This is a genomic window from Streptomyces sp. XY006 (assembly GCF_002237655.1).
Lineage (GTDB): Bacteria > Actinomycetota > Actinomycetes > Streptomycetales > Streptomycetaceae > Streptomyces > Streptomyces levis.
The window spans coordinates 1-56,745 of record NZ_NOKT01000006.1 but is presented as its reverse complement, the minus strand read 5'-3'; the positions used below and the strand labels follow the sequence as shown (position 1 = coordinate 56,745).

Sequence of the window (56,745 nt, the reverse complement as noted above, 5' to 3'; positions counted from 1 at the left end):
GGATCTCCTTCACCAGCTCGGGCCGGGGAGGGCCGGAGCCCGGGTCGGCTCCGACCCCCCGCCGGTCGGGCGGGCGCCGCGTGGCGCGCCTACTTCTGCGGGCCGCCGCGCCACGGCGGCGGAGCGGCCGTCCGGCGTTCGGTGTTGCTTCGGTGGGCGACGCGTTCGATGGCGGAGCGCAGCCTGTCGTGGAGCCGGTCGGCGAGTTCGCCGGCGCTCGCCTCGCGGGCGTGGACGACGACGAGGTCGTTGCCGACCCGGATGTCGGTGCGGCCGGACCAGGGCAGTTCGACGTGGTGGGCCGATGCCCGCCGGATGCGCACCTCACCGCTCACGGGCGGCAGGCCGGGTCGGTCCACCGCGGCGTCGACCTTCTCCTGGAGGTAGGCGAGCTGCTCCCCGTCCACCTCGCCGTCGGCGCGGACCAGCACGGCGACGGTGATCTCACGGGCACCGATGTCCTTGGCAGTCATGTGCTCCCTCCCTGTGATCGTTCTGCGTCGCCGCAAGCCTGCTGTGTTGGTCGCTCTCGTCCCAGGGGCGACCGGCCCTTGGAGGCAGGAGCGGTCGGTCCTGCCCTGAGGGCCGAGCGGCCCGGTCGCCGGGTTACCTGCTGTCGCTTCCCTCGGTCCCCTCCAGCGCCGCCCGACCTGCCTCCAGCCGCGCCACCGGAACCCGGAACGGCGAGCAGGAGACGTAGTCCAGTCCGGCGGTGTGGAAGAAGTGCACCGAGTCGGGGTCGCCGCCGTGCTCACCGCACACCCCGATCCTGAGGTCCGGGCGGACGGCACGGCCCTCGGCGACAGCGATGCCCACCAGCCGGCCGACTCCCTCGCGGTCGAGCGTCTCGAAGGGGGAGGTGGAGAAGACGCCCTTGTCCAGGTAGGCGGAGAAGAACTCCGCCTCCACGTCGTCGCGGGAGAAGCCCCAGGTCGTCTGGGTCAGATCGTTGGTGCCGAAGGAGAAGAACTCGGCTTCCTCTGCGATCCGGCCCGCCGTCAGGGCGGCCCTGGGCAGCTCGATCATGGTGCCGATCGGGCAGTCGAGGGCGACTCCGGCCGCCCGTGAGACCTCGGCCAGCACCCGTTGCACCTCCTCACGCACGAGGCGCAGTTCGCGGACGTCGCCGACGAGCGGGACCATGATCTCCGCCTTGGGTGTGCCCCCGGCCAGCAGGCGCTCGCCCACGGCCTCACCGATCGCTTGGACCTGCATGGCGACCAGGCCGGGCACGACCAGCCCCAGGCGCACACCGCGCAGCCCGAGCATCGGGTTCTCCTCGTGCATGCGGTTCACGGCACTGAGCAGTTCGGCATCGTGTGCGTCCGGATCCTCACCACGGGCCTGAGCGGAGGCGATCCGCACCGCCAGTTCGGTGGGGTCGGGCAGGAACTCGTGCAGCGGCGGGTCCAGCAGCCGGATGGTGACCGGCAGACCGTCCATGGCCTCCAGGATGGCGACGAAGTCCTGCCGTTGCAGCGGCAGAAGATCCGCCAGGGCTTTCTCACGCTCCGCGTCCGTGCCGGCCAGGATCATCTGCTCGACCAGTTCGCGGCGCTCGCCTAGGAACATGTGCTCGGTGCGGCACAGACCGATGCCCTGCGCTCCGAACCGGCGGGCCCGTTCGGCGTCCTCGGGGGTGTCGGCGTTGGCCCGCACTTCCAGCCGCCTTACGGTGTCGGCGCGTGCCAGAGCCCGTGCCACCGCGTCGACCACGTACTGCGAGCCACCGTCACCCGAACCCTCCTCCAGATATCGGATGACCGCCGAGTCCACCAGCGGCACCGGACCCGCGTACACCGCTCCGGCGGAGCCGTCCACGGAGACGATGGTGCCTTCCCTGATCACGGTGCCGTCCGCGGCGGTGAAGCGGCGGGCCTCGGTGTCCACGGTGAGTTCCTCGGCGCCGCACACGCAGACCTTGCCCATGCCGCGTGCGACGACGGCCGCGTGGCTGGTCTTGCCGCCCCGGCTGGTGAGGACCGCTTGGGCGGCGATCATCCCGGGCAGGTCGTCGGGGGTGGTCTCCTGGCGGACGAGTACGACCTTTTCGCCGGCGGCGGCGCGGCGTACGGCCTGGGCGGAGTCGAAGACCGCGGCCCCGACCGCCGCACCGGGAGAGGCCGGGACACCGTGAGCCAGTGCAGTACCGGTCGAGTCGGTGTCGAACCGGGGGAACATCAGCCGGGCCAGGCCATCGCCGCTCACCCGGTCCAGTGCCTCGTCCGGGGTGATGAGCCCCTCGTCGGCCAGTGCGGCGGCGAGGACGAAGGCGGCCTCGGCGGTGCGCTTGCCGACGCGGGTCTGGAGCATCCACAGAGTGCCGCGCTCGATGGTGAACTCGATGTCGCACAGGTCCCGGTAGTGGCGTTCCAGAGTGCGCATGTGCGTGCGCAGACCGTCGTAGGACGTGGCGTCCAGACGCTCCAGCTCGGCCAGCGGCACGGTGTTGCGGATGCCGGCGACGACGTCCTCGCCCTGCGCGTCGGGCAGGTAGTCGCCGTACAGGCCGGGACGTCCGGTGGCCGGGTCGCGGGTGAAGGCGACGCCGCTGCCGGAGTCGGAGCCGAGGTTGCCGAAGACCATGCGCTGGACGTTGACGGCGGTGCCCAGGTCGTCGGCTATGTGCTCGCGGCGCCGGTACAGACGGGCGCGTTCGCCGTTCCACGACTCGAAGACGGCCATGACCGCCCGGCGCAACTGCTCGGCGGGGGACTGGGGGAAGTGGTCACCGGTCTCCAGGTGGATCAGGTTCTTGTAGGTCTCGACCAGCTCGGCCAGGTCGGATGCCGTCAGGCGCACGTCGTCCTGGACGCCGCGCAATGTCTTGAGAAGGGCGAGGGACCGCTCGAAGCGGGAGGAGTCGACGCCCATGACCGTGCTGCCGAACATCTGGACGAGGCGGCGGTAGGAGTCCCAGGCGAAGCGTTCACTGCCGGAGACCTTGGCCAGCCCGAGAACGGAGTCGTCGTTGAGGCCGATGTCGAGGATGGTCTCCATCATGCCGGGCATGGAGAACTTCGCGCCGGAGCGGACGGACAGCAGCAGCGGGTCGTCCGGCTGCCCCAGCGAACGGCCGGCGGAGGCTTCGAGGGCCGCCAGGTGTGCGGAGACCTCCCTCCACAGGCCCGCGGGTTCGCTGCCCGTTTCCAGGAAGGCCCGGCAGGCCTCGGTGGTGAGGGTGAATCCCGGCGGTACCGGGAGCCCGAGCCGGGTCATCTCCGCCAGGTTCGATCCCTTGCCGCCGAGCAGATCAGCCATGTCACGGCCGCCCTCGGTGAAGTCGTATACGTAACGGACCATGACGCTGCGCTCCTCAGGCGTTGGGGCGTGATGATTCCAGCCTCCGAGAGGGCCGTGCCCGACGCGAGGTACCGGCCGTCCCGCATGAGGGACCGATCGGCCCGGATCCGCACCTGTCGTTTCCGAGGGGACCATCGGCGTCCTGCCGGGGCTGTACGGCCCGTGGACCTCCGGCACGGCCGGGCCGAGGCTCGAAGCCGCCGGAACTTCGCGACCAGGAGGGGACACGTCATGCCGCACGACATCGTGGTGGGGATCGACGGTTCGGCCGAAGGACTTGCCGCCGTGCACTGGGCGGCTCAGGAGGCTCAGCGGCGAGGAACCGGACTCGGCGTGGTCCACGTCTGGCACCGCCACCCCCGCCCCGCGCCGTACGTCCCCCTGGACGGCACCGAGCGCGACCGGGCCGAGCAGGTCCTTGACGAGGCCGTACGCAGCGTCCGTGCCGCGCACCCGGAGCTGCGGATCACCGACCGACTCGTGTGCGACGCGACGGTGTCCGGCCTGCTCAAGGTCGCGGCCGGCACCGACCTGCTGGTCCTCGGTTCCCGTGGCTTCGGGGCCCTGGGCGGCTTCCTCACCGGCTCGGTGTCCCAGCGCGTCGTCAGCCGGACCACCCGACCGGTCGTGCTCGTCCGCGCGGGACGGTCCGCCGCCGACGAGCACCTGCCGGCCACGGACGGCGTCGCCCCGGAGGAGATACCGGAAACGCCCTACCGCCAGGTCGTCCTCGGGCTGCAGACGGACCGTCCGTGCGACGAACCGATCGAGTTCGCCTTCGACGCCGCCCGCCGGCGTGGCACCGGCCTGGCAGTGGTGCACACCTTCCGGACCGCTTTCCGGCCCGCCCCCGCTCCGTCGGTGCCGCTGGTGTCCGCGGCCCCCGAGGGCCCGCCTCTCGTCTCGCGGCCGCAGGCCCAGGCGCCGGCGGACCAGGAGCGCACCGTCACGGCGGTGCTGCGCCCCTGGCGGGAGAAGTACCCGACCGTCCGCGTGACCGAGACGGTCACCGAGGGCCGGGCCGCGGTGGTCCTGGCCCAGGCAGCCCGAGACGCCGGTCTGCTGGTGGTGGGCCGGCGCGGCATCGATCACCAGGTCGGTGCCCACGTGGGGCCCGTCACGCACGCCGTCCTGCACCACGTCGGATGTCCCGTCGCGGTCGTCCCGCACGACTGACACCGCGCACCGGGCGGCCGGTGCCCGCCGGCCGAGACGGCCGGTCCGTGCCTGCCCGCCGAGCGCGAAGGGCCCACCGGCGCCGCGGCTTCCCGTCAGGACGCGACCGTCGCGGTGCCCGCTTCCCCTCCCCCCATGGCGGCCCCGCCCTTCGCGCGCGCCTGAGGAAGCCGGGGGGCCGAAGGTCCCGGCCGGCCGGGGCCGCGCGGGACCGCCGGGTGCCCTGTCCGGCACTCCTCGCCGCGGACCCGTACGACGAGCATTTTCAGTGACGAGACCGATCGACGAGAGGACCTGTGATGACCGCGACGGTGACAGCCGGCCCCCGGACCGCCGACGCCTGGCGGCAGTTCGCCGGGAGCGGGTGGCGTGAGCGCATCGACGTGCGCGACTTCATCCAGGCCAACTACACGCCCTACGAGGGCGACGCCTCCTTCCTGGCCGGCCCCACGGACCGCACCCGCGCGGTCTGGGAGAAGGTCAGCGCACTCTTCCCCGAGGAGCGGCGCAAGGGCGTCCTCGATGTGGACGCCGCCACTCCCTCCACGGTCACCTCGCACGCCCCCGGCTTCATCGACCGTGACCGCGAGCTGATCGTCGGCCTGCAGACCGACGCCCCCCTCAAGCGCGCGATCATGCCCAACGGCGGCCTGCGCATGGTGGAGACCGCGCTGAAGGCCTACGGCTACGAGCCCGACCCGTTCGTTACGCAAGTGTTCGACAGCTACCGCAAGACCCACAACTCGGGTGTCTTCGACGCTTACACCCCCGCCATGCGCGCCGCCCGCAAGGCCGGCATCATCACCGGCCTGCCGGACGCCTACGGCCGTGGCCGGATCATCGGCGACTACCGTCGCGTCGCCCTCTACGGCACCGACCGGCTCGTCGAGGCCAAGCGCGCCGAGCGGGCCCTGCTCGACGCCCGGCCCTCCACGGCGGAGGTCATCCGCGACCGCGAGGAACTGGCCGAACAGATCCGCGCGCTGGGCGAACTGACCGAGATGGCCGCGACCTACGACTGCGATGTCGCCCGGCCCGCGACCACCGCGCTGGAGGCGATCCAGTGGCTCTACCTCGGCTTCCTCGCCGCGGTGAAGGAGCAGAACGGTGCGGCGATGTCCCTGGGCCGCACGTCCACTTTCCTCGACGTGTACCTGCAACGGGACCTGGACGACGGAATCCTCGACGAGAGGCGCGCCCAGGAGCTGATCGACGACTTCGTGATCAAGCTGCGCATCGTGCGATTCCTGCGCACCCCCGAGTACGACACCCTCTTCTCCGGCGACCCGACCTGGGTGACGGAGTCCATCGGCGGCATCGGCGCCGACGGCCGGCCGCTGGTGACCCGCACATCCTTCCGCTTCCTGCAGACCCTGTACAACCTGGGCCCCGCCCCGGAACCCAACCTGACGGTGCTGTGGTCGCCCAGGCTCCCGGCCGGCTTCAAGGAGTTCTGCGCCCGTGTGTCCATCGACACCAGCGCCGTCCAGTACGAGTCCGACGACCTGATGCGTCCACGCACCGGGGACGACACCGCCATCGCCTGCTGCGTGTCCGCGATGGCGGTGGGCAGGCAGATGCAGTTCTTCGGCGCACGCGTCAACCTCGCCAAGGCCCTGCTCTACGCCGTCAACGGCGGCCGCGACGAAATGACGGGCGACCAGATCACCCCCGGGATGCCGCCGCTGACCGGCGAGTACCTGGACTACGACGAACTGTCCGCCGCCTACGACCACGTCCTGGACTGGCTGGCCCGGACCTACGTCGACGCGCTCAACGTCATCCACTACATGCACGACAAGTACGCCTACGAGCGCATCGAGATGGCCCTCCACGACCACCCGGTCCACCGCTTCATGGCCTGCGGCATCGCCGGCCTCTCCGTCGCCGTGGACAGCCTCTCCGCCGTCAAGCACGCACGGGTGAGGGTCATCCGCGACGCGACCGGACTGGCCGTGGACTTCCACACCGAGGGTGACTTCCCGGCCTACGGCAACAACGACGACCGCGCCGACTCCCTCGCCGTCGAGCTGGTGGAATCCTTCATGGCCAAGGTGCGCAAGCACCCCACCTACCGCGACGCCGAGCACACCCAGTCCGTCCTGACCATCACCTCCAACGTCGTCTACGGCAAGCACACCGGCAACACCCCCGACGGCCGCCGCGCCGGACAGCCCTTCGCCCCAGGCGCCAACCCGATGAACGGTCGCGACACGCACGGCGTGGCCGCCTCCGCCCTCTCGGTGGCCAAGCTGCCCTACGAGGCGGCACGCGACGGCATCTCTCTGACCACCACCATCACCCCGGAAGGACTCGGCCACGTTCCCGAGGAGCGGGCCGGTCACCTCGTCGGCATCCTCGACGCCTACATGTCCGCCGGCGGCTTCCACATGAACGTCAACGTCCTCGACCGCGCCGTGCTGGAGGACGCCATGGAGCACCCGGAAAAGTACCCCGAGCTGACGATCCGGGTCTCCGGCTACGCCGTCAACTTCGTCCGTCTGACCCGCGACCAGCAGCTCGACGTGATCAGCCGCACCTTCCACGGATCGCTGTGAACACCACGCCCGCCACCCCCACAGCCGGATCGGTCACCGGCCGGATCCACTCCTGGGACCTGTCCACCGGCGTGGACGGCCCCGGAACCCGGTTCGTACTGTTCACCAGCGGATGTCCGCTGCGCTGCCTCTACTGCGCCAACCCCGACAGCTGGCACATGCGCGACGGCCGGGAGACCACCGTCGACGAGGTGATGGCGGAGATCGACAAGTACCGCGGCTTCGTGAGTACGGCCGGCGGGGGTGTAACCCTCACGGGCGGTGAGCCCCTGCTCCAGCCGGCCTTCACCGCAGCGGTGCTGCGCGGGTGCAAGGAGGCCGGCCTTCACACAGCGCTCGACACTTCCGGCTTCCTCGGCGCCCGCGCCACGGACGCGCTGCTGGCCGACACCGACCTGGTGCTGCTGGACGTCAAGTCCTTCGACGTCACGACCTACCGGAAGCTGACCGGCGGCGCCCTCGCCCCGACCCTGAACTTCGCCACCCGGCTCGACCGGCTGGGGAAGCGCGTGTGGATCAGGTACGTCCTGGTTCCCGGCTGGACCGACGACGAGGACGCCGTCGACGGACTGGCGGGGTTCCTCCGCGGCCTCGCCTGCGTGGAGCGGGTCGACATCCTGCCTTTCCACAAGCTCGGCGCCGCCAAGTACGACGCCCTGGGCCTCCCCTTCCCTCTGCGTGACGCCCCGGTTCCCGACAAGGCGCTGGTGGAGCGGGTACGGGGCCGGTTCCGCGAGCGTGGCCTCTCGGCCCGCTGACGCAGACGACATGAGCGCCGACCGACCGGCAGATCGGTCAGCGGCTCCACCTGGCCGAGAAGACGGTCAAGAACCACATCTCCCGGCTGCTCGCCGAGCTCGGGGTGGAGCGCCGCATCCAGGCCGCCGTCATCGCCACCGAGGCACGGGGCCGCTTGGGCACAGGGGGCCAGTAGCGGGACGGGCCGCCGCCTGTCGAGCCCGCCCGGTCCCGCAGGGGGCCGAAGGTCCCGGAGTCCACCCCCGCCCGGCCCATGCCCGGGCGGACACCCGAGCGGCAGGCTGAGAGTCATCCCGGAACACCGGCGGACATCGCCGCACCACAGGGGAGGACGGAAGAGATGACCGTGCGAGTGGGCATCAACGGCTTCGGCCGCATCGGCCGGAACTACCTGCGCTGCATACTGGAACGAACCGGCGCCGCGGCGCCGTCACTGGAGGTGGTGGCGGTCAACGACGTCACCTCCCCGGCGGCGCTGGCGCACCTGCTGAGCTACGACTCGACGTACGGACGGCTCAACCGCCGCGTCGAGCACGACGACACCTTGCTGACCGTGGACGGGCACCGCATCGCTGTGACGGCCGAGCGCGACCCGGCGGACCTGGCCTGGGGCGATCTCGGCGTGGACGTGGTGATCGAGGCCACGGGCCGCTTCCGCACCCGCGAGCAGGCCGGCCGGCACCTGGCGGCCGGCGCGCGCAAGGTGCTCCTGTCCGTGCCGGGCAAGGACGTCGACACCACGGTCGTCATGGGGGTCAACGAGGGAACGTACGACGCTGAGCGCCACGACGTGATCTCCAACGCCTCGTGCACCACCAACTGCGTGGCCCCCATGGTCAAGGTCCTCGACGACCACTTCGGCGTCGTCAAGGGACTGATGACCACGATCCACGGCTACACCAACGACCAAGTGGTCCTGGACGGCCCCCACAAGGACCTGCGCCGGGGCCGCTCGGCGGCGGTCAACATCATTCCCACCACGACCGGGGCCGCCCGCGCCGTGGGCCTGGTGCTGCCGGAGCTCGCGGGCACGCTGGACGGCAGCGCCGTACGCGTACCGGTCGAGGACGGCTCGCTGACCGATCTGACCGTGGTCCTCGGCCGGTCCGTGAGCGCCGACGAGATCAACGCCGCCTACCGCGAGGCCGCCGAGGGACCGCTGAAGGAGATCCTGCGGGTGTCCGACGCCCCGATCGTCTCGCGTGACGTGGTAGGCGACCCCGCCTCCTGTGTCCTGGACGCTCCCCTCACCCAGACCCACGGGGACCTGGTCAAGGTCTTCGGTTGGTACGACAACGAGTGGGGCTACACCAACCGCCTGCTCGACCTCACCTCGTACGTCGCGGCCCGACTGCCCCGGAGCTGACAGTCCGGCAGCCGGCCACGTGGCGGCGCTGCGCAAGGTTCCTCCGGGTCAGATCTCGTTGCCGGGCCGGCCGAGCAGCCGGGCGCCGACGACGGCGGTCTGCAGGGTGCGGACGGCGTCGGCCGGTTTCGTGCCATTGGGCTTGTGAATGCGTTGAGGTCGGCCACCCCGGCGGCCCGGCTCATGTACGGGCCCGTACGCCTGCCGTTCACGATCGCTCGCCGAGTTCCGCCCCATCCCGCCGCCGGTCCAGGTGCCCGATGGCCGGCGACGCCATCACCCCGTGCACCACCACCGAGATCACCACGGTGAAGGCCACGATCGCCCACAGCTCCCGTTCCAGCCCGCCGAAGGAGTCCTGCCCCAGAGCGTAGGACAGGTAGAACAGCGAACCGATGCCCCGGATGCCGAACAGGGCCACCACGGCGCGCTCCTTGCCCCCCGCGACAGACCGCACCTGCGCCAGCCACCCGGTCAGCGGCCGTATGACCAGCAGCACCAGCACCCCCAGCAGCGCGCCCGCCGGCGTCAGGGCGGACAAGGCGCCGGCCACGAGGTATCCGCCGAGCAGGAACAACAGTACGGCCGTGAGCAGCCGCTCGATCTGTTCAGTGAACTCGTGCAGCACCTTGTGGTAGCCGTGGCTGCGCTCGGCGGCCCGGATGACGCACGCGGTCACGAACACCGACAGGAAGCCGTAACCGTGGAGCACCTCGGCGATGCCGTACGAGACGAAGGTGGCGCCCAGCGCCACGAAGCCCTCCATGTGCTCGGACAGCCGCAGCACCGATGTGCGCACCCGGAAGAACATCCACCCCAGCAGCCAGCCGACACCGCCCCCCACGGCCAGCCCCACGGCGCACTTGCCCAGCAGGTCGGTCAGTGCCCATGAGCCGATCCACTCCGCCGACCAGCCCGTCCCGGCCGCCGCAGCGAGGGCGATCGCCGCGTAGACGAAGGGGAAGGCGAGTCCGTCGTTCAGCCCGGCCTCACTGGTGAGGGAGAACCGCACCTCGTCCTCGTCGTGCTCGGTGCCGAGCGGCTCACCCACGCGCACCTCACCCGCCAGCACGGGATCGGTGGGCGCCAGCACGGCCCCCAGCAGCAGAGCGGCGGCCGGCGGCCAGTCGAGCAGCCCCCAGGCCAGCAGGGCGACGGTGGCGACGGTCAGCGGCATCGTGATGCCCAGCAGCCGCCAGGTATTCGCCCAACGGCGCCACCCGAAGGGCCGGTCGATCGCGAGCCCCGCACCCATCAGCGACACGATCACGCACACCTCGGTGGTGTGCTCGACCCACAGGCGCTCACCAACGGGATCCACGGTCGGCACGCCCACCGGCAACAAGGCGACCAGCACCCCCGCGGCAAGGAAAACCATGGGCAGGGACAACGGCCGCCTGGACACCAGCCGAGGCAGCACGGCCGCCCCGAGCGCGCCCAGGCCCAGACAGACGTAGACCACGTCGGAAAGAGTCACCGCATCCTCCTACCCGGGGATCACTCCAGGCCACGTGTGTACCCCGTCCGCGCACAGGCCTCGCCCGTGCACGTCACCGAGCCCGCTGCCCCCGCTTGCGTCCCCCGGTGGTGGTGGGCCGACGTGCCGGCTCCGGTCAGAGGGTGAAGCACGCGCCAAGAACGGCGAGGGGTGTGCCGGGAAGTCTGGTCGGCGTCCGTGGGGCCGTGTGCCCGTTTCGCCGATGCCCAGGAGGGTTGCCGCACGGTGCCGTCCTCGCGATGAGAGCGGTCTTCGGCGAGTTGCGCCGACCTGGCAGCACGCGCCAGGGCTGGACCTTCGCCACCGACACCACCGCGCTGACGGGCGGAACCGTCGCGGGCGGCGCCGTCATCCTGCTCGGCCGGCCCACAGCCGGTCCGGCCGCTGTGCCTGGGAGCTGCTCGTCGCAGCACTCACTTCTCACCTGCTCCACCGGCGCGGGCCCCGTCCGTGAACTCGCCGCATGATCAGATGATGCCGGCACGGCAACTGGCCGGCCTGGGCTCGGCGGTTTCGCTCGACGCCGCGGTGGCGGCCGACGAGGCCGGGAATCAGGCCGCCGTCGCGATGAGCGATGCCGGAGCGGAAGCCGCTGCGGCGAGAACGCCCCCAGATGGCGCGCCGAGCAGAGATGTCCGGAGACCGGCCGAGAGCAGGGTCCAGTCGTAGGCGTGCTGCCCCGGCCGTGCAGGCCGGTTCATGTGAGGTCGAAGGCGCGGCGGGCGCGTTCCACCTCGGGCATGTGGGTCGCGGCCCACTCCAGGAGCACCTCGACGGGCTGCCGCATGGTCTTGCCCAGGGGGGTGATGCGGTACTCGACGGCGACGGGGCGGGAGCTGAGGAGCACGCGCTCCACGATGCCGTTGCGTTCGAGCCGGCGCAGCGTCGCGGTGAGGGACTTCTGGGTCACCGCGGGGATGGCGCGGCGCAGAACGTTGAAGCGACAGGGACGTTCGCAGAGTTCGTTGAGGACGCTCAGCGACCATTTGTCGAGCACCTGGTCGAGGAACTCCCGGTGGGGGTGCTCGATCCTGAGCTCGTCGTCGTGGCTGTGCGTAGTAGCCGGCACGATACCTGGTCTCCTTGAAGTGTCCTTCGTCTACCAGGTAGCAAAGGTATACCGAGTTTGGCCGAAGTGAGGAGACCGCCATGTCCGTCCGCCGTTTCACACCCGAAGGCATGATGCAGCCCACCCCGTACGAGCATGTGGCCGTGGGTACAGGGACGCGTCACGTGCATGTCAGCGGCCAGGTCGCCCGGTCGGCGGACGGGACGCCCGTCGCCCCGGGAGACCTTGCCGGACAGGTCGCCCATGCGCTGCGGAACGCCGGGAAGGGCCTCGCAGGGGCGGGTGCGTCGTTCGACGATGTCCTGAGGCTCACGTTCTACGTCACGGACTGGGCGCCCGAGAAGATCGATGCGTTCATGGCAGGGGTCGGGCAGGTGGCGGAGGAGATCGGGTTGACGGTGCCGCTTCCGCCCTCCTCGCTGATCGGGGTCGACTACCTGTTCGAGCCCGACGTCCTGGTCGAGGTGGAGGCGACCGCGATCCTCGATTGAGCCGCCCCCGACGCCGACGTGGTCTGCCCTCCTCTCCGCAAACCGCGTCGGCGCCGCCTCGTCTGTCGGCCCAGTCTCACGGCATCGCGACTGCAAGATCTGGGCCAGGCCGACCCACATGTGCTCATCGGCCTCGGGGACAGCGCGGGCAGCTCGAAGGGGTGAGTCTCCAAGCGCCGCATGATGCCGGGCAGGCATGAACCTGCGCACGGGCTGGCCCTTCCGGCGCGGTCTTCGTGGTTACGTGCACCGGGCCCTCAGAGCGTTCGCCAGACCTGGGTCAGGGCCGACGTGGTCAGGACTTGCTCCGGACGTCCCTGCCCGGTGAGGCGACCGTTCTGGAGCAGGAGGCAGGCGTCCGCCGCGCGCGCGGCCTCAAGGTCGTGCGTGGCCTGGACGACCGTCACCCCGTCCGCGACGAGTGCCGTCAGCAGTTCCCCGATGCGCTCCCTCGCCTCGATGTCCAGGCCGGTGGTCGGCTCGTCGAGGAGCAGCAGGTCCGACTCCTGCGCCAGCCCCTGCGCGATGAGGGCGCGTTGCCGCTGCCCACCCGAGAGCTCGCCCAGTTGCCGGGAGGCGAGTGCGCCGATGCCGAGCCGGTCGAGTGCCGCGTCCACGGTCGCGTGGTCCCGGCACGTCAGCCGGCGCCAGGGGCCGCGTTCGCCCCAGCGCCCCATCTCCACGGCCTGCCGGACGGTGAGCGGCAGGGTGTCGCCGACCGCGCCGCGCTGGGGTACGAAGGCGGGCGGCCGGTCGCCGGTGCGGACGAGGACGCCGGATGTCGGCTTGATCACACCGGCGAGCACTCCGAGCAGGGTCGACTTGCCGCTGCCGTTCGGGCCGACGAGCACCGTCGTGGCCAACTGAGGTATTTCCGCAGTGACTTGGTGGAGAACCGGACGTCCTGGATAGCCGGCGCACAGCCCCGAGAAGCGGATGTGAGCGGCTCGCTCGGGGGGCGGGGCGGGCGAGGAGGACGGTTTGATGAACATGATTTTCATTGTAATGTCCTGGCCATGGAATGGTTGACGGTCCCGTTCGAGGTGACCTTTGTGCAGCGGGCCCTCTGGGGCGGGATCCTCGTATCCGTCATCTGCGCGCTGGCGGGCACCTGGGTGGTGCTGCGGGGGATGGCCTTCCTCGGGGACGCCATGTCGCACGGGCTGCTGCCGGGCGTCGCTGTGGCCGCGCTCCTCGGGGGAAATCTCTTCGTGGGCGCGGTGATCAGCGCCGCCGTCATGACGGCCGGCGTCACCGCGTTGGGCCGTGCGCCGAGGTTGTCGCAGGACACCGGCATCGGGCTGCTGTTCGTCGGCATGCTCTCGCTCGGTGTGATCATCGTGTCGCGCTCGCAGTCCTTCGCGGTCGACCTGACCGGGTTCCTGTTCGGTGACGTTCTCGCCGTCCGGCTGCAGGACCTCCTCCTGCTCGCGGCGGCCTTGCTGGCGGCGTTGCTGGTGTCGGTGCTCGGTCACCGTGCCTTCCTGGCCCTGGCCTTCGACGCGCGCAAGGCCCACACCCTTGGGCTGCGGCCCCGCCTGGCACACGCCGTGCTCCTCGGCCTGCTCGGCCTGGCGATCGTCGCCTCGTTCCACATCGTCGGAACGCTGCTGGTCCTCGGCCTGCTCATCGCCCCGCCGGCGGCCGCCCTGCCATGGGCCCGCTCCGTGCACGGGGTCATGGCGCTCGCCGCTCTGCTCGGGACCCTGGCCACGTTCGGCGGCCTGCTGTTGTCCTGGCACCTGAGCACCGCCGCCGGCGCGACCGTCGCCGCCCTGGCGGTGAGCCTGTTCTTCATCTCCCACGTGCTGTCGGCCCTGCGTGACCGCCGTACGCGCCACGCCCACGCCCCGGTCCCTGCACTCGAAGTCAACTGAAAGAAGCCGGAGGCGATCGGCATGACCGTCCACGCAAGCGTCACTCCGCGGGCAGCGGCCGCACTGGCGCTCACCGCGCTGCTCACCACGAGCTGTGCGACAGAGAGCAACAACCCCGCGCGGCCCGCCGCGAGTTCCCCGTCCGCCACCCCGCACGGGTACGTCGAGGGAGCCAGGGAGGCCGCCGAGCAGCAGTCCCGGCTCCTGCTGAACGACCCCGGCAGCGGCAGCACCAGGGTCCTCGACCTCATCACCGGCAAGGTGCACAGCACTGCCCAGGTGAAGGACGCCGCTCGGCTGGGGACCGACGGCAGGTTCGGCTACCTCCGCACACCCGGGGGCACGCATGTCCTCGACAGCGGCGCCTGGATGGTGGACCACGGCGACCACGTCCACTACTACAGCGCGGCGCCACTCGACGTGGGGGAGCTTCCCGCGGCCAGTGGAGCCCAGGCGCGCAGCGACGTCGCCGTGACCGCGGTGACCGACGCGGACGGGCGCGCCGTCCTCTACGACCGGACCAAGCTGGAGCAGGGCACGATCAGCTCTCCACGGACGCTGCCGGGCACATACGCCGGTGCCGTCGTCCCGTTCGAGGAACACCTGCTTGCCTTCGCGCACAAGGGCGGCACCACCGAACTCGTCGTCCTCGACCGCAAGGGAGAGCGCGTCGCCTCACCGGACATGACGTGTGCTGACCCCCGAGGGGACGCCGTCACCCGGCGCGGCGTGATCCTCGGCTGCTCCGACGGCGCCCTGCTCGTCCGGACCGAGGACGGCGTCTTCACCGCCGAGAAAATCCCGTACGGGAGGCACGTCCCGGCGCGGGAACGGGCCACCGCCTTCCGTCACCGGCCCGGCAGCGACACCCTCACCGCCCCGGCCGGAGACGACGCGGTCTGGGTCCTCGACGTCACCGAGCGAACCTGGAAACGGGTGGACACCGGAGACGTCGTCGCGGCCAACACCGCCGGAGAGGGCTCACCCCTGCTCGTACTGGAGACCGACGGTGCGCTGCACGGCTATGACATCGCAACCGGAAAGCAGACCGCCCGGACGAATCCGCTGCTGACGGAACGAAAGCGAGCCGGCACCGGCGACAACGCCCCCGTCATCGAGGTCGACCGCAGCCGCGCCTACGTCAACGACCCCGGAGGCAAGAAGGTGTTCGAGATCGACTACAACGACGGCCTGCGCATCGCACGCTCCTTCGACCTGGACATCCGGCCGGGCCTCATGGCGGAGACCGGCCGATGAGCCGCACCGAGGCCAAGCAGCGTGCGAGGGTGCGCATCGCCCGCCTGCGGAGCCTGATCGCGGGTCTGCTCGCCCTCGTGGCAGCCGCGACCGTCACCGCCTGCACTCCTGGCGACGATCAGCCCGGCATCGTCGTCACGACCAACATCCTCGGCGACGTCACCCGGGAGATTGTCGGGGACGAGGCCGGCGTCACCGTCCTGATGAAGCCCAACGCCGACCCGCACTCCTTCGGTCTGTCGGCGGTGCAGGCCGCCGAGCTGGAACAGGCGGACCTGGTCGTCTACAACGGCCTGGGCCTGGAGGAGAACGTGCTGCGGCATGTGGAGGCTGCCCGCGAGTCCGGCGTCGCCACCTTCGCGGCCGGCGAGGCGGCCGACCCGCTCACCTTCCGCACGGCCGGCGACGGCGGCCCCGAAGGCGAGGAGGAGCAGCCCGACCCGCACTTCTGGACGGACCCCGACCGGGTGCGCAAGGTCACCGGCCTGATAGCCGACCAGATCATCGACCACGTCGACGGCGTCGACGCCGACTCGATACGCGCCAACGCCGACCGCTACGCGAAGCAACTGTCGGACCTCACCACCTGGATGGAGAAGTCCTTCGGCCGCGTCCCCGCCGACCGGCGGGCGCTCGTCACCAACCACCACGTCTTCGGCTACCTCGCGGACCGCTTCGGATTCCGCGTGATCGGCGCGGTCGTCCCCAGCGGCACCACATTGGCCTCACCCAGCTCCTCGGACCTGCGCTCCCTCACCGAGGCGATGCAGCGAGCGGGCGTGCGCAGCGTCTTCGCCGACTCCTCCCAGCCCAGACGGCTCGCCGAGGTACTGCGAACGGAGATGGGCGGCGGGGTTCGCGTCGTCGAGCTGTACTCGGAATCCCTGACCGCCAAGGGCGACGGTGCGGACACCTACCTGCGGATGATGCGCGCCAACACCACCGCCATGGCCACCGGTCTGACCGGCGACTGACCCTCCGAACCTTCCGGCACACCGGTCATCGGGCCGGCACATCACGTCCCCATGCCGCCACCCGCGCGGCACAGAAAGGAACGCAACGATGAACAAGGCGATACGCGGCAGAGCCCTGACGGGCACGGCACTGGCCCTGGCGGTCTCGACCGCCCTGACCGCCTGCGGCGAAGAGGGCTCCTCCACGGCCGGTACCAAGTCCGACACCACCGCGACCGCCACGCCCGCGGCGACGGTCAAGGACCCGGTGGTCGCCACCTTCGACGGCGGCCTGTACATCCTTCACGGCGAAAGCCTGAAGCTCGCCAAGACCATCGACCTGCCCGGCTTCAACCGGGTCAACCCCGCGGGCGACAAGGACCACGTCGTCGTCTCCACCGACAGCGGATTCCGTGTTCTGCACGCCACCGGCCAGACCCTCACCGACATCGAGTACAAGGGCGCCAAGCCCGGCCACGTGGTCCGGCACGCCGGCAAGACCGTGCTCTTCACCGACGGCACAGGAGAGGTCAACGTCTTCGACCCCAACGACCTGAGCGGTGGCGAGAAGCCGCAAGGGCGCACGTACACCTCCGCCGAGGCGCACCACGGCGTCGCCATCGAACTGGCCGACGGCAGACTCGTGAGCACTCTGGGCACCGAGGAGAAGCGCACCGGCGCTCTGGTGCTGGACAAGAACAACAAGGAGATCGCGCGCAACGAGGACTGCCCCGGTGTCCACGGCGAGGCGGCCGCCGAGAACGAAGCCATCGGCATCGGCTGTGAGGACGGCATACTGATCTACAAGGACGGCGAGTTCACCAAGATCGACGCACCCGACGACTACGGCCGCATCGGCAACCAGGCGGGCAGCGACGCCTCGCCGGTCCTCCTGGGCGACTACAAGACCGATCCCGAGGCGGAGTTGGAGCGGCCCACCCGTATCTCCCTCATCGACACCGACAAGAAGAAGCTGCGCCTGGTCGACCTGGGCGCGAGCTACTCCTTCCGCTCGCTGGGCCGCGGTCCGCACGGCGAGGCCCTGGTCCTCGGCACCGACGGTGCCCTCCGCGTCATCGACCCGGATACCGGCAAGGTCGAGAAGAAGATCCCCGTGGTGGGCGAGTGGCAGGAGCCCCTGGACTGGCAGCAGGCCCGGCCCACCCTGTTCGTGCGCGGACACGTCGCATACGTCTCCGAGCCCGGCAAGAAGGCGCTGCACGCCATCGACCTGGAGACGGGGAAGAAGATCACCTCCGTCACCCTGCCGAACAGCACGAACGAACTGTCGGGCGTCGTCGCCGGACACTGACCCCGCACCGTGCCCTCCCACATCGGCCTTGACGCCGCGGTGGCGAGGGCACACCGCTGCCGGGGGACACGCGCCGATCACGGACTGTACGGCAGGCGGCCGTGTGCCCCTGCCGAGTGGTGGGTGCCGCCCCGCCGTGTGGCTGGAGCTGCCGCTCGCCGGGCCACAAGGGCTCTACGTGGGCTTTAGGGTCGAGTCGGCATGGCCGGACGGCATGAACGAAGGTGAGGCGGAGCTCGTGATCCGGGTAGTGGTGGTCGACGACGAGGCACTGGTTCGCTCGGGCTTCGAACTCATTCTGGGCGCGTCCGAGGACATCGAGGTTGTCGCGACCGCGAGAGGCGGCCACGCGGTGGAGACCGTCCGGCGGCAGCGGCCCGACGTGGTGCTGCTGGACATCCGGATGCCGGACGTCGACGGGCTCACCGTCCTGCGCGAGTTGCGGACCATGCCGGATCCGCCGGTGGTGGCCATGCTGACCACGTTCGACGCCGACGAGTACATCCTGACCGCGCTGCACTCCGGCGCGGCCGGCTTCCTCCTCAAGGACACCGAGCCGGAGCAGCTTGCCCACCTGGTGCGGACCCTGGCCGCAGGCGGTGTCGTGTTGTCCCCCAAGGCATCACGGGCCCTGCTGCACAGTCACCCCGGCACCGCGGCGGCGGTCGATGCGGAGGCGGCCCGGGTACGGCTGCTCACCGCGCGGGAGCGTGACGTCCTCGTCCTGGTGGCGGAGGGGTTGTCGAACGCGGACATCGGGGCGCGTGTCCATCTGGGGGCGGGCACGGTGAAGGACCACGTCAGCGCGATCCTGACGAAGCTGCGGGTGGCGAGCCGGGTGCAGGCCGCGCTGCTGGCGCAGCGGGCCGGACTGCTCGACGAGCACCCGCGGCCCGGGGCCGGCCGATGAGCCGGGCACGTGCCGTGTGGCAGCGGGTTCCCACGCCGGTCATCGACCTCGTCCTGGTGGCGGTGGCGGCCGTGGACGTGCTGGTGGTGAACACGTGGGAGTACTCGGGGACCGAAGTGGCGCTGGCCGCGGTGGGCTGCGTCGCGTTGGCGTTCCGGCGCCGGTTCCCGCTCGCCGTGTTCCTGCTCACCCTGCCCATCGCGCTGATGCAGGAGGTCGCCGTCGCTGTGCTCGCGGCGCTGTTCACCCTGGCCGAACGGTCCCGCGACCGCCGTCTCCTCTCGGTGTGCGTCGTCCTGGCCGCCGTGGCGAGCAGTACTCCGTGGCCCCTGGCCGAGGCGGACCGGACGATGACGCTGGTCTTCTTCGTGTACGGCCTGGCAACCAGCGTCGCCCCGGTCCTCTTCGGCCAGCTTCTCCAGGCGCAACGGGACCTGGCGCGGCGGCTGGCCGAGATCGAGGAGGCCAGGGAGCACGAGCGGAACCTGCATGCTCAGGCCGTGCTCGCCCGCGAACGCGCCCAGCTGGCCCGTGAGATGCACGACGTGGTCTCCCACCAGGTCAGCCTCATCGCCGTACGGGCCGGGGCGTTGCAGGTCGCCGCCAAGGACGCGGATGCCAAGGAGGCTGCTCGCACGATCCGTTCGCTGAGCGTGACGACCCTGGACGAGCTGCGCACCATGGTCACGCTGCTGCGTGCCTCCGGCGGCAACGCCACCGAACCGACCCCGCAGCCCACCCTGGCCGACTTGCGCAAACTGGTGGCATCCAGCGGCACTCACACGGAGCTGACGGGTGAGCTGCCGCCCACGGTGGGCACACCCGCCCAACGCGCCCTCTACCGCACGGTCCAGGAAGCCCTGACCAACGTCCGCAAGCACGCCCCCGGCGCCCACGCCCGCGTCGAGCTGTGGCAGGACGGGGACGGCGTGGGAGTGACCGTCACCAACACCCCTCCTACGCGCCCCTCCCTCTCCTTGCCCGGTTCGCAGCAGGGCTTGGTCGGTCTGCGGGAAAGGGCCGAGATCCTGCACGGCACCCTGGACGCGGGCCCGACCGCGGAGGGCGGCTACCGGGTGCGGCTGAGGGTCCCGCGCAGCGCGGACTGACACGGCGTTCTGCCGGCCCGCGGCTCACGGGGCTCACACGTGAGCCCCGTGAGCCGCGGGCCGGCAGCGGGCGCCGACTCCCGTGGACCGCGCTCCGTGGGCTTGCCTTTCCCAGTTCCCTGTCCCGGCCGTTCCCGGTGCCGCGCCGGCCCGGTGAGGATTGGATTCCTCCGGCACGTGGGGCAGTGGACGACCGGACAGCCCTGCGTGCGGTGGGTCATCGCGCGGGGGCCAGGAGCTGGGTGGCCGCCAGCCGCGCGTACAACCCGTCCTGGTCCACCAGTTCCTCATGGGTGCCCACGGCCCGGACCCGGCCCGCGTCCATGACGACGATCCGGTCGGCGTCCGTCACCGTCGACAGGCGATGGGCCACCACCAGCACGGTGATCTCACGCGCCACCTCCGCGATGACGTCCCGCAGTGCCAGCTCGTTGACGGCGTCGAGTTGCGAGGTCGCCTCGTCCAGGAGCAGCAGCCGGGGCTTGCGCAACAGGGCACGTGCGATGGCGACGCGTTGCCGTTCGCCGCCCGACAGCTTCGAGCCGCGGTGTCCGACCGGGGTGTCCAGGCCGTGGGGCAGGCGGTCTACGAGGGTGTCGAGCTTCGTCTGTGCCAGGACGTCGCGGATGTCGTCGTCCGTCGCGCCGGGCGCGGCGAAGACCAGGTTCTCGCGGAGCGTGCCTGCCAGCACGGGCGCGTCCTGCTCGACGTAGCCGATGGCGGACCGCAGTCGGGGCAGCGGCCAGTGCCGTACGTCCTCGCCGTCAACCAGGACCCGGCCGCCGGTGACCTCGTGGAACCGCTCGATGAGCGCGAACACCGTCGACTTGCCCGCGCCCGAGGGGCCGACGAAGGCCGTCATCCCGGCACCGGGTACCTCGAAGCTCACCTGCTCGTGGACGTACGGCAGGCCCGGGCGGTAGCGGAAGGACACGTCCTCGAAACGGACCGATGCCGGAGCCGGCACCGTCGGCACCTGTCCGGGGACGGCGCCCGTCCTCCGGTGGGCCGGTTCCGTCGACAGGCGTTTCGCCTGCGCGATCCGGGAGATCGCCACCGCGCCCTCCTGATAGGAGGACACGGCGTCGACCAGCCTGGACACCGGCTCGATCAGGTAGAAGAGGTACAGCAGGAAGGCGATGAGGGTGGACACGGGGATCTCCCCGGACGCCACCCGCGCCCCGCCTACGGCGAGCACCGCCAGGAAGGCCAGCTGGACGGCGAGTTCGTCCGCCGAGCCCGCCACGGCCTCCCACTTCGCGCTCTTCACACCGTGCCGCCACGCCCGCCGCGCCGCCGCCTCCACCCGGGCGGTCTCCCGCTCCTCGGCACCGCACGCCTTCACCGTGCGAAACGCCCCGAGGGACCGCTCCAGCGCGACGGAAATCTCCCCGACCGCCTCCTGCGCACGCTCGGTGGCCCGCGCGATCTGTGGCATCACCAGCGCGGCGGCCCCGCCGACCAGCACGACCACACCGAGCGTCACACCCAGCAGCACGACGTCCAGGAACGCCATCACCACCACCGCCGCGACGAAGGTCACCGCGCCGGTGGCCGCGGAGACGACCGCCTGGGTGCTGACCGCCCGCAGCAGTGTGGTGTCAGAGGTGACCCGGGACATCAGATCACCCGGCGGGATCCGCTCCCACTCCGCGATGCGCAACCGCAAGAGCCGCCCCACCAGGGTGCGCCGCGCGGCCAGGACAACCGACTCCGCCGTCCGCTCCAGCACGTACGCGCCGAACGCCTCGGCCGCCGTGCCCAGCAGCACCAGCGCGGTGAGCGCGATGAGGATCCCGGCGATGGTGTCACCGGAGGCGAGCCGGTCCACCAGTGTCTTCGTGGCCAGCGGCTGCAGAAGTCCCCCGGCGGCCCCGAGCAGGGCGCACAGCAGGCCGAGGGCGACGGCCCACCGGTGCGGCCGGACGTACGCGTACAGGTCCTTGGCCGTCTGCCCGGAGGTCAGGGAGGTTTCATCCGTCGCCGGGGCGGATGCGGTGTTCACGAGGTTCCTTTCTTCTGCAGTCCGCTGGGCACCGCATCGACGGTGCCGGCAGACCAGGCGTTGAGCAGGGGTCGGGTCAGTGAGCGAGTCCGGCGGAGCTCATGGCGAGCTTGTGCACCAGCGCTCGGGTCACCTCAGGACGGACGACGACGAACAGCACGAAGGCGCCCGCCGCCAGCGTCATACCGAGGAACTCAAGGAACTCGCTCCTGCCAGGAACGGCGTCACGGCCTGGTACGTCGGTCGAGGGGCCGAGGAAGTCCTCGCGCCCGTTGGGTCGCGCACGGTGTGTCATGCCCCCAGCCTGGAAGGCCGTCCGCCCCGCGCCCATCCGGCAACTGTCGGGTCCACCCCCGCCGAGTGGCTGGAGAAGAAAGCCAGCGGGCCGCACCGGACGGGCCGGGGACCGATGCTCCGCCGGTCGGCAGGGCGGGACCCGCCGATCGGCGGGGCCGTTCCCGAAGACTGCCGGATGGTCCGCCCCCTGACGTCCACGCGAAATTCTCCATATGACACAGACACAGCCGCTGCAGGAGACGTCTGCTCCTCAGGAGGACTCGCCTCCGCCGCCCCGAACCCTCCCCGAGTCCGCCGGGCCGGCCTCGCCCGGTGCGTCGATGGGACGCTTTGTCGGGGTGGACCTGGCCCGCGCGCTGGCCGTGTTCGGCATGTACGTCGTGCACATCGGCCCCCCGCTGTCGGCCACATCCGGCGTCGCCGGCTGGATCCGGTACATATCGGACGGTCACTCATCGGTCCTGTTCGCCACCCTCGCCGGGTTCTCACTGATGCTGCTCGCCGGCCGCCGCGAGCCGAAAACAGGCCTGGCCGGCCGGCAGGCGAAGGCCCGGATCGCGATCCGCGCCGTGGTCCTGCTGGCGCTGGGCACCGTGATGGCCATGGAGTACGGGGGAGTGATCATCCTCGGCTTCTACGGGGTCTACTTCCTCCTCGCCCTGCCCCTGGTGCGACTGCGCGCCAGGACCCTCGCCATCATCGCGGCCGCGTTCGCCCTCGTCACACCGCAGCTGGCGTTCGTCCTCACCTCGGCGCTGACCGAGTCGGTCCAGCAAAGCATCAACACCTACGACCCGCTCCGCCACCTCAGCGAGGTCGGCGTCCTCGATCTGCTGCTCACCGGCTTCTACCCGGCGCTCACCTGGATGTCCTTCGTGATCGCGGGCATGGCACTGGGCCGCCTCGACCTCTCCTCCAGCACCATGCAGAAGCGCCTCGCCGCACTCGGCGCCACCCTCACAGCGGCCGCCTACGGCATGTCCCTGCTGCTCGCCGGCCCGGGCGCGTTGCGCAGCCTCGCGGAAGACGGGCCGTCGTCCGGCTCCGGGGCGCTGCCCACCGGCAGCGGGTCGATGCCCCCTGATGCGGGGTCCCTCCCCGACATGTCCGCGTCGCTTCTGCTGAAGGCCGGGCCGCACAGCGGCACCACGTTCGACATCATCGGCAGCGTCGGAATCGCGATCCTCGTGATCGTGGGCGCGACCGTGGCGATGGACTGCCTGCCGCGACTGCGCCGCCTGGCCAAGCCGGTCATCGCCGTGGGCACCATGTCCCTGACCGCTTACGTCGGCCACTTCCTCGCACAGTCCGCACTGTCCACGCCCGCCGGAACCGGCACACAGCAGTCCTGGCTGCCCCTGATCATGTACGTCCTCGGAGCCATCCTGTTCGCCGCGGTCTGGTCCCGCTTCTTCCGCCGCGGCCCCTTGGAGTACCTGCTCAACGCCGCCACCAAGCCGACGAAGCACATCCGATGACACCCGGCCGGGGCGGGACGCCTCCACACCTCACCCCACCCCACCCCGGTCCGGTCGCTCATGGATTGCGACAGTTCTCCGACGGAGCCGGTCTCCACGGCTCTGGAACCGGTCAGCGCCTCGACGACGAGCTGCGGCAGGTACCGTTTCACGTCAGGCTCTGGGGGGCCGCCGCCCCTGGGGACCGTCAGGTGCAATCGGGAGGCTGCGCAGTGTCAGCGCAGTCGGCGGGGGCAGCGGTTTGTTGGGCGGGTCGGTGCGGAACGACTGGAGCAGATAGGCCACCAGGCGCCGGGACGCTGCACCATCATCCGGTAGGACGGTCACCAGACCGCAGTGTGCCAACAGGACCACGGCGAGGTCGGAAGGGTGAAAATCGGCTCGCAGCGCACCCGACGTCTGGGCCCTGCGTACCAGGGTCGTGAAGTCCCGCTCGGCTCGTTGCCGGGACGGTGCGTGTTCCGACGCGGTCTCCGGGAAGGCAGCGACGAACGCGGCCGGGAACCCGCGTTCCTCCCGTTGCAGAGCGCAGACCGTCTCGACCAGCTGCTGGAAGCCTTGCCACGGGTCAGGGGCGGCCAGAGCCTCGGTGAGCGCCCGCGCGCAGGTCTCCATCTGCTGCGCGTACGCGCCTCTCACCAGGGCGTCCCGGGTGGGGAAGTGCCGGTACAGCGTCGCCACGCCGACCCCGGCCCGTCGGGCCACGGTCGCCATCGGAGCGTCGATTCCGTGCTCGGGCGGCGACGAGGACGCGCTCCCGGTTGCGCCGGGCGTCCGCCCGCACCCCGTCCCGGGCTGTGATCCGAGAGGATTCCGCCATCACTGTCTCTCGCTTCCGGTCCAAGCGGACGATTGCGTCCACTTAAGAGCATACGGTCGATGTCAGATCCCCGTACGGCCACCGGCGGCAAAGGCAGAACGATGAACGACCGCATGATGAAGGCAGTGCTCTACGACCGCTACGGCGGCCCCGATGTCCTCTATACGGGCCGCGTGGCACGCCCCGAACCAGGTCCGGGCGAAGTCCTGGTGCAGGTGCGCGCGTTCAGCGTCAACGGCGGCGAACTGGCAGCCCGTGCCGGCCGTCTCCGCCTCCTGAGCGGCCGGAGATTCCCCAAGCGCGTCGGCCTGGACTTCACCGGCGAGGTCGCCGCGCCGGGGGCCGGAGTCACTCAGTTCACGGCCGGCGACCACGTGTGGGGGGTTCTGGGCCGCACCTCCGGGTTCGGCAGCGCCGCCGAGTACGTGACCGTGCCCGTCGAGCGGGTCGGCCGGCTCCCCGACGGCCTTGACCTGGTGGACGCCGCCGCGCTGCCGGTGGCCACCACGGCCATCACCGCGCTGCGGGACAAAGCCCGCCTGCGCCCCGGCGAACGACTCCTCGTCCGGGGCGCGGCAGGCGGTGTCGGCAACGCCGCCGTTCAGCTCGGCCGGGCGTACGGGGCAGAGGTCACCGCTCTCGCCCGTGCAGCCAACCTCGATTTCGTCCGCGGGCTCGGCGCACACAAGGCCGTCGACCACCGGACCGTGCGGCCGGCGGACCTGGGCCGCTTCGACGTGGTCCTGGACACCGCGGGGACCGGCCTGCGGGCCTTCCGGCGCCTACTGAATCCCGGCGGGCGCATGGTCACCATCGCCTTCGACCTGCAACGGCCGGCTGCGTCACTCGCCTACCTGGCGGCCAGCACGGTCCACGGACGCGGCCGGGTGCGCTTCTTCAGCGGCAACCCCACGCGGGCGGACCTCGACGACCTGGCCCGCCATGTGGTCGAGGGGAAGTTGCGCCCCGCGGTGGACACGGTCTTCCCCCTGGAGGAGACAGCAGCGGCACACCAGGCGCTGGAGGCGGGCGGCGTCCAGGGCAAGTACGTGGTCAGGGTCGTTTAGGACGTCTGGTGGGGTCGTTGCCGGCGGCGAGCGCGGTCGTGAACAGTGGGAAGACGCGCCTGCGCCGACGGCGGCGTCCTGGCCGCCGGAGCCGGCCACCTCGCCAGGACCCTGTGCTTGCGGCCCCGCCGAATCCGCATCGGGCCCGGCGACAGGACGGCCACCGGCCACGCCGGCTGAAACGGCGCCGCCGCCCGGGCGAGCAGGATCACGGGGACGCAGGCCCCTGCCTCGCCAGGTTCACCGCCGTGCGGACGCCGGTGGCGTAATCCGACGGGCGCTCCCAGGCCGCGAAGTGACCGCCGGAGGGCTCCTCCGTCCAGGAGCGGACGTCGAAGAAGCGCGCCGCGAACTCCCGGGGCGCGTTGACCAGGTCCTTCGGGAAGATCGTGAAAGCCGTGGGGACGTCGATCCGCCCGGCCGGTTTCGGCCCGCTCTCGGCGTAGGGGGTGAAGGAGGTGCCAATGGCGCCACTGACCCAGTACGCGGTGATCCACGTGAGCAACTCGTGCCAGCTGAACACCGTTTCCACATCGCCGTCGCAGTCGGTCCACGCCCGCAGCTTCTCCAGGATCCAGGCGGCCAGGCCCGCGGGCGAGTCCCCGAGTGCCACCGCCAACGTGTGCGGCTTGGTGGCTTGTTCGTGCATGTAACCGCCCTCCGTGGCCTGCCAGTGATGACCGTGCCGGACGTACGCCTGCTCCGCGCCGGACAGGTCCTGCGGCGGGTCCACCAGGAAGCGGTACTGCGACACGTCCGTCAGGTGCAGGGCGGCGACGCGGTCGGGGTGAGCGGCGGCCAGTGCCTCGGCGACGTCGCAGCCCACATCACCGGCGGACACGACGTAGCGCTCATAACCGAGCTCGGTCATCGCGCTCGCGATCGCTTCGGCCATGTCCCGGGACGACATGCCGCGGCGGGCGACAGGCGCGGCGAACGGGAAGCCGGGCAGGGCCGGGACGACCACATGGAGGTCGGACAGCAAGGGCCAGACCTTCTCGAACCGCAGGACGGAGTCGGGCCACCCGTGCAGCAGCACCACTGCCACCGCGTCGCTGCGCGCCGCCCGCAGATGGAGTGCCCGCACCGGTGCGCCGCCCTGGCCGGCCAGGACCCAGGGCAGAGCGCGGAGCCGGGCTTCGTGCTCGCGCCAGTCGTAGGAGTGGGCCCAATAGGAGATGAGGTCCGCGAGGTAGTCGCCGTCGACACCGCGTGCCCATCCGAATCCGGTGGGGACGTCGACCCGGCGGTAGCCGCGCAGGCGCAGGCGCAGGTCGTCGAGCACCGACTGGTCCACGACGAGGGCAGCGGCCTGTTCCGTGCTCATCATGCTCGGTCGTCCTCTCGTTTCGTCTGAAGCGTGTCTCGAGCCCACATCCCGGTGATGCCCAGAACGCCGTCTGAGAGACGTCTGCCCCGGAGGGCGTATGCCGAGACGATGGACCACTCAGGCCCAGGGTGTTCGCCGACTGGTTGCCGACGGACACGTCCACATGTGGACCATGCGGCACTGAGCAGCTCTCCGTCCTCGCCCGCGACTTCTCCGCCTTAGCAGTCGCACTGCGCGGCAAGGCCTTCGCCACGGCGGAGCCGCAGCGCTGGGCTCTCGGTGCCGTCCGGTGTCCCATCGCCGACGAAGCGCGTTCGGAGCTGGTGGAGGCGTTTTCCGGGGAGTACGAGATGACACGGTGACCACCCGCCTAGTGGGCTCGACCATTAGGCTCTGGTCGCTGTGGATACCGCGAACCGCCGCTCGAGCGCCGCGGGTCGTGTGGACGGCCGGCGAACCGCCGCACCACGGCCGTTCCGGGAGGGGAAACGTGATGATCGCTGCGGAGTACGGCTACGAGGTGCTGCCGGGCGTGGCGGTGGACACCCCGGGCGTCGAGGACGTTCTGCGGCGACGTGAGCGAGGCCTCCGGTGGGGTGTCCTGGCGCTGGCCGCCGAAGTGCTGCTGCTGGCGGCCGTCCTCTCCGTGGCCGGTCCCGGCTCGGCCCCGGGGCCGGCCACCACCGCTTGCCTGACCCCCGTCATCGCGGCCACGGTTGGCTTGACGCTGCTGTGGCGCCGGGCCCGTCGCCGGGAGCGGCTGGTCATGTCCACCTACGCGTGGCAGGTCTGGCCCGTGCGGACGCAGGACGTCCGGGTGGTCGCCGCGGAGGGAGAGCGGGTCCAGGGCCGTCGCTGGGGGACGGACGGGCGGGTGGTGCTGCTCCAGCCGGACGGCCAGAGCCACTGCTCGTTCCCCGTCCCCCGGGATGGCTGGGACGGGCCCGGCCCGCGCGGCCCCCGCCCGGCGGACCGGGTGTGGTTCGCCGGCGACACCCGGTTCGGCGGCATGGTCGCCGAACCGGGCGGGCTGCCCTTCCGGTACGTCGTCCGTTCGACGCCGGGCAGGCGCCGTGGCATCGGAGTGGAAGACGAACTGGCCCGCCGAACGGGCCTGATGCCGCGGAGCCGGCGGCGGTAGGTGAGCTGGCGACGAAGGGTGATGCGGCGGGTAGAGCGCGCGCTTGTTGTCCCGCCGCGGCTGCTCGATCCGTTCCACGGCATCCGGCGGGATCCGGGGGAGGGGGGGGCGGAAACCGCAGGACACTCGATCGGTGCCATGCCCCCAGCCCGGCCTCCCCGTGCGTGTCGTACCGGTTCTTCTCCGTGGACAGGCCGGTGCGGCAGACACCGGCCTCGGCGGCGACGTGCGAGATCGGGGGGGTACGGCAGCGCTCCCCACCGGCCGCCGGCGTCTCTCGACGTTCAAGGGCGCGTTCGCATGGGTCACCGCACCATCCCGGTACTTCGACGGGCCGTGACGGCGGTGAGGAGGGGAAACGCGATGAGCAGCGCGACCGCGACGAGGAGTCCGCTCGCCCAGAACGGTCCGCGGACTCCGGCCTCGGTACTGAGCGTGGCCGCAGCCACAGCGGGGCCGACGGCGGCGCCTACGTTTAGGGCCGCCGTCGCATAGGAACCGGCCATGGTGGGGGCTCCCGCGGCCTCGTAGAGGACCCGCGTAATCAAGGTGCTGCCCAGCGCGAACGACAGCGCGCCCTGCACGAATACGAGGGTGAGGAGGGCGACCGGCTCGTCAGCCAGCAGCGCCAGCACCGGCCAGCCGGTGAGCAGCAACGGACCGCCGGCCGCGATGACCGCTCCGGGACTTCGGTCGGACAGCCGTCCGGCGGCGGTGACGCCCACGAAGGAACCGGCACCGAAGAGCACCAGAGCGACAGGGATCCACAACTCACTCAGCCCGGCGCTGTCGGTCACCACGGGGGCGATGAAGGTGAGGCTGCCGAACGTCGCCGCGTTCACCAGCGCTCCGAGCAGCATCACCAGGATCAGCCGTGGCCGGGCGAGTTGGGCGAACTCCGCTCGCAACGCCGGCCTGCCGGTCGCCTCGTCCTTACCGCGTCCTGCCGGGACGCCTTTCAGGATGCCGACGGCGGCAGGCAGGCAGAGAACGGCGACGGCCCAGAAGGTGGCCCGCCAGCCGAGTGCCGTGCCGAGGACCGACCCACCGGGGACACCGGCGATCGTGGCCACTGTCGTGCCCGACAGCAGCACGGCCAGCGCGCGTCCCTTCCTGTCGGGTGAGACCAGCCCGGTCGCAGCGGTCAGAGCGACGGCGAGGAACCCTGCGTTCGTGAGCGCGGCGACGACCCGGGTGGCGAACAGGAGGCGGAAGTCGGTGGTGACAGCGCCCACTGCGTGAGCTGCCGCGAACACGAGGACGAACCCGAGAAGGGCCGGGCGCCTTGGCCAGTTGCGGGCAAGCGCGGCCACCAGGGGAGCGCCGACGATCATGCCGGTCGCGAAAGCCGAGGTGAGCGTGCCTGCTGTCCCGACGGTGACGTCGAAATCCGAGGCGATGTCCGGCAGAAGGCCGGCGAGCATGAACTCCGAGGTGCCCATGGCGAAGACCGCCAGGGCAAGCAGGTACAGCGGGAGAGGCATCGAGTGGCTCCGAGGTGAGGAGAGGTACGAGAAAGTCGTCTCGTCACCGCGGCCGGCCCCGGGCGCACGCTCGTCCCACCGCGGAAGGCGGCGCGACGACAGGGCTACGAGCTCAGTGGTGCAGGGGGCTGACGGCGTGACCGAAAGCCCCCACCTTGTCTGACTCAGGACTCGACATGGCCCGCACGCTACCCGACCGATGTCCGTCGAAGCATCCTGGTTTCACAGCCGTCGGCCTGCGTCACCAACGCCCTGTCCCGCAGGCGAGGCGTCCGCCACCGGCTGCGGAAGCGGGCCGAAGACGGCACTTCCGTACGGATGGTCACCGCGCTGATGTCCGTGGGCCCCTCCCCGTTCCTCCTGACGCCCTGACATCTGTCAGGACCGGACCCTGCGGCACTCTCCTAGCCTTCCGTCCACGAGCGGATCGGTCGCACGGCACGGGTACAGCACCCCCGCGTGCGTGGCAGAGACCGACCCGCCCACCTGCCGGCCTCAGCCCACCACTGACGACGGCTGCACGAAGAGGGGGACACTTCATGCGATTTCACCTGCGCGCACGAGCCGCGGCACTGGCCGTCGCCGCCGCGCTGGGAAGCCTGGGCCTGATCACGCCCACAGCCTCGGCGGGCGCCCAGCACCAGTGCACGCTCGAGACGAACGCCTACTACTGCTACAACGTCTACGCCGCGAAGGTCTACGACAAGTTCGACGGCACCGGCCAGGTTGTCGGCTACATGTACACGACGTACAGCTGGTTCAGCTGCCGTCTCGACCACGGCGGTTACGTGGGCGGCCCGCACCCCAACCGCTGGTTGTTGACCAAGGCGGACAACGGAGTGTGGGGATGGATGAAGGACACGTCCGTCAGCTCCGAGACCAACCCCCTGATCCCTTGCTCACCCGGGTGACAGCAAGGGATCACGGCCGGCTCCGTCGCCAACGTTCACGGATGCCGATGCGGCATCGATCGTCCAACCGTCCCGAGGGGGAAACCATCATGATCCGTTCCATGAGAGCCGCTGCGGCGGCCGCGGCGTCCACGGCCATCGCCGCCGCCGGCCTGGTCTTCGGCACGGCGGGCTCCGCCCACGCGACCGGACACGGCGAGGGCTTGTACGGTGTCTGGGCCTCCGGCGTCAACGTCCGTGCCGGCGGCGGGGAGCAGTGCTATCTGTATCCGTCCGCCGCCAACTGCCCCTCCGTGCAGACAACGGTGAGCAACCCGGCCAAGGTGTGGGTGTACTGCCAGCAGGAGGGCGCGCAGACCGTGGGCGGCAACCCCTACTGGGTGTGGGTGCTCACCCCGAGCGGCCACCGCGGCTACATGGCCAGCTACTACATCGACAACGCCACCAACTGGATCGACGGCGTCGAGTACTGCTGACGCGGTGGCGACGTACATGGTCGAGAGAACGACCTGCTGAAGAACGCCTCCTCGCGGGCCGGTGCGCGCACCGGCCCGCGAGGAGGCGTTCCCGGCCGTGCCACGCTTCCGGCATCCGCGCGAACAACGACGGAACCGCACGCCCACCCCATCGTCTGCACCGTCTGGTGGCAGCCAACACCTGCGCTCGCGCCGGCCATCCGCCCGCGTGCCTGTGAGAGGACCCAGCATGGCCGATCAAATGGTCATCGAGGGACAGAAGTTCATCAACTCCTACAACGTCACCGGAATCCCCAGGGTGGAGGAGAACGGCCGCACCGGCTGGGCCGTCATGTTCGCACTGACCCGGGCGCTCCAGCACGAGTTGGGCATCACCGCCCTGTCCGACAGCTTCGGCCCCACCACGCTCGCCACCCTGCAGTCCCGCCACCCCGTCATCGACGCGGGCACCCGGCACGAGAAGATACTCAAGATCGTGCAGTCGGCGCTGTACTGCAAGGGATACGACGGCGGCGGCATCGACGGCACCTACAACAGCCTGGTCGCGGCGTCCGTCCGCGAGCTGACGCAGAACATGGGTGTCGACGCCGCCTTGGCGGACGGTGTGACGCCGAAGGTCTTCAAGGCGCTGCTGACCATGGACGCCTACGTCGTCACCGAGGGCGGCAGCGAGCTGACCCGCGCGGTACAGCAGTGGATGAACGGCCGCTACGTCGGCCGCCGGAACTTCTTCGTCGTCCCGTGCGACGGCCACTTCTCACGGGACGTGCAGAAGGCCCTCATGTTCGCGATCCAGTACGAGATCGGCATGAGCGATGATGTCGCGAACGGCGTCTTCGGCCCCGGCACCCAGCAGGGCATCAGGAACAACCTGCTGTCGGAGGGCTCGTCGGGCACATGGGTGAGTCTCTTCACCGCCGCCATGATCTTCAACAAGCGCGGCGGGGTGTTCTTCTCCAGTCAGTTCGACGCCGATCTGGCCACCCGCGTACGCAGCTTCCAGAACTTCGTGAAGCTCCCGGTCACCGGCCGCGGGGACTTTCAGACCTGGGCCTCGCTGCTGGTGTCCACCGGTGACGCCACCCGCAAGGGGACTGCGGCGGACTGCGTCACCGAGGTGACCAATGAACGGGCGGTGGCGCTCAGGGACGCGGGGTACCAGATCGTGGGCCGCTACCTGTCGAACGTTCCCAACACCTCACTCGACAAGAAGATCAAATCCGGTGAGCTGGGCCGGATGGCCGCATATGGTCTGAGCTGCTTCCCGATCTACCAGACGTGGGGCGGAGAAGCAGCCTACTTCCGTCGCGAACAGGGCGTCGCCGACGCCTTCGCCGCCATCGAGCGGGCCAAGTACTACGGCTTCAAGCCGGGCACACGCATCTACTTCGCCGTGGACTTCGACGCACTCGACTACGAGGTCACCGACAACATCCTCCCGCACTTCCGGGCGATCCGGGACGTGATGAACGAGCACGGGCAGGGGTACCTGACGGGCATCTACGGGCCCCGCAACGTGTGCAGTCGCGTCGCCGCCGCGGGATACACCTCGGCCAGCTTCGTCTGCGACATGTCCACGGGCTTCTCCGGGAACCTCGGCTATCCGCTGCCCAGTGACTGGGCGTTCGACCAGATCTCCACGATCTCGGTGGGATCCGGCAGCGGCCTGATCGAGATCGACAACAACATCGTGTCCGGCCGTGACTCCGGCCAGAACACGTACAACCCCCAGCAGATCACCGCTGACCTGGACGTCAGTATGGACATGTCCAGACGGAACGCCCTGCTGGCGGACGTGCAGTCGTACCTCCTCAATTCCCTGGGGGTGCCCGAGGAAGGCGGGGACGAGGGCGCCCAGTCCCTCACCTACCGGTCGACCACGCAGTCGTTCGACATCCTGATGAGCTTCGACGGGCTGGTCACCCGGCTCGCCCGCACCTTCAGGATGCGCAAGGCCATCATCCAGAGCCCGCTGCTGTGGGAGATACGGATGTACAACACGCTGGATGTCGTCGGCGACGAGGCCGTCATCGACCACTACGACGGGACCGGGATCAGCACCAAGAACGACGCCAGCACCGGTCTCGGGCAGATCCTCGCCGCCACCGCCATCCGCGGCCGCAACCACTGCATCCGGGCCGGCCTGATCGGCGGCACCATCATGGACGCGGCCAACGAGAACGACCTCTGGAACGTCTGGCAGCGACTGCACAACGACCACGACTACAACATCAGCACGATGCCCGCGGTCCTGATCGAAGGAGCCGCCGATGTCGGCGTCCCCCAGCCGTCCATGTCGACCAGCGACGAGCACACCCGTCTGACACTGGCCCGCTACAACGGCACCGAGGGACGAGCCCAGAACTACGGCACGGCGATGCTCGGCCTGCACCAGGTCTTCGAGAAGTACAACGCGCCTCTGCGCGGCCTCTGACACGCCGATCGCCACCCACCGCAGTCCACACTCCCAGACAGGACGGGCATGACCACCTCATCCACACCCCCCTCGCGCCGTGGCGTGCTGCGCACCGGCCTCGGCCTGACCACGGCAGCGGGCCTCACCACGCTCGCCGTCCCCTCCTCCGCGTCCGCATCCACACGGGCGGCGGCCGCGGACGGCCCGCCTGCTGACCCCACGAGCGCCAACGGCTGGCCCATGGAACGACAGGCCGACACCGCAGGAGCCATCTGGACCCGCAAGGTGGCGGGCAGTTCCGTCTCCGTGGCCCTGCGCATCGGCGAGGTGGCGACCGTGCTCGTCCATGTCATCCGCCGCTACCACTACGAGATCGACACGCTCGTCGACGGTGAGGTGATCGGCTTCCGCCCGGCCGACGGCAAGCTGAAGGGCTACGCGACCAATCACGCTTCGGGGACCGCGGTCGCGATCCGCCCGACCTGGTACCCGGAGGGCGTCAAGGACGGTCTCTTTCCCCACCAACGGGCCACGCTCCGCGACATCCTCAAGGAATGCCAGGACGTCGTGGCCTGGGGCGGAGACTTCTGCCGCCCGAACGAGTCACACTTCCAGATCGACGTGCCTCCCTCGGACGCCCGCCTGAAGCGACTCGCGGCCAGGATCCGCGGCTGGGACGACACACCCGGCCAGGGCGCGGGAACGCTCGCTCTGGGCGCTTGACGCCGACGCAGGACGACCGGTGCCGACACGCACCTTCCGACCGGCACCGGGACCCTGCCCGTCGCACCCAGCGCCTGGCCGCGGCCCGGCACAGCGCCGCACTCGTAGGCACTCATGCCGGATGAGCGCTGCCATGAGAGCCTCCTTCGCATGAAGATCGACTGGTCACTCACGTCTCGACGGGTGATCGCGGGCCTTTCCCGGCATGAGAGCAGGGGCTGGCGGTATGCGGGGAGAATTCGGGGGAGTGGACGGCCGTGCGCTGCTACGGTCGGGCGCCATGAGCTGGCTTCCCGATGACTTCGTCCACCCCGCCCTGGTACCGCTGCCGAGCGGTGGTCAGCACCTGCGGCCGATCCGGGAGGCGGACGCCCCGCTCGACTATCCGGCTGTGATGGGTTCGCGCGAGCGTCTGTGGACGATCTTCGGCCCGGCCTGGGGCTGGCCCGCGGCCACCCTGACCTATGAGGCCGACCAGGCCGACCTGTTGCGGCACGAGAAGGAGGCCGCCGCACACCAGTCCTTCAACTATGCGCTGTTCGACGCGGCGGAGACGGCTCTGCTCGGCTGTGTCTACATCGACCCACCGGAGAGGGCCGGGGCGGACGGCGAGATCTCCTGGTGGGTGGTGGACGAGCTGGTGGGCAGCAAGGTCGAGCAGGCCCTCGATGCGCTGGTGCCGCAGTGGATCGCCGCCGAATGGCCGTTCGAGCAGCCGCGCTTCCTCGGTCGCGAGATCTCCTGGTCGGACTGGCTCGCCCTGCCGGACCGGGCCGACACGTAAGTGGTTGTTGCCCGTACCGATCTCGGGCCTGCCCCGACGCGTTTCGCTGCATGCCGGGAGACAGGGGACCCGGCTTTGACGGCCGACGGCATCGCCTATCCGGTCACTCCGTCGCCGAGGTGCGGCGAGTGGCGAAGGGACCCACGTGACACCCTGCGCGACCCTGGTAACAGTGAAGGGGCAAGCAACCGACAGCACGTCACCGACCCGGAAGTCCCCCTCGTCCATCATTCCTGGCCCTTACCCAGCCCGGACAGCAGCACAGAGCGCTGGCGGCTGACCTCGCCCGGTACGAGAGGCGACGCCGATTCACCCCGCACGCGAGGACCCGGGCGGCCTCCCGCTATTGCGGTGCGATGGCTTTGATCCAGTCCTCGACGGCGACCACATCTGCCCACTGCGGGAACAGCTTTTCGGTGAGCATCCGGTGCACCTCGGGGTCGGTGTCGAGGCAGGCATCCGCCAGGACGGTGAGGCCGAAGTCCAGGTCGATGGCGTGCCACAGGGTGGACAGCACGACAGCGCTGGTGGCGATGCCGGTGAGAACGAGGCTGTCGATGCCGCGAGCCCTGAGCACCAAGTCGAGGTCGCTGCCCGAGAACGCGCTCCCCCGCCTCTTGGTGACCACGACGTCGCCCTGCTGGGGCGCGACGTCGTCATGGATCTCGGTGCCGGGAGCCCCCTCGGTGAACAGGCCGGCCCGGACGGCGTTTGTCATCACCTTGTTGCGGGGGCTGACTTCTGGATCGCCCGGCCGTAACCCGAGCACCACGTAGATCACGGGGATGCCTCCAGCCCGGGCACCGTCGATCGCCCTGCGCAAGCGCGGCAGATATCCGGAGCCGTCATCGGCGATGGCCACGACGTCCCGTTGGACGTCCATCACCAGAAGTGCGCTGTTCGCCACGCTTGCCGTCCCTTCTCCGTTGGGAAACAGGAGCAAGTCTGGTGGATCAACCGAGCCGCGGTGGAGGTTTCGGAGATCCTCGCAGCGTCGCGCCGCAGTGCGCCTACGACCGGAGTCAAGCACCACCGGGCGTGGAGGAGCAGGACGATTCCGGGGCTTCACATGGCAGGGCGTCTGAACCGGCTCATTCCGCCACACGGGCATGGATGGCTTCGCTGATGATCCGCACCGCGCGGTCAACCCCGCGCACCCTGGCTTCGGGGGAGAGTTGTTCTGATTCGTAGATGAACGCTGTGGAGCCGCGTCGGCTGCCGCAGTAGTCGACGATGCCGTGCTCGATCTGCGTCCGCAGTGCGCGCTCGTATCCATGGCGCTCGTACGCGCCGGAGTCATCGCCCGCGATGGGCAGAAGATGGGTGGTGAGGTGCTGCAGTTTCGGCCGCAGGCCCGTCGCGGGGGAGTGCTCGAAGGCCCAGCCATTGACGAAGACACGGTCGATCCACCCCTTCAACACTGCAGGCATCGACCACCAGTACACGGGGAACACCAGCACGAGATCGGTCGCACGCTCAAGACGACGGTGCTCAGCCATGACGTCGGCCGGATACGTGCCGCCCTCGTGGTACGCCCGGCGATCCGCCTCTGTGAACCGGGGATCGAACCGTTCCTCGGACAGGTCGGCGATCTCGACCGATACAGGTTGAAGCGCTGCTTCGAGTCTTCCCAGCACGTAGTGCGTCAGGGACCGGGGATCCGGATTGGCGGCGACCAGCAGGGTACGCATCGATGGCTCCGTTACGTCGTGACAGGTGGTGAGGATGTGCAGGCCGGCCCGCGGTGCTCCGCCGTGCGGAATCCGGGACGCCGGGCGAAGGATTCGCGGGACTCAGCACCACCAGGCTCCCGCCGCCGCGGCCCGCAGGACGAAGTCCTCGAACGTCCGCGGCGCGCGTCCCAGCACGGTGGCGACGTCGTCCGTCGTCCAGGCAGTGACCCCGCGCTCAAGCAGCACGAACATCTCGGCGAGGTGCTGGGCATCCTCCTGGCTCCAGCCCTACTGAATCAACGTCGCTGTTTACTCGGCCGGGGAAATGCGCCGGTAGACGATGGGCAGCCCGGACGCGCGGGAGATCAGCTCGACCGCCTCCGCCCAGGTCAGCCCCCGCGGCCCGGTCAGCTCATAGACTCGACCGGCGTGCTGGCCGGGCTCGGACAGCACCGCGGCCGCTACGTCGGCGATGTCCTCGACGTCGATGAACGGCTCGGGGACCGCGCCCGCCGGAAGCGCCGGCTCGCCGGCGGCCAGCGGGGCGCGGAAGGGGTGCCCGTCGAAGTTCTAGGCGAAGTTCGAGGCACGCAGGACGGTCCATTCCAGCGCCGAGCCGCGCACGGCGTCCTCGGCCGAGCGCATGTCCAGCCCGAACGGGGAGTCGCCCCAGTCGTCGGCGCCGTGACCGGAGAGCAGGACCATGCGCCGCACACCGGCGGCCTCGGCCCGCACCACGAAGTCGTGCACCGGTCCGGGCGCGGGCGGGGGCACCACGTAGGCGACGGTGACGCCCCGCAGGGCCTGGTCCCAGCCGGTGGGGTGGAACCAGTCGAACGGGATCTGACCGGAACGGGAGGCGGCGCGCACGGGCGTGTCGCGCAGCCGCAACCGGGCGGCCACCCGCCGACCCGTGGTGCCCGTCGCGCCGAGGACCAGAGTGGTGTCGTTGCTCATGACAGCGAGTCAACGGCACGCACCTGGACGATTCCATGGGTGACAGGCCAGAACACCTTCGTGATCGTCTGAATCATTTAGCCTTGGCGGGTGGATGCTTTCGGCGACCTTCTACGTAAATTGCGGGCCCAGGGTTCGTTGTTCGGCAGCTCGACCCTGACCCCGCCCTGGTCGCTGCACTTCGTGGACGGCGCACCGCTGACCTTGTGCACCGTCCTTTCCGGAGGCGGCTGGATCGTGCCGGAGCGTCGCCCGCCCGAGCGTCTGGGCATCGGCGAGACGGTGATCGTGCGGGGCCCCGCGCCGTTCCTCTTCGTCGACGAGGTGGGCACCCGGGCCGAACCCGTCGCGTGCGGCGCGTTCTGCTCCACGCCCGAGCAGGGCGGTACCCGGCACCGGCTCGGCTGGCATGACGCCGGTAGCGGCGGGGAGAACACGACGACCCTGGTCGTAGGCGCCTATCCGGTGCGCGGCGATGTCAGTCGCAGGCTGCTGGACGCGCTGCCCGTCGTACTGCGCGTGGCATCCGGCGACGGGCCCGACCCCGTGTGGGACCACCTCGCCGCCGAGGTCGCCGCCGATACACCGGGCCAGCAGGTCGTCCTCGACCGGCTGCTGGACTGGATGCTGGTGTGCGCGCTGCGCGAGTACTTCGACCGGCCCGGCGGGACTCCGCCGGGCTGGTACTCCGCCGGGCGCGACCCGGTGGTGGGCGGCGCGCTGCGCCTGCTGCACGGGGAACCGGCAGCGCCATGGACGGTTGCCTCACTCGCCGCCCGGACCGGAGTGTCGCGAGCCACGCTGGCGAAGCGGTTCAAGGACCTGGTCGGTGAACCGCCGCTGACCTACCTCACCCGATGGCGCATGACGCTCGCGGCAGACCTGCTGACCGAGCGCGAGACGGTGACTGTCGCGGAGGTCGCCCGCGCCGTGGGCTACTCCGACGCGTTCGCGTTCAGCGCGGCGTTCAAACGAACCCGCGGCATCAGCCCCAGCGCCTACCGGCGCACCGCAACGGCCCCACCCCAGCCGGGCGACGCGCGGCAGGCCGAGGTCGCCACCAGGGCCTGACGGAATGGTGCGCTCGCGCGTCGACCAGAGTACGGAACCGGGCGGGGACGAACAGGAAGTGGAACCGGGGCTCGTCGTCACGATCCCGTGGGCTTGGGCGGTCGTCCCAGCCGTAACGTCCACGGCACAGGTGCGGTGTCGGCCAGCCAGTCGTCAGGGGACCACCCCGGTTCAGCCGTGCGGCGCGGACGCCGGCACCACCGGGTCGAGTCGGTAGGCATTGCCGTGAGCGATGACGCGACCGGCGGTCGGTGGTGGGAAGTGGGTGCCCAGGACGAGCGTGTCGGTGCCGGCGAGGGAGCCGAGCAGCCTGCGGCGGGTGGTCTCGGCGAGACCCGGGTCGATGTCGACGCAGCTACCGATGCCGGGGTGGGCGAACTGCACGGGGTGGTGTACGCAGTCGCCAGTGATCAGCGCCCGCTCGCCGTTGTCCGTGAGCTCGACGGCGACATGGCCGGGGGTGTGACCGGGGGTGGGCAGCAGCCGTACACCGGGGGCCACTTCGGTGCCTTCCCCGGGGACGTCGACCAGGTCGAGCAGCCCGGCGTCCTCGACCGGCAGGACGGAGTCCTGGAACATCTGCCGACGTGGTTCGTCCATGGCGTATCCGGCCCAGAACTCACGCTCGCTGCGGGAGGTGAGGTAACGGGCGTGGGGGAACGTCGGCACCCAAGTGCCGTCTTTTTCACGGGTGTTCCAGCCGACGTGGTCGGTGTGCAGGTGGGTGAGGATCACCAGGTCGACGGTCTCGGGGGCGAACCCGGCGGCGGTCAGGCGGTCGAGGTAGCCGGTGCGCAGGTCGTTCCAGGCGGGGTTGGCACGCCGCTTGCCGTTGCCGATGCCGGTGTCGACCAGGATGCGCAGGTCGCCCGCTTGCACCGCGAAGCTGTGGCTGTCGAGACGGATGCCATGCCCGGCGTCCGAGAAGTCGGGACGGAGCCAGTTCTGGCGGGCGACGACGTCCGGGGTGGCGTCGGGCAGCAGCCAGGGGCCGGTGGCGGGCGGAAGTTCCGTCTCGTCGATACGGCGGACGGTGATGCGGCCGACCCTCCAAGCCGATTCGGGGCGGGGCTGCGGGGCCGTGTCCGGGGGGTTCTTCATGCGCGGATGCCTTCCTGTGTGCGAATCGGAAGACCGGGGCCGGGCGAACCCGGCCACGGAGAGCGTCAGGGGGACCAGCAGGGCGACGGCCACGCGTCAGGGCCAGTGGGGCCTTCCTCGCTGACCGCCACCGTCTTCTTCGCCGCCTGGTGACCTGGCCGTGCGACGCGCGACCTTCTCCACGCCCGTGCGATGCACGGACGCTTAAAGCTATGCGTTTGATTTAAGGCACCGTAGAGCCTATCGTCCATTAACGCAAACAATTAGCCTTAGGAGGTCATGTGTCCGCACCGGATCTCACCCCCCAGGAAGCGGCCCGCTGGGCCGAGCGCTGCGGACAGCCGTTGCGCGCCGATCGGCACGTTCCGGTGGCTGCCACCGCGCAGTACATCCACTCGGTGGTGGCGCTCCTGCGCGAGCTCGACTTCGGCGACGTTCCGCCCGCCGCCGCGTACCGCGTCCACGACCGCGAGGAGGAGCAGTTCGATGCAGCCGTATGAGTTGTCACTTTCCTCGGCCGCCGAGGAGATCCGTGCTCGGCGCCTGTCGCCCGTGGAACTGGTCGACTCGGTACTGGAGCGCATGGAGAGGGTTGAACCGCGGCTGGGCGCCTATGTCACCGTGACGGCCGGCCGGGCCCGCCAGGCGGCCCGCGCCGCCGAGCGCGCCCAGACCGAGGGCCGGTTGCTCGGTCCGCTGCACGGTGTGCCGATGGGGCTGAAGGACCTCATCGATGTCGCCGACACGGCCACCACCGCCAGTTCCCGCGTCCGGGCCGGCCATCGTGCCCCCCGCGACAGCACGGTCGCGGCCCGGCTCGCGGCGGCGGGGGCGGTTCTGGTCGGCAAGACGCACACCCACGAGTTCGCGTACGGCCTGACCACCCCGCAGACCCGCAACGCCTGGAACCCGGACCGCGTCGCCGGCGGCTCCAGCGGCGGATCCGCCGTGGCCGTCGCGGCCGGGACGGCGACCTTCGCCCTGGGCACCGACACCGGCGGCTCCATCCGGGTCCCCTCCGCGCTCAACGGGGTCGTCGGGTTGAAACCGACGTACGGCCTGGTCCCCCTGCACGGGGTGACCTCACTGGCCTGGTCGCTGGACCACGTCGGCCCGATCACGCGCACGGTGGAGGACGCCGGACTGGTCCTCGCCGCGCTCGTCGGCCACGACCCGCGCGACCCGGCCGGCCTGGACGCCGTCACCCATCTCGACTACCGGCCCACAGGCGGAACCGACCTGGCCGGCCTGCGGGTGGGCGTCCCCGTCAACTACTACTTCGAACACGTCGACCCGGAAGTGGAGTCGGCGGTACGGGGGGCGATCGAACAGCTGCGGGACCTGGGTGCCCGACCGGTCGACATCGAGATCCCCATGACGCGGTACATCCAGGCCGTCCAGTGGGGCCTGATGGTCCCTGAGGCCACCGCCTATCACGAGCGCACCCTGCATGCGGCCCCGGACCTGTACGGAGCGGACGTGCGCATCCTGCTGGAGGCTGGTGCGCTCATGTCCGCCGGGGACTATCTGCGCGCCCAGCGGGCCCGCACCCTGATGCGCCGGGAATGGACGCGCATGATGACGGACGTCGACGTGATCGCCGCACCCACCGTCCCGCTGACCGCCGTACCGGCCGGCCAGGAAACGGTCACCTGGCCGGACGGTACCGTCGAAAGCGTCTCCGACGCCTACGTACGCCTGTCCGCTCCGGCCAACATCACCGGCGTTCCCTCGCTGTCGATCCCGGTCGGCCGGGACCGGGCAGGGCTGCCGATCGGCATGCAGCTCCTCGGACGGCCGCTCGCCGAGCCAGTCCTGCTGCGTGCGGGGCACGCCTACGAGATGGCCCGGCCGGCACGGGAGTTGTCGCCGGCCGCCTGATGCACGGGTGCCGCCCGGCCGTCGGGGGAGGGGGCGGCACCCGGTGCTCGGCTCAGCGGGCGTCGTCCGGCCACACGCCGGCGCGGAGCAGATCCGCCAGTGCCCGCGCGCAGCCGTCGAGCATGCGCTCGCCCTTGGCCGCGGTCGCGCCCCGCGCGTCGCCCGCGATGCCGCTCGGCGCGAGGGTGTCGAACGGCACGGACCGGTACACCGGGGAGGCGTCTTCCGACTGCAGAGAGATCTCCGGTCCGACCGCCTGCGGCAGTTCCTCCTCGCGGACCAGGGAGGGGAAGGCGGCGAGCGCCATCGACGTCTCCCCCTCGCAGGCGTGCATGAGGGACTCCTGCGTCTCGAGAACGCCGGCGATCGCCGCCCGGCCGGCGGTGAAGTAGCTGGTCACGGCCAGGGGCGCGGACAGCTCTGCGGTCAGTTCGTTGACGAGGGCGTTGAGGGCCGTGACGTTGCCGCCATGCCCGTTGACGAGCAGCACGCGGCGGAACCCGGCCCGCAGGATGGACCGGCACACGTCCCGCAACAGCGCGTGCAGCGTGGACAGGGACAGGGTCAGGGTGCCGCCCAGCGGCATGTGGTGTTCGGCCAAGCCGCACCACACGGACGGCGCGACCACGACCGGCATGGGTGCGGCCAGGGCGGCGGCTCGACGGCAGACCTCGGCAGCGAGGAAGTCGTCCACGCCGGTCGGCAGGTGCGCGCCGTGCTGCTCGGTCGAACCGACCGGCAGCAGCACGGCCGCGTCCTGGGCGGCCAGATGCCGCAGTGCGGGCGCGGTCAGATGGTTCCAGCGGTGTTCACCGCTCTCGGGGGCGTTCGGCACGACGGGGAGCCTTTCTCGGCGGTCGCAACAAGGACACGAGCGGAAACTAAAGCTAAGTCTTAGCTTTAGTGAGGCTACGGCGGATCTCGGCTAGACGCAACGGCTTTGCCTTAAGGTGGCTGCATGAGTCGAAAGCCGATGCTGCGTCCCGGTGGGCGCAGCGCCCGGGTCCAGCAGGCGGTGCACGGCGCCGTGCGCGAACTCACCGCCGAGCTGGGCCGAGACGCCCTGACCGTGCCACTGGTCGCCGCTCGCGCGGGCGTCACCCCCTCGACCGTGTACCGCCGCTGGGGCGACCTTCGGGAACTGCTTTCGGACGTGGCGGTGGAACGCCTGCGGCCGGAAGCACCTCCGGCGGACCACGGGGACCTCTCCGCGGACCTGACCGCGTGGGCCGAGGAGTTCCTTGAGGAGATGTCCTCCCCTCCGGGCCGCGTCTACATCCGCGATGCCCTGCTCGGAGACCCTGACGGCACCAACGCGGGCCAGTGTTCGGCCTACGCCGCCGAGCAGATCGACGCCGTCCTTACCCGGGCACGGGCGCGGGGGGAGACGACACCCGATGTCGAGACGGTGATCGACAAGGTTGTCGCCCCGATGATGTACCGCATCCTCTTCCGCCCGGAAGGACTGGAAACCCCCTACGCCCGACAGCTGGTGAGCAGTCTGCTCGAAACGCGTGAGGACTGACCGCGGCACAGCACCCTTGAGCCGGCACTCGCGAAGGCGTCTTCAGGGATATCAGGAGTTGATGGCCCATCTCCTCTCGGCGAGACAGCGGAGCTCCCGACCGACAACGCCGGGGCAGGAGTCGGAGATACGGCCGCAGCCGTCCCGCGACGCATCGCCGAGCGGGGGCTGCGAGGCTCCGACCGATCCGCCGCCGATGTACGAACCACCCTTCGCCGCCCACTCCTACTGATCAGCCGCACCAGCGGAGCCCGAGGACACAAGCGCGGACAGCGCAAGCGTGAGCCCCACGGCCAGGGCTCTCGTTCGCGAGCGGCAGGCGCCGTGTGCGCCGCACGCCCTGCGGTTCCTGACTGAGCACTCGGGCAAGCTCTGCCACCTGGTGGCGGGATAGCGGCGGCGTGGGCACACAGCCATGCCGGATGGGCGCGACGCGTGTGTCGCCCGGACAGGCCTCGATGGTCAGGTGTCAGCCTTCCTCGAAGCCGCGGAAGGTTCCTGATCCATCAGTGGCGTCGGCGAACTCGGCAAAGTCCATGTTGGCGATGCTGAGGTTGGCCGAGACGTCAGGAAACCACCGCGCAGGAAGCCTGAACGTCCGCCCGGGCTCGTCCGAGAGATCCACGGCGAGAAGCGGATGACCCGGTTCTCTCAACGTGGTCGCGTCCGCCAGAAAGACGTGGATGATCTGGGCGTCCTCATCGGCAGCAGCCTCTTCATCCAGCAATACCTGGACCTCCACGTCGGTGAAGCGAGGCTCGCTGACATACGTGGCGTGCGGGTACTCGCCAGCCGCGTCGAGGGCGGCTCGAACCGCGTCCCAGGCTCTGTCGTCACCGAAGTCGGTACGCAGCACCAGTGAGGTCAGATCATCAGGCTGAGGCAGAGGCACTCCGTGATCCTCTCACCGCTGGCATCGACGCTCACACCGTCCCGTTCGGGGGCCGTCGCCTCAAGCGGTGAAAGCGACGGCACAACACCAGGCAGGCACTTGTTGCGGAAGCCCGCTGCAGCACCGACCTCGTGAGGACCCTCCTCGTCCTTCACCACACATCAGCATGAGGTCGAAACGGCTCAATAACCCGTGAAGCAACGGTCGTTGGGGTGCGCATCGAAACTTGACCGAAGTGATCCTTGCCCACGCCCGCCCGGGCGCGGAACTGTTCCATCATAAGAACCAAGGCGAGCGCGGCACTCTCACCGGCCCCTTCGGCCCGTGCCTGACATGCGCAGGAGGAGAAGATGGAGCAGAGCGGCTTACTCGATCACGTAGCGGAATTCGAGCGCGTGTGGAACGACCCGGCCTACACACACTCGGCACTGCCTCCGCTCGATGTGAACGAGGTGATCGCGAACAGCTACGAGACAGCCACCCCCTTCACCATGACCCGCGACATGCTCTGGGACATGGAGGTACGCAAAGCCCGCAATCCCGCGCCGTATCTGCCCTCGGTGATGGAGCCCGGGAGCGTGCGCATCTGGGGCGAGCAGCCGGCCGGTGACGACGGAGTGGAAGTTTTCGTACGCGCGTCGATGCAGCATCCGTGGATCGGCGGCTCCGACTACGGCTTGGTCCTTGAGCAGGTGCGTCTGGACCCGGCCGAACAGCGCGTCACCTTCATCGGCGCGACGCAACTCGTCGACGATTCCGGTGAACTCGTGAAGGCTGACACGCTCCAGCCGCTCTTCCACGTCGAGCACGCGGTGGCCGGTACGGACTCCCGACCCCTGTCACTGTGGCGGGTGGCCAACCTGACCGATGCCCGTACCACGAAAGAAGCACTCACTCGCCATTTCTCGCAGCTCGCGAACCTGCCCTGGCTGTACGAGTACATCGAGATCTACATCAGGGAGGACCTGCATGTAGACCTTAGGCGACGCGGTACGCCTGAGATACCTCACTCTTAGGACCGTCTGTCCGGTCAGTGATCACTGATGCCATGTGGGACCGGATCGGGCCGTTGATGCCGGCTGATCCGGTCCGCGGCCGGCGGTGGGCCGATCACCGCCGCACTCTCGATGCCACCGCGAGGAAGTACCGCCCCAACTCGTCCTGCCCGGACCTGCCCGACGGGAGCGACACCGGTGGAGAAACCCGAGCGTCTGACGGGCTGTCCCGCAACCACAGTCACGGGACAGCCCTTGAAGCGTGTTGCAGAAGGCCGTGAACAGGCAGCCTGAGCGGGGCTGTGCGCCTGTCTGGGCATGCTGCGAGGGCGAGGTTGTGCATGCGGGCGACGGCCTGGACGGCGTGATGGAGGCCGTCGCCGTGCTGCCGGCAGTCGCGGAGGATCTTGTGACCAGGCGCGTGTCCGCGTCCACGACGACCTGCACGTTCGCCGAGAACCGCTAGTTGCGTGAGGACGTGCCCACCAGCTCAAGCGCGAGCAGCGGGACGAGCCGCTGGGTCACCGGCACACGGTGGCCGGCGAGACCCCGAGGAGCGGCGCGAGCTGCCGCATGGTCAGGGTCGTGCGGTAGGAGACAGCCATTCGGTGTTTCCGATGGCGGACTGTCAGTCGCTCGAAACGGCTGGTCTGCCTGAAGGGCTGGTCGGTACGGTGGCCCGGTGTGCTTCTACGCCATGACCTACTACAAGCTGCACTACGCGTGTGTTTCGTGCCGTGTCAGCTTCAAGCAGCATGCCCATCCGCAGCGGAAGCACGTGTGTCCAAACTGTTCTCAGCCCCTCATGTGCGCTGGTCATGACTTCGCGCCGCCGCCCAGGCGTGATGTTCACGCGTGGTCTGTGGTCGCTGCGGTGCTGGGTGAAGGGCTGCGCTACGAAGGGCGATCGGCCTGCGGGTGCGGCAAGGAGCCCAAGTACCGCCCGCGGACACGAGCCGAACTGCGGGTGCGTCGAATCGTTGCCGCAAGGGGCAGGTTGCCGCTGTCCGAGACGTTGTCCCGGCCGGACTCTCTGACGCCCTCCACGGACTGACCTCGCCCCCTCGGCATGTCAGGCGGCAAGTCCGATGAGTCTGCCGCGCGGGGCGGGGAAGGCCGGCCTGAGGCTGGTGAACGCGCTACGGCAGCCCCGCGTGCTGGTCCTGGACGAGGCACAGCGCCTTCCGGGGCCCGCTGCCAACCGGTCAGCTCCGGACTCACATCGTGCCGTGGCATCGACACCGACACACGGGTGCCTGCTCCTCACATCAGGGGATCCCCGAACTGTTCGAGGAGGACGTCGACCGGCGTGTGGTCCGCGGGACCGGGTGGGCCGTCGTGCAGGATCTGCTCCGCCCAGATGACCTTGCCGCGGGACGTGTACCGCGTCCCCCACCGCAGCGCGAACTGCGCCACGAGGAACAGTCCCCGCCCGCCCTCGTCGGTGGTCTCCGCCCGCCGCAGTCGCGGAGAGGTGCTGGAGCCGTCGGACACCTCACAGATCAGGGTGCGTCCGCGCAGCAGGCGCACCTTCACGGGTGGTGATCCGTACCGGATCGCGTTCGTGACCAGCTCGCTCAGGATCAGCTCCGTGGTGAACGCGGTCTCCTCCAGCCCCCACCCGCTCAGAACCGTCCTGCACTCGGCCCGCACCGAGGGCACCACCGTCGTGTCCGAGGGCACGTCCCACTCGGCCACCGACGAGGACGGGACCCGCCGGGTCCGCGCCGCCAGCAGGGCGATGTCGTCCGAGAGTGAGGCCGGCTTCAACGCCCCGATCACCGCCCGGCAGGTCTCCTCCGGAGTGCGCTCCCCTGCCCCGGCTCCGCCCAGGGCCCGGCGCAGCCCTTCGAGACCGGTGTCGATGTCGCGGGCGGCGTTCTTGACCAGCCCGTCGGTGTACAGGATCAGCTGGGAGCCCTCCGCCAGGTGCACGTCGGCCGTTTCGAAGGGGTAGCCCCCGAGGCCGAACGGGGGCGAGGCCGGCACCTCGGGGCAGACGAGCGTCCCGTCCGGGTTCACCACCACGGGGCCGGGATGTCCCGCACGGGCCACCGTGCAGATCCCCGCCACCGGGTCGTAGATCGCATACAGGCATGTCGCTCCGGTCAACCCCGCCCCCTTCTCGTCGCCGGGGGCAGCACCGGAGTCGTCCTCCTCATCCAGGCGGACGACCAGATCGTCCAGCTTCCCGAGGACTTCGTCGACGGGGAGGTCCAGCGTGGCGAAGTTGTGCACAGCGATGCGCAGCCGCCCCATCGTCGCCGAGGCGTGCAGCCCGTGGCCGACGACATCGCCCATCACCAGCGCCACACGTCCGCCCGGCAGCGGAATGACGTCGAACCAGTCCCCGCCCACGCCCGCCTCCGACGGCAGATACCGCCAGGCCACTTCCAGGGCGTCCTGCTCCGGCTGGCCCCGCGGCAGCAGACTGCGCTGCAGCGTCACCGTCATGGCGTGCTCGCGGGTGAACCTCCGGGCGTTGTCGATGGCCAGCGCCGCCCGCGCGCCCAGCTCTTCCGCGAAGGCCACGTCCTCTGGCTCGAACGCGGGTGAGCCCTCCGTCCGGTAGAAGTGCGCAAGGCCCAGGGGCACCTCCCGCGCCCGCAGCGGCATGGTCACCAGGGAGCGCACCCCGAGCTCCAGCGCCCTTCGAGCCCGTTCCGGATCCTGTTCCTGCCAGCCGCGGGCCTGTCGCAGGTCCGCCTCCAGGACACCCCGGCCCTGTTCCAGGGCCAGCATCTGCGGAGTCTCCGGCGAGAACGTGATCACTTCACCCAGCCGGTACACCGGCAGCATGCGCTGATCTCCGCTGATCGCGGACCGCAGCAGGTGGCGCCAGCCTCCCGTCGTCGGCTCATCGCCGCGCACCACCGAGTCCAGCAGATCCACCGCGACGACGTCGGCGAACCGGGGCACCGCCACGTCGGCCAGTTCCTGGGCCGTGCGCTCCACATCCAGCGTCGTCCCGATCCGCATCCCCGCCTCGTACAGCAGTTTCAGCTGCCCCAGCGCCCCCTCGGCCCGCCCCGTCACCACCGCCAGCTCTGTGGTGTCCCGCAACGTCACCACGCTGCCCGCATGCTCGGCCTCCGGGAACGTGGGCCGCTTGTTCACCGCCAGCAACCGGTCGTGAGCGAGGTACACCTGGTCGGTGACCTTCTCCGGGGATGCGAGCACGCGCGCCATCTGCTCGGGAAGCCCCAGCTCCTGCACATGCCGCCCCTGCACGTCTGCCGGCAGACCCAGCAGCCGCTTCGCCTCTTCGTTGACCAGCAGCAGCCGTCCGTCCTCGCCGGTGATCAGTACCCCCTCGCGCACCGCGTGGAGCACGGCCTGGTGGTGCTCGTACAGGCGCGCCAGCTCCGTGGGGGCCAGCCCATGGGTCTGCCGCAGCAGTCGCCGGGACACCGCGGTCGTCCCCGCCGCGGCCAGCACCAGCGTGATCGCGCCGACGCCCAGGACGATCGGCAGCTGCGGCACCCACAGTCGCGACACGTTCGTGACGGTGATCCCCGCGGAGACCAGGCCGACGATCCGGCCGCGCGCGTCGGTCACCGGGACAACCGCCTGGATGGCCGTCCCCTCGCCCGTCGGCAGAGGCGGACCGCCCGCCTGTTCGACGACGGTACGGCCTTCGAGCGCCGGTTCGATGGTCCCGACGAACTTCTTCCCGATCTCCGAGGGGTAGGGATACGTGTACCGAATGCCGTCCGTGTTCATGACGACGATGAAGTCCACGCCCGCCCGCTTGCGCGCCTCCTCGGCTCGCGGTTGCAGCACGGCGGTCGGGTCCGGGCTGCGCAGCGCCAGGCTCACACCGGGGGAGTTGGCGAACGACTCGGCCGCCACCACCGACTCACGACGTCCCTGCCGTACCGCGTCGCGCCCCGCCTGCAGGATGATGCTCGCCACCGCGGCCACCACCAGCAGCACCACGATCACGCTCTGGAGGAGGAACACCTGCCCCGCCGCGGTCCGCGGGCTCAGTACGGACAGGCGCCGCCGCCGGCCACTGGCGGGCGGAGGACGTGAGGTCCGCAATCGGCTGAGATGTCCCTCCATACACCCTTGATAACACCGCTGTGCGGACCTGGATGACTCACGACGCCTGTCCGGAGAGGACGAACCCGCGGCGGGACGAGCAGGCCCGTGGGCCGTGCCGGGGGACAGCCCGAGCGGCGCACCGGGTGAGGGGTCCCAGCCCGGGCGCGCCGGGCCCGGAATGCGCCTTCCGCCGACCGGATGGCGAGGCATCCTGCCGCGCACGTCTGATCATCAGCCATGGGCCGCGCTCTCGATCGGAGCCCGATGCCTGTTTCCTGTAGTTATGATGCGTTTTGTGATCGGGATCGGGCGGCCGTGGCGTCGGCATCCTCTCCGCGGCGGCTGGTGGGAAGCGGCCACGCTGTCACCGGTGATCCTCACCGCCCTCATCGCCGTTCTGGCGTTCTCCACCCCACGGGAAATCGCCTTCAGCCGCCTCCTTCCCACCGCTCCCGCCCTCGCCGCCGCCATGTGGCCCGTGCTTCCCACGCTCCTGCTCGGACTGTTCTGCCTCCTGGTCATGATCGGTCTCAGCTTCGTCTACACCGACCTGGGAACGCCCTACACGGCGGCAGCCATCGTCGCGGTCACCCTGGCGGCCACCTACGCCAGCCACGTCCGGCTGCAACGCGAGGAGACGCTGTTCCACGTCCGGCTTGTCGCCGAGGCCGCCCAGGAGGTGCTGATGCGCCCCCTGCCGCGCCGCATGAACAACATCGAGATCGAGGCCCTGTACCTGGCGGCCCAGGAGGAAGCCCGCATCGGTGGTGACTTCTACGAGGCGGCCGACACGCCGTACGGGATCCGGCTGCTCATCGGTGACGTGCGCGGCAAGGGCCTGTCCGCGCTCGGCGCGGCCTCCGCGCTGATCAGCTGCTTCAGGGAGGCCGCGTACGACGAGCCCGATCTCGGCGGCATCATGCATCGCCTGGAGGTCACCATCACTCGTCACAGTGCCGCGTTCCCCGTCCCCCACCGGCCGGAGCACTTCGCCACCGCCCTGATCAGCGAGATCCCCCGGGACGGCGGCCACGTCAGAATCCTCAGCAGCGGACACCCCCCACCCTTGCTCGTCCACCGGGGCAAGCCCCGGCTGCTGGAGGCCACCACCCCCTCGCCGCCGCTCAACCTGACGACGCTCGCCGGCGAGCACCACCGCGTGGACACCTTCGACTTCACCCCCGGCGACCAGCTGCTCCTCTACACCGACGGGGTGACGGAGGCCCGAGACCGCACCGGCACGTTCTTCCCCCTGCCGGACTGGACCCAGCAGCAGGGCCAGACGCCGCCCCGCGAGCTGCTCGACCGGCTTCACGCAGCCCTGCTCCACTACAGCGGCGGAAAGCTCGACGACGACGTCGCCGCCCTTGTCGTGCACCGCCCGGACACCTGCGCCGGCGAGTACCGCCTGTAACCGTGGCCGGAGCGGCGAACCGGCCTGGACGAGGACGACGGGTGACGCGTTCCCGCCGCACCCGGCCCTACGGAGAACGTATAAGTACCGATCACCTGGCCGAGGCTGCGTGTCAGACCATGAGCTGACGGCGCAGCCATGCCACTCGGGCGTCGATGGCGTCCTGCGCAATCACGGCATGTGGGGCCACGACGTCGAACCCGTGGAACCCACCGGGCCAGACGTGCAGTTCGAGGCGGCCGCCGGCCTGCCATATGCGGCTTGCGTAGGCGACGTCCTCGTCCCGGAACGTCTCGGCCGACCCGACGTCGATGAACGTGGACGGAAGGCCGGAGAGGTCTGCCGCGCGGGAAGGCGCGGCGTACGGGGACACGTCCGGTCCTCCGCGGACGCCGTCGCCGAGGAGCGCGTTCCATCCGGTCTCGTTCGAGGAGCTGTCCCAGATACCGAGGCCGCGCATCTGCCGGGCAGAGGGCGAGTCGTTGCGGTCATCAAGCATCGGCGACAGGAGCAGCTGGGCCAGGATTGCCGGGTTGCTGCGGTCGCGTGCCATCAAGGTGACGCCTGCCGCGAGGCCGCCGCCGGCGCTGGCACCGCCGATGATGATGCGTTCGGGGTCGATGCCGAGCTCGTGGGCGTGATCCGACAGCCACACCAGGCCCGCGTAGCAATCCTCGACGGGGCCCGGGTGGGGTGTCTCAGGTGCGAGCCGGTACTCGACTGAAACCACGGCCATGCCCGTCGGCTCGGCCAGATTCAACATCTCGACCAGACCGAACCGGTTGTCTCCGACGATCATGCCGCCGCCGTGGATGTAGTAAATCGCCGGGGTCGGGGCCACCGCGTGCTTCGGGAGACAGATCAGCAGCGAGACATCCGGTCCGCCGTCCGGTCCTGGCACCACCCGCTCCTCCACGCCGTAGGTGCCACCGCGCGAGAGGATCTCGTCGGTCGGGTTCTCCACCCCGGGGACGGGCTTGCGCATCTCGACGATGTTGTCCGAACGGTACGCGTCCGGGGAGCGCAGGTTGGTCAGGATCTCAAGGACGGGAGCGAGCTCCGGGTCGAAGGGCGGGGGCGGTCCGACCGGTCGGGCGGATGACCGATCCGTGAATTGAGTGGGCATGTGCTCTCCTTGCGGTAGTCGACTGGGTGTCTGCCTGCCCCCGGCTCACAGGTCATCGATGTGATGTCACGTGGCCGATGCGGCCCGCCCTCTGGTGGTCAACCTGAGCACTCGCACTCGCGAACTGGTGACGCGCAGCCGTTCCGGAGACGCGCGGTGCGCTCTCGACTCGGCTCCTACGATCGCCGAGGCGCGGTCCGAGACCAGGAACCCGACCAGGTCCGCGATCTCCTCGGTGCTCGCGAATCGTCCCAGGGGCACTCCTCCGAGGGAGTCGTAGATGGTCTGCTTGGCTGCTTCGCGTGTGAGTCCGTTGCCCTCGGCGATCCGGTCCACGAATCGTTCGTAGGCTTCGGTCTCGATCCCGCCGGGGCTGATGGCGTTGACCCGTACGCCGCGCGGCGCGAGCTCATTGGCAAGTCCCTTGCTGTAGGTGCGCATCGCGGCCTTCGCTGCCGCGTAAGCCAAGGACGCGTCGTACTGGGGCAGCTCACGCTGGATCGAGGTGAAGTGCAGCACCACGCCCGACCCGGACGCGATCATCGCCGGGAGAAGAGCCCGATCCAGCCGCACCGCTCCAAGGAGGTTGAGGTTCAGCTCGGTGAGCCACTGGTCATCGGTGATGACCGCGAATCCACCGACCGGCGTCGACGCCCCTCCGACGACGTGCACCAGGATGTCGAGTGTGCCGCCGGCCTCTGCGATGCGAGCGGCCACGGCGTTGGTGCCTTCTGTCGTCAATATGTCCGCTTCGATGAATCGGTCAGGGTGCTCGTACCCGTCGGGCATCGTTCGCGCCGTCACGTACACGTCGGCGCCCATCTCTCGCAGTCTCTCGACGACGGCCTTGCCCGAGCCCTTCGAACCGCCCGTGACCAGCGCCCGGCGACCGTCGAGACGATCGCGGTCTGAACTAGACATGTTTCTCTCCACTGAAGATCGAGGTGGTGCGGGTTCGGTCAGGCTGGGTGGTTGGCGATGACGAGTTCGGTGATGAGGTCGTCTCGCAGCGCGAACCGGTAGTCGAGCTCGGCGACGCTCCCCGGGAAGGTGCCCTCGAGCCGCACGGTTACCACCCAGTGGGCGTCATCGACGCGGCGAGCGCCGATCTGCTCGGTCGTGTACTCGAACTCCGACCCGGCGTCCCGCAGGAACGCGTAGGTCTCCTCGCGGCCGCGGAAGATTTCGTCCTGGTCGACGATCACCGCATCCTCGGCGAGGAAGGACGAGGCGGTGTCGGCGTCGCGGGCGATGTGGGCGGCGAAGAACTCGCGCACGGTGGTCGGGAGCAGATCGGACGGAAGATCGGTGTGCTGTGTCATGAGCCCACCGTGTGACCTCACAGGGCGGGAGGGTCAAGCCGTGGACTCTCCCCCAGGGGGAGCGTTCAGAATGAGGGGATGCTGACAATCGGAGAGTTCTCGCGGCTGACCCACCTGAGCGTCCGGACCCTGCGCCGGTATCACGAGGCGGCTTTGCTGGAACCCGCCGTGGTGGACGAGAACACCGGTTACCGCTACTACCGCGTCGACCAGATCCCGACCGCGCAGGTCATCCACCGGCTGCGCGAGCTCGACGTCCCCCTGAGCGATGTGCAGCAGATCCTGCAAACCCCCGACCCCGGTGTCCGCGCGGCCCTCGTCACAGACCACCTGCAACGCCTCGAGGACGCGCTCGACCGCACCCGCGCCGCGGTCGTATCGCTGCGCCGCCTGCTCCGCCCCGACCCCGCGCCGATCGACGTCGAGCTGCGTGCGGAGCCCGCCCGGACGGTCGCGGCGGTGGAGGCCGTAGTCGGACATCACGACATCACGACCTGGTACGCAGGCGCGATGGCCGAATTGGAGGCGGCCGTCGGCGCCGCCGCGACCGGACCGCCGGGCGGCAGCTACGACAACGCCCTCTTCGAGCAGGAGCGCGGACACGCGGTCGTCTACCTACCGACCGCTGCACCACCTCGCACCGGACGCGTGCACCCCACGATCCTGCCGGCCGCGGAACTGGCCGTCACCACCCACATCGGCGAGCACGACGGCATCGAGGTCACGTACGGCGAACTCGGGACCTGGGTGGTGCAGAACGCGATGTCGGTGGCCGGGCCCGTGCGGGAGGTCTACGTTGTCGGCCCCCGTGACACAAGCGATCCCGCCGCATGGCGCACCGAGATCGGCTGGCCGGTCTTCCGTGTCACCTGAACCGGAAGGCCGGCTGCAGCGCTCACCGCGCTGAATGAGCGCTCGGTGCTCGCCGGCGACGGCTTCGGCACGCTGAGCGCGGTCAATCCTGAGATCGCCGCAGCAGGATGCTTGAGTGGACTGAAGGGGCTGCTGGCTGCACGGGCGGATTTCCTGGTGCACGGTTCGCCGAGTCCTCCCAGGCCGGGCGCCTGGCTGGGGCCGTCCTGGAAGTCAGCACTGCCGAGGACGCCTCCCTGAACGCCTTCGTGCAGGACGTCGCGTGGACGCCGCCCCGAACCGCGTCGCTGGGGCGGACCGTCTGCGCGCGCAGCTGCAACCGCTTCGCATCCTGATGCTCGACCAGGACTACACCCACCCGACCTTCGCGGACCTGGTACTCACGCACAGCCGCGACCATGCTCCTTCCTCCTGGCCGACCGATAGGCACCCGCAGCGCACTGGGGGGACTGCTTCGCCGCGGCGCATTCATGGGCCAGTCGCGAGGGATGGACCTACTGTGAGGGCTTCGCGCTCGCAGCTGAACCGGTCATCGGCGTCTTCGAGCACGCTCGGTGCCTGACGCCAGACGGCCGCGTCGCCGACCCCTCCGCCCCGACGGCTGGGTCGCTTCCTACTTCGGACTGCCGCTCTCTGACACCTTCATCCGCGCCTGCAACCGGAGCGACGAGGCGATAATCACCTTCGGCCGCAACCTGTCCACCGGGCCCAACTCCGCCGTTTTGCGCGACGGTCTGCCCCCGGAGGCACTCGTGGCCAGCTCCCCACGGGCGACTCGATGAGCAGGCCACCTCTGCCCTGCCAGCTCGCAGGGAGAGCTCACCAAGCCGCCTTCGTCGATGACCGCCGCAGAGGCCAACCAGGCGGGGTTGTCCTCGTCGGCCTGGGTGACGACGAACCCGCTGTCCGAGTCGTTCAGTTCGCTAATCAGGCCGAACAGGAGGTCCTCGGATGGATTGGCAATGTAATGGCTGCTCTCGCAGTCGGCGCCTTGGACGTCGTTTCTTATGGCGTGATCGGTGGTTGATCCGTACATGGCTGATCTCGTTGAGTGGCTGGTGTCGGATGAGTTGTGGGTACTGTTCAGGCGAGTGGTGCCCCCGACAGTGGTCACGCGTCCGCAGGGTGGTGGTCAGCGTCGGGCAGGTGACCATGAGGCTTTGGCAGCGATCATCTTCGTGGCGACGTCAGCCTGCAGCTGCCGCCCGTGTTCGGCCCCGCCCGGCCCACGGTTTACCGCAGATTCGCCCAGTGGAGCCAGGACCGGGTCTGCGCCCGGCTCTACTGCGTGATTCTCGACGAACTCGGAGCGCGGTGTGAGCTGGACTGGTCCCGGTGCGCGATCAACTCGGTCAGCTTGGGCGCCGCAAAGGGGTGCCGCTTGCGGGACCGAATCCGACCGATCGCTGCAAGCTGGGATCAAAGATTCACCTGACCTGTGACCGGAACGAGGTGCGCTGTCCTTAGAAGCCGTATCTCAACCGATCTTGGAACGTGCGGTTCGAACGGGTTTCCCGCCGGGGCGATCTTCCCGTTGTGCGCGCATGAAGACAGGGCCTCTCGGTAGCTCGGGGATGCGAATCTGACCGAGCAGTGCCGGGAGGCCCTGGTGTCGTTGTTGTACGTGTCCGAGCCCGTCCAGTTCAACTCGGCTGCACCATCGTGTGATTGCCTCGCGCACATGTACGGCAACGCGGCAGATCATCCTGATCGGGTGCGCCGGTATCCGTCGGACATGACGGACGAGGAGTGGGCAGCCATCCGGCCGTTGCTGCCGGTGCCGGCCTGGCTCCAGGGCAGGGGCGGGCAGCCCGAGGGCTACTGCCACCGCCAGCTGCTGGATGCGATCCGCTACCTGGTCGCGGGCGGGATCTCGTGGCGGGCGATGCCCGCGGACTTCCCCGCATGGGGCCGCGTCTACGCCTTCTTCCGCCGGTGGCGCGAGCACGGGCTGATCGCCGAGTTCCACGACCGGCTGCGCGGGAAGGTCCGTGAGCGCGAGGGCCGTGAGGCCGAGCCCACGGCGGGGATCATCGACGCGCAGTCGGTGAAGGCCGCGGCCTCGGTTCCGGCCGCCTCACGCGGCTACGACGGCGGGAAGAAAGTGGGCGGCCGTAAGCGGCACATCGTGACCGACTGCCTCGGCCTGCTGCTGGTCGTCGCGGTAACCGCCGCGAACATCGGCGACCGCGACGCCGCGACGGGCCTGCTGCAGCGGCTGCGCCGCCTGCACCGCGACATCACTCTCGTCTGGGCCGACGGCGGCTACACCGGCTCCCTCGTCGACTGGTGCCGTCAGAAACTCGCGCTGACCTTGGAGATCGTCAAGCGCACCGACGACATGACAGGGTTCGTGGTGCTGCCCAGGCGGTGGGTGGCAGAGCGCACGTTCGCGTGGCTGATGCATTCGCGCCGGCTGGCCCGGGACTACGAGACGCTGCCGGCCAGCAGCGAGGCGATGATCCAGTGGTCGATGGTCACGCGGATGGGCCGGCGTCTGGCACGGCCACGGGCCGCCGGCCGGCGCTGAATGCCCCCGACGTCTCCAGGAGGAGCCAACCGCGCTCCGCCAGACGCCGGGCCTTCGAGCGCACCCCCTCGACCTTCGCCGAGGTTGTCTCCAAGCCCAGCCGAGCCGTGATCTCCCTGGCCTTCAGCGGCCCCTGGCCGGCGGGCTGCCGCTCGTCGAGCACGCCCAGGATCCGCTGGTAGTCCGGCGCCAGCACCGTCACCGGCAGTCCTTCGCGCCACGGAGGCACGATCGAGCCCGGCACCGGCGCGGGCGACGACACGGTTTCCGCCTCCGCCCCGGTCACGGCGGTGGTCTCGGCAGCCGAGGCTGCCAGGGCCTCGACCAGCTCCTCCCGTGCGATCACCCGCCGGTCCAGCTCGATCTCCGCGGCCTCCAACGCCCCAGCCAGCCGCGCGACTTCCTCTCGCAGTCCTTCCACCCGTACCCGGGCCGCTGTCTCCCGCTCCTCCAGCATTCCCAGCACCGACGCCATCGTGCACCCCTCGATCACGGAGCCCAAACAAGACGCCGCATGCCTCCCTCACTCCGAGCTAGACCATGCCTGACCAGCGGAAATCAAGCGATCACGTTCGGTTGAGATACGGCTTCTTAGGTATCTCCGGTACGAACATGCAAGACGGCCAGGGACTGGAACCGCTCGTGCGGGGCATTCCGCCCACTCGGCCCCGCCGCCGGCCAGCGTCTACGACGTCGTCCGCAGCGCGCAGAGCCAGATCCGCAACTTCCAGCGCGTGGAGATCATGCAGCCGAGCGGCATCGCGCTGA

The 56,745-nt window shown here is 70.1% G+C and carries 50 protein-coding genes and 5 pseudogenes; 31 read left to right on the top strand and 24 right to left on the bottom strand.

The window, feature by feature from the left end; translation table 11 throughout:
- Nucleotides 1-89 precede the first annotated feature (89 nt).
- On the bottom strand, nt 90-473 hold the full coding sequence (locus tag CHR28_RS09165) for a hypothetical protein (RefSeq protein WP_094053018.1): 384 nt from the start codon (nt 471-473) through the stop codon (nt 90-92).
- Nucleotides 474-606: 133 nt separating this feature from the next.
- Nucleotides 607-3,303 (bottom strand): pyruvate, phosphate dikinase, encoded by a 2,697-nt coding sequence (gene ppdK / locus CHR28_RS09160; protein ID WP_094053017.1) that lies wholly within the window; start codon nt 3,301-3,303, stop codon nt 607-609.
- Between the two features lie 231 nt (nt 3,304-3,534).
- On the opposite strand from ppdK, the gene CHR28_RS09155 reads away from it, so the two are divergent.
- The 5 genes and pseudogenes from CHR28_RS09155 (at nt 3,535) to gap (ending at nt 9,162) form a co-directional block, all read left to right on the top strand.
- Entirely contained in the window at nt 3,535-4,479 is a 945-nt protein-coding gene (locus tag CHR28_RS09155) for a universal stress protein (RefSeq protein WP_094053016.1), read from the top strand.
- Nucleotides 4,480-4,778: 299 nt separating this feature from the next.
- The gene (gene pflB / locus CHR28_RS09150) at nt 4,779-7,037 is read left to right on the top strand and encodes a formate C-acetyltransferase (RefSeq protein WP_094053015.1); all 2,259 of its coding nucleotides are present in this window, start codon (nt 4,779-4,781) and stop codon (nt 7,035-7,037) included.
- Entirely contained in the window at nt 7,034-7,795 is a 762-nt protein-coding gene (pflA, locus tag CHR28_RS09145) for a pyruvate formate-lyase-activating protein (protein WP_094053014.1), read from the top strand. The genes pflB and pflA overlap by 4 nt, the downstream gene beginning before the upstream one ends.
- Before the next feature lie 20 nt (nt 7,796-7,815).
- A pseudogene (locus tag CHR28_RS09140) lies at nt 7,816-7,971 on the top strand (LuxR C-terminal-related transcriptional regulator); the annotation flags it as partial.
- Nucleotides 7,972-8,136: 165 nt separating this feature from the next.
- Nucleotides 8,137-9,162: a type I glyceraldehyde-3-phosphate dehydrogenase gene (gap, locus tag CHR28_RS09135; protein WP_094053013.1), complete on the top strand. Its 1,026-nt coding sequence runs from the start codon at nt 8,137-8,139 to the stop codon at nt 9,160-9,162.
- 208 nt (nt 9,163-9,370) lie between these two features.
- On the opposite strand, the gene CHR28_RS09130 is transcribed toward gap, so the two are convergent.
- Entirely contained in the window at nt 9,371-10,639 is a 1,269-nt protein-coding gene (locus tag CHR28_RS09130; RefSeq protein ID WP_094053012.1) for a cation:proton antiporter domain-containing protein, read from the bottom strand.
- A 260-nt stretch (nt 10,640-10,899) separates the two neighbouring features.
- On the opposite strand from CHR28_RS09130, the gene CHR28_RS09125 reads away from it, so the two are divergent.
- Complete coding sequence (locus CHR28_RS09125; RefSeq protein ID WP_256984175.1) at nt 10,900-11,127, top strand: hypothetical protein; 228 nt, start codon at nt 10,900-10,902, stop codon at nt 11,125-11,127.
- 230 nt (nt 11,128-11,357) lie between these two features.
- Here CHR28_RS09125 and CHR28_RS09115 read toward each other — a convergent pair whose 3' ends face one another.
- Nucleotides 11,358-11,729 (bottom strand): winged helix-turn-helix transcriptional regulator, encoded by a 372-nt coding sequence (locus tag CHR28_RS09115; RefSeq protein WP_094053010.1) that lies wholly within the window; start codon nt 11,727-11,729, stop codon nt 11,358-11,360.
- 80 nt (nt 11,730-11,809) lie between these two features.
- On the opposite strand from CHR28_RS09115, the gene CHR28_RS09110 reads away from it, so the two are divergent.
- Nucleotides 11,810-12,220 carry a RidA family protein gene (locus CHR28_RS09110; RefSeq protein ID WP_094053009.1) on the top strand — a complete coding sequence of 137 codons (411 nt, stop codon included), beginning with the start codon at nt 11,810-11,812 and terminating at the stop codon, nt 12,218-12,220.
- A 257-nt stretch (nt 12,221-12,477) separates the two neighbouring features.
- Here CHR28_RS09110 and aztA read toward each other — a convergent pair whose 3' ends face one another.
- Nucleotides 12,478-13,221, bottom strand: coding sequence for a zinc ABC transporter ATP-binding protein AztA (aztA, locus tag CHR28_RS09105; RefSeq protein ID WP_094053008.1), 744 nt, complete (start codon nt 13,219-13,221; stop codon nt 12,478-12,480).
- 15 nt (nt 13,222-13,236) lie between these two features.
- On the opposite strand from aztA, the gene aztB reads away from it, so the two are divergent.
- The 6 genes from aztB (at nt 13,237) to CHR28_RS09075 (ending at nt 19,638) form a co-directional block, all read left to right on the top strand.
- The gene (gene aztB / locus CHR28_RS09100) at nt 13,237-14,097 is read left to right on the top strand and encodes a zinc ABC transporter permease AztB (protein WP_094053007.1); all 861 of its coding nucleotides are present in this window, start codon (nt 13,237-13,239) and stop codon (nt 14,095-14,097) included.
- A gap of 21 nt (nt 14,098-14,118) precedes the next feature.
- Nucleotides 14,119-15,354, top strand: a complete 1,236-nt coding sequence (locus CHR28_RS09095) for a hypothetical protein (RefSeq protein ID WP_094053006.1) — start codon at nt 14,119-14,121, stop codon at nt 15,352-15,354.
- Entirely contained in the window at nt 15,351-16,328 is a 978-nt protein-coding gene (gene aztC / locus CHR28_RS09090; protein WP_094053005.1) for a zinc ABC transporter substrate-binding protein AztC, read from the top strand. Before CHR28_RS09095 ends, aztC begins: the two co-directional genes overlap by 4 nt.
- 88 nt (nt 16,329-16,416) lie before the next feature.
- The gene (gene aztD / locus CHR28_RS09085) at nt 16,417-17,619 is read left to right on the top strand and encodes a zinc metallochaperone AztD (protein WP_094053004.1); all 1,203 of its coding nucleotides are present in this window, start codon (nt 16,417-16,419) and stop codon (nt 17,617-17,619) included.
- A gap of 214 nt (nt 17,620-17,833) precedes the next feature.
- Nucleotides 17,834-18,529, top strand: coding sequence for a response regulator (locus CHR28_RS09080; RefSeq protein WP_094053003.1), 696 nt, complete (start codon nt 17,834-17,836; stop codon nt 18,527-18,529).
- Complete coding sequence (locus tag CHR28_RS09075; protein WP_094053002.1) at nt 18,526-19,638, top strand: sensor histidine kinase; 1,113 nt, start codon at nt 18,526-18,528, stop codon at nt 19,636-19,638. The genes CHR28_RS09080 and CHR28_RS09075 overlap by 4 nt, the downstream gene beginning before the upstream one ends.
- Before the next feature lie 217 nt (nt 19,639-19,855).
- Here CHR28_RS09075 and CHR28_RS09070 read toward each other — a convergent pair whose 3' ends face one another.
- Together CHR28_RS09070 and CHR28_RS09065 are read right to left on the bottom strand one after the other, a co-directional pair.
- Nucleotides 19,856-21,643 carry an ABC transporter ATP-binding protein gene (locus tag CHR28_RS09070; protein ID WP_094053001.1) on the bottom strand — a complete coding sequence of 596 codons (1,788 nt, stop codon included), beginning with the start codon at nt 21,641-21,643 and terminating at the stop codon, nt 19,856-19,858.
- A gap of 76 nt (nt 21,644-21,719) precedes the next feature.
- The gene (locus CHR28_RS09065; protein ID WP_143655792.1) at nt 21,720-21,938 is read right to left on the bottom strand and encodes a hypothetical protein; all 219 of its coding nucleotides are present in this window, start codon (nt 21,936-21,938) and stop codon (nt 21,720-21,722) included.
- A 322-nt stretch (nt 21,939-22,260) separates the two neighbouring features.
- On the opposite strand from CHR28_RS09065, the gene CHR28_RS09060 reads away from it, so the two are divergent.
- Complete coding sequence (locus CHR28_RS09060) at nt 22,261-23,418, top strand: heparan-alpha-glucosaminide N-acetyltransferase domain-containing protein (RefSeq protein WP_094052999.1); 1,158 nt, start codon at nt 22,261-22,263, stop codon at nt 23,416-23,418.
- A gap of 153 nt (nt 23,419-23,571) precedes the next feature.
- On the opposite strand, the pseudogene CHR28_RS09055 reads toward CHR28_RS09060, so the two are convergent.
- A pseudogene (locus CHR28_RS09055) lies at nt 23,572-24,238 on the bottom strand (TetR/AcrR family transcriptional regulator).
- Nucleotides 24,239-24,339: 101 nt separating this feature from the next.
- Between CHR28_RS09055 and CHR28_RS09050 the strand changes: the two are divergent.
- Entirely contained in the window at nt 24,340-25,305 is a 966-nt protein-coding gene (locus CHR28_RS09050; RefSeq protein ID WP_094052998.1) for an NAD(P)-dependent alcohol dehydrogenase, read from the top strand.
- Nucleotides 25,306-25,513: 208 nt separating this feature from the next.
- On the opposite strand, the gene CHR28_RS09045 is transcribed toward CHR28_RS09050, so the two are convergent.
- On the bottom strand, nt 25,514-26,635 hold the full coding sequence (locus CHR28_RS09045) for an epoxide hydrolase family protein (RefSeq protein ID WP_218829462.1): 1,122 nt from the start codon (nt 26,633-26,635) through the stop codon (nt 25,514-25,516).
- Nucleotides 26,636-27,128: 493 nt separating this feature from the next.
- Between CHR28_RS09045 and CHR28_RS09035 the strand changes: the two genes are divergently transcribed.
- A complete protein-coding gene (locus tag CHR28_RS09035; protein ID WP_094052996.1) occupies nt 27,129-27,776 on the top strand; it encodes a hypothetical protein in 648 nt (215 codons plus the stop codon).
- A gap of 305 nt (nt 27,777-28,081) precedes the next feature.
- Here CHR28_RS09035 and CHR28_RS09030 read toward each other — a convergent pair whose 3' ends face one another.
- On the bottom strand, nt 28,082-29,260 hold the full coding sequence (locus CHR28_RS09030) for a Cmx/CmrA family chloramphenicol efflux MFS transporter (protein WP_094052995.1): 1,179 nt from the start codon (nt 29,258-29,260) through the stop codon (nt 28,082-28,084).
- Between the two features lie 539 nt (nt 29,261-29,799).
- Here CHR28_RS09030 and CHR28_RS09025 point away from each other — a divergent pair.
- From CHR28_RS09025 to CHR28_RS09005, 5 genes are all read left to right on the top strand, one after another.
- Complete coding sequence (locus CHR28_RS09025; RefSeq protein WP_094052994.1) at nt 29,800-30,171, top strand: hypothetical protein; 372 nt, start codon at nt 29,800-29,802, stop codon at nt 30,169-30,171.
- 101 nt (nt 30,172-30,272) lie between these two features.
- Nucleotides 30,273-30,647, top strand: coding sequence for a hypothetical protein (locus CHR28_RS09020; protein WP_256984174.1), 375 nt, complete (start codon nt 30,273-30,275; stop codon nt 30,645-30,647).
- 229 nt (nt 30,648-30,876) lie between these two features.
- Nucleotides 30,877-33,081, top strand: coding sequence for a glycoside hydrolase domain-containing protein (locus tag CHR28_RS09015; protein WP_094052992.1), 2,205 nt, complete (start codon nt 30,877-30,879; stop codon nt 33,079-33,081).
- Nucleotides 33,082-33,129: 48 nt separating this feature from the next.
- The gene (locus CHR28_RS09010; protein ID WP_094052991.1) at nt 33,130-33,786 is read left to right on the top strand and encodes a hypothetical protein; all 657 of its coding nucleotides are present in this window, start codon (nt 33,130-33,132) and stop codon (nt 33,784-33,786) included.
- Between the two features lie 280 nt (nt 33,787-34,066).
- A complete protein-coding gene (locus tag CHR28_RS09005) occupies nt 34,067-34,570 on the top strand; it encodes a GNAT family N-acetyltransferase (protein WP_094052990.1) in 504 nt (167 codons plus the stop codon).
- A gap of 343 nt (nt 34,571-34,913) precedes the next feature.
- On the opposite strand, the gene CHR28_RS09000 is transcribed toward CHR28_RS09005, so the two are convergent.
- From CHR28_RS09000 to CHR28_RS38925, 4 genes are all read right to left on the bottom strand, one after another.
- Entirely contained in the window at nt 34,914-35,477 is a 564-nt protein-coding gene (locus tag CHR28_RS09000) for a cysteine hydrolase family protein (RefSeq protein ID WP_094052989.1), read from the bottom strand.
- Between the two features lie 184 nt (nt 35,478-35,661).
- Nucleotides 35,662-36,261 carry an NAD(P)H-dependent oxidoreductase gene (locus tag CHR28_RS08995; protein ID WP_094052988.1) on the bottom strand — a complete coding sequence of 200 codons (600 nt, stop codon included), beginning with the start codon at nt 36,259-36,261 and terminating at the stop codon, nt 35,662-35,664.
- Nucleotides 36,262-36,363: 102 nt separating this feature from the next.
- A complete protein-coding gene (locus CHR28_RS38930) occupies nt 36,364-36,495 on the bottom strand; it encodes a hypothetical protein (protein ID WP_373453340.1) in 132 nt (43 codons plus the stop codon).
- Between the two features lie 318 nt (nt 36,496-36,813).
- Nucleotides 36,814-37,200 (bottom strand): SDR family oxidoreductase, encoded by a 387-nt coding sequence (locus CHR28_RS38925; RefSeq protein ID WP_373453339.1) that lies wholly within the window; start codon nt 37,198-37,200, stop codon nt 36,814-36,816.
- 90 nt (nt 37,201-37,290) lie between these two features.
- Between CHR28_RS38925 and CHR28_RS08985 the strand changes: the two genes are divergently transcribed.
- Complete coding sequence (locus CHR28_RS08985) at nt 37,291-38,271, top strand: AraC family transcriptional regulator (protein WP_094052987.1); 981 nt, start codon at nt 37,291-37,293, stop codon at nt 38,269-38,271.
- A 171-nt stretch (nt 38,272-38,442) separates the two neighbouring features.
- Here CHR28_RS08985 and CHR28_RS08980 read toward each other — a convergent pair whose 3' ends face one another.
- Nucleotides 38,443-39,372 (bottom strand): MBL fold metallo-hydrolase, encoded by a 930-nt coding sequence (locus CHR28_RS08980; protein WP_094052986.1) that lies wholly within the window; start codon nt 39,370-39,372, stop codon nt 38,443-38,445.
- Nucleotides 39,373-39,653: 281 nt separating this feature from the next.
- On the opposite strand from CHR28_RS08980, the gene CHR28_RS08975 reads away from it, so the two are divergent.
- Together CHR28_RS08975 and CHR28_RS08970 are read left to right on the top strand one after the other, a co-directional pair.
- On the top strand, nt 39,654-39,872 hold the full coding sequence (locus CHR28_RS08975) for a hypothetical protein (RefSeq protein ID WP_094052985.1): 219 nt from the start codon (nt 39,654-39,656) through the stop codon (nt 39,870-39,872).
- Entirely contained in the window at nt 39,859-41,253 is a 1,395-nt protein-coding gene (locus tag CHR28_RS08970; protein WP_094052984.1) for an amidase, read from the top strand. Before CHR28_RS08975 ends, CHR28_RS08970 begins: the two co-directional genes overlap by 14 nt.
- A gap of 52 nt (nt 41,254-41,305) precedes the next feature.
- Here CHR28_RS08970 and CHR28_RS08965 read toward each other — a convergent pair whose 3' ends face one another.
- Nucleotides 41,306-42,088: a creatininase family protein gene (locus tag CHR28_RS08965; RefSeq protein WP_094052983.1), complete on the bottom strand. Its 783-nt coding sequence runs from the start codon at nt 42,086-42,088 to the stop codon at nt 41,306-41,308.
- Nucleotides 42,089-42,211: 123 nt separating this feature from the next.
- Between CHR28_RS08965 and CHR28_RS08960 the strand changes: the two genes are divergently transcribed.
- Nucleotides 42,212-42,778: a TetR/AcrR family transcriptional regulator gene (locus CHR28_RS08960; protein ID WP_094052982.1), complete on the top strand. Its 567-nt coding sequence runs from the start codon at nt 42,212-42,214 to the stop codon at nt 42,776-42,778.
- Nucleotides 42,779-43,247: 469 nt separating this feature from the next.
- On the opposite strand, the gene CHR28_RS08950 is transcribed toward CHR28_RS08960, so the two are convergent.
- The gene (locus tag CHR28_RS08950; protein ID WP_143655790.1) at nt 43,248-43,670 is read right to left on the bottom strand and encodes a DUF6924 domain-containing protein; all 423 of its coding nucleotides are present in this window, start codon (nt 43,668-43,670) and stop codon (nt 43,248-43,250) included.
- A gap of 350 nt (nt 43,671-44,020) precedes the next feature.
- On the opposite strand from CHR28_RS08950, the gene CHR28_RS08945 reads away from it, so the two are divergent.
- Complete coding sequence (locus CHR28_RS08945) at nt 44,021-44,686, top strand: hypothetical protein (protein WP_094052980.1); 666 nt, start codon at nt 44,021-44,023, stop codon at nt 44,684-44,686.
- A 32-nt stretch (nt 44,687-44,718) separates the two neighbouring features.
- Nucleotides 44,719-44,847, top strand: a pseudogene (locus CHR28_RS37120) (IS5/IS1182 family transposase); the annotation flags it as partial.
- Nucleotides 44,848-44,987: 140 nt separating this feature from the next.
- Here the strand turns inward: CHR28_RS37120 and CHR28_RS37115 are convergent.
- Together CHR28_RS37115 and CHR28_RS08925 are read right to left on the bottom strand one after the other, a co-directional pair.
- Nucleotides 44,988-45,074: pseudogene (locus CHR28_RS37115) on the bottom strand (IS5/IS1182 family transposase); the annotation flags it as partial.
- 854 nt (nt 45,075-45,928) lie between these two features.
- Nucleotides 45,929-48,628, bottom strand: a complete 2,700-nt coding sequence (locus tag CHR28_RS08925) for a SpoIIE family protein phosphatase (protein ID WP_306437560.1) — start codon at nt 48,626-48,628, stop codon at nt 45,929-45,931.
- Between the two features lie 454 nt (nt 48,629-49,082).
- On the opposite strand from CHR28_RS08925, the gene CHR28_RS08920 reads away from it, so the two are divergent.
- Complete coding sequence (locus tag CHR28_RS08920; RefSeq protein ID WP_256984173.1) at nt 49,083-50,126, top strand: PP2C family protein-serine/threonine phosphatase; 1,044 nt, start codon at nt 49,083-49,085, stop codon at nt 50,124-50,126.
- Between the two features lie 112 nt (nt 50,127-50,238).
- Here CHR28_RS08920 and CHR28_RS08915 read toward each other — a convergent pair whose 3' ends face one another.
- From CHR28_RS08915 to CHR28_RS08905, 3 genes are all read right to left on the bottom strand, one after another.
- Entirely contained in the window at nt 50,239-51,252 is a 1,014-nt protein-coding gene (locus tag CHR28_RS08915; RefSeq protein WP_094052975.1) for an alpha/beta hydrolase, read from the bottom strand.
- 66 nt (nt 51,253-51,318) lie between these two features.
- Nucleotides 51,319-52,173, bottom strand: a complete 855-nt coding sequence (locus CHR28_RS08910) for an SDR family oxidoreductase (protein ID WP_094052974.1) — start codon at nt 52,171-52,173, stop codon at nt 51,319-51,321.
- Between the two features lie 38 nt (nt 52,174-52,211).
- Entirely contained in the window at nt 52,212-52,574 is a 363-nt protein-coding gene (locus tag CHR28_RS08905) for a nuclear transport factor 2 family protein (RefSeq protein ID WP_094052973.1), read from the bottom strand.
- A 78-nt stretch (nt 52,575-52,652) separates the two neighbouring features.
- Here CHR28_RS08905 and CHR28_RS08900 point away from each other — a divergent pair, with 78 nt between their 5' ends.
- Nucleotides 52,653-53,447 (top strand): MerR family transcriptional regulator, encoded by a 795-nt coding sequence (locus CHR28_RS08900; protein ID WP_094052972.1) that lies wholly within the window; start codon nt 52,653-52,655, stop codon nt 53,445-53,447.
- Nucleotides 53,448-54,060: 613 nt separating this feature from the next.
- Here the strand turns inward: CHR28_RS08900 and CHR28_RS08895 are convergent.
- Entirely contained in the window at nt 54,061-54,483 is a 423-nt protein-coding gene (locus CHR28_RS08895) for a hypothetical protein (RefSeq protein ID WP_094052971.1), read from the bottom strand.
- Here CHR28_RS08895 and CHR28_RS38205 point away from each other — a divergent pair.
- Nucleotides 54,482-54,893, top strand: a pseudogene (locus CHR28_RS38205) (transposase); the annotation flags it as partial. The gene CHR28_RS08895 and the pseudogene CHR28_RS38205 sit on opposite strands and share 2 nt — an antisense overlap.
- 235 nt (nt 54,894-55,128) lie before the next feature.
- Entirely contained in the window at nt 55,129-55,977 is an 849-nt protein-coding gene (locus CHR28_RS08890) for an IS5 family transposase (RefSeq protein WP_094052970.1), read from the top strand.
- Here the strand turns inward: CHR28_RS08890 and CHR28_RS08885 are convergent.
- Nucleotides 55,925-56,452 carry a hypothetical protein gene (locus CHR28_RS08885; protein WP_256984172.1) on the bottom strand — a complete coding sequence of 176 codons (528 nt, stop codon included), beginning with the start codon at nt 56,450-56,452 and terminating at the stop codon, nt 55,925-55,927. The genes CHR28_RS08890 and CHR28_RS08885 overlap by 53 nt on opposite strands.
- Nucleotides 56,453-56,745: the final 293 nt, after the last annotated feature.

Coding starts and splice junctions, on each gene's coding strand:
- CHR28_RS08895 (WP_094052971.1), bottom strand. CDS start 54,483: ATGTACGGATCAACCACCGATCACGCCATAAGAAACGACGTCCAAGGC.
- CHR28_RS09020 (WP_256984174.1), top strand. CDS start 30,273: ATGAGAGCCGCTGCGGCGGCCGCGGCGTCCACGGCCATCGCCGCCGCC.
- aztC (WP_094053005.1), top strand. CDS start 15,351: ATGAGCCGCACCGAGGCCAAGCAGCGTGCGAGGGTGCGCATCGCCCGC.
- CHR28_RS09155 (WP_094053016.1), top strand. CDS start 3,535: ATGCCGCACGACATCGTGGTGGGGATCGACGGTTCGGCCGAAGGACTT.
- CHR28_RS08960 (WP_094052982.1), top strand. CDS start 42,212: ATGAGTCGAAAGCCGATGCTGCGTCCCGGTGGGCGCAGCGCCCGGGTC.
- CHR28_RS08890 (WP_094052970.1), top strand. CDS start 55,129: ATGTACGGCAACGCGGCAGATCATCCTGATCGGGTGCGCCGGTATCCG.
- CHR28_RS08905 (WP_094052973.1), bottom strand. CDS start 52,574: ATGACACAGCACACCGATCTTCCGTCCGATCTGCTCCCGACCACCGTG.
- CHR28_RS38925 (WP_373453339.1), bottom strand. CDS start 37,200: ATGAGCAACGACACCACTCTGGTCCTCGGCGCGACGGGCACCACGGGT.
- CHR28_RS08980 (WP_094052986.1), bottom strand. CDS start 39,372: ATGAAGAACCCCCCGGACACGGCCCCGCAGCCCCGCCCCGAATCGGCT.
- CHR28_RS08915 (WP_094052975.1), bottom strand. CDS start 51,252: ATGCCCACTCAATTCACGGATCGGTCATCCGCCCGACCGGTCGGACCG.
- CHR28_RS09065 (WP_143655792.1), bottom strand. CDS start 21,938: ATGACACACCGTGCGCGACCCAACGGGCGCGAGGACTTCCTCGGCCCC.
- CHR28_RS38930 (WP_373453340.1), bottom strand. CDS start 36,495: ATGTTCGTGCTGCTTGAGCGCGGGGTCACTGCCTGGACGACGGACGAC.
- CHR28_RS09165 (WP_094053018.1), bottom strand. CDS start 473: ATGACTGCCAAGGACATCGGTGCCCGTGAGATCACCGTCGCCGTGCTG.
- CHR28_RS08995 (WP_094052988.1), bottom strand. CDS start 36,261: ATGCGTACCCTGCTGGTCGCCGCCAATCCGGATCCCCGGTCCCTGACG.
- CHR28_RS08900 (WP_094052972.1), top strand. CDS start 52,653: ATGCTGACAATCGGAGAGTTCTCGCGGCTGACCCACCTGAGCGTCCGG.
- CHR28_RS09045 (WP_218829462.1), bottom strand. CDS start 26,635: ATGATGAGCACGGAACAGGCCGCTGCCCTCGTCGTGGACCAGTCGGTG.
- pflB (WP_094053015.1), top strand. CDS start 4,779: ATGACCGCGACGGTGACAGCCGGCCCCCGGACCGCCGACGCCTGGCGG.
- CHR28_RS09075 (WP_094053002.1), top strand. CDS start 18,526: ATGAGCCGGGCACGTGCCGTGTGGCAGCGGGTTCCCACGCCGGTCATC.
- CHR28_RS09005 (WP_094052990.1), top strand. CDS start 34,067: ATGAGCTGGCTTCCCGATGACTTCGTCCACCCCGCCCTGGTACCGCTG.
- CHR28_RS08970 (WP_094052984.1), top strand. CDS start 39,859: ATGCAGCCGTATGAGTTGTCACTTTCCTCGGCCGCCGAGGAGATCCGT.
- gap (WP_094053013.1), top strand. CDS start 8,137: ATGACCGTGCGAGTGGGCATCAACGGCTTCGGCCGCATCGGCCGGAAC.
- CHR28_RS09010 (WP_094052991.1), top strand. CDS start 33,130: ATGACCACCTCATCCACACCCCCCTCGCGCCGTGGCGTGCTGCGCACC.
- CHR28_RS08910 (WP_094052974.1), bottom strand. CDS start 52,173: ATGTCTAGTTCAGACCGCGATCGTCTCGACGGTCGCCGGGCGCTGGTC.
- aztD (WP_094053004.1), top strand. CDS start 16,417: ATGAACAAGGCGATACGCGGCAGAGCCCTGACGGGCACGGCACTGGCC.
- CHR28_RS09060 (WP_094052999.1), top strand. CDS start 22,261: ATGGGACGCTTTGTCGGGGTGGACCTGGCCCGCGCGCTGGCCGTGTTC.
- CHR28_RS09015 (WP_094052992.1), top strand. CDS start 30,877: ATGGCCGATCAAATGGTCATCGAGGGACAGAAGTTCATCAACTCCTAC.
- CHR28_RS09095 (WP_094053006.1), top strand. CDS start 14,119: ATGACCGTCCACGCAAGCGTCACTCCGCGGGCAGCGGCCGCACTGGCG.
- aztA (WP_094053008.1), bottom strand. CDS start 13,221: ATGAAAATCATGTTCATCAAACCGTCCTCCTCGCCCGCCCCGCCCCCC.
- aztB (WP_094053007.1), top strand. CDS start 13,237: ATGGAATGGTTGACGGTCCCGTTCGAGGTGACCTTTGTGCAGCGGGCC.
- CHR28_RS09050 (WP_094052998.1), top strand. CDS start 24,340: ATGAACGACCGCATGATGAAGGCAGTGCTCTACGACCGCTACGGCGGC.
- CHR28_RS09030 (WP_094052995.1), bottom strand. CDS start 29,260: ATGCCTCTCCCGCTGTACCTGCTTGCCCTGGCGGTCTTCGCCATGGGC.
- ppdK (WP_094053017.1), bottom strand. CDS start 3,303: ATGGTCCGTTACGTATACGACTTCACCGAGGGCGGCCGTGACATGGCT.
- CHR28_RS09025 (WP_094052994.1), top strand. CDS start 29,800: ATGCGATTTCACCTGCGCGCACGAGCCGCGGCACTGGCCGTCGCCGCC.
- CHR28_RS09080 (WP_094053003.1), top strand. CDS start 17,834: ATGAACGAAGGTGAGGCGGAGCTCGTGATCCGGGTAGTGGTGGTCGAC.
- CHR28_RS09125 (WP_256984175.1), top strand. CDS start 10,900: ATGAGAGCGGTCTTCGGCGAGTTGCGCCGACCTGGCAGCACGCGCCAG.
- CHR28_RS09035 (WP_094052996.1), top strand. CDS start 27,129: ATGATCGCTGCGGAGTACGGCTACGAGGTGCTGCCGGGCGTGGCGGTG.
- CHR28_RS09110 (WP_094053009.1), top strand. CDS start 11,810: ATGTCCGTCCGCCGTTTCACACCCGAAGGCATGATGCAGCCCACCCCG.
- CHR28_RS08945 (WP_094052980.1), top strand. CDS start 44,021: ATGGAGCAGAGCGGCTTACTCGATCACGTAGCGGAATTCGAGCGCGTG.
- CHR28_RS08885 (WP_256984172.1), bottom strand. CDS start 56,452: ATGGCGTCGGTGCTGGGAATGCTGGAGGAGCGGGAGACAGCGGCCCGG.